Source organism: Aeromonas sp. 600527, from assembly GCF_049175415.1.
In the GTDB taxonomy this organism is placed as follows: Bacteria; Pseudomonadota; Gammaproteobacteria; order Enterobacterales; family Aeromonadaceae; genus Aeromonas; species Aeromonas veronii_A.
This window is the reverse complement of sequence record NZ_JAAKVA010000009.1, coordinates 1-53,412: the sequence shown is the minus strand read 5'-3', so window position 1 is coordinate 53,412 and position 53,412 is coordinate 1. Positions and strand designations below refer to the sequence as shown.

Genomic DNA, 53,412 nt, shown 5'->3' with positions numbered 1-53,412 from the left:
AAATTACTTCTTGGTGGTCATCGCACCGAAACGCTTGTTGAACTTGTCTACGCGGCCGCCGCTAGAAACTTCTTTCTGCTTGCCGGTGTAGAACGGGTGGCACTCGGAGCACACGTCCAGGTTCAGATCTTTACCGATGGTAGAGAAAGTGTTGATGACGTTACCGCAAGAGCACTTGGCGGTGATGGCTACGTAGTCAGGATGGATACCAGCTTTCATGGACAACCTCAATTAATAGGCCGTGTCGCCATCCGATCTCTTGTCGGACACCACACGATTGTTGAACACAGTTTCAAAGGCTGCGAATAATATAGGAAATGCCTGAGATCAGGCAAGTGGCTTCGCAGAAAAAATAGGCAACCCCTGGTGAATTCTTCCCAAACGCTGGATCTGGTTCGTGTCGCTGTCCCGGTACCGTTACGCCGTCACTTCGACTATCTCTCTCCCCTGCCGTTACCTGCCCCCGGTTGTCGGGTCGAGATCCCTTTCGGTCCCCAGACCCTGGTCGGGCTGGTGGTGGATCATCCGGCCGACAGCCAGGTACCCCGCAACAAGCTCAAGTCCATCAAGCGAGTACTCGATGCGACGCCGGTGCTGGGGCCGGATATTCTGGCGCTGATGAACTGGAGCGCCAGCTACTACCAGCATCCGCTGGGTGAGGTGTTGCCCCACGCCCTGCCAGTGCTGGTGCGCAAGGGAGAGCCTGCCGCTTATCGCGAACTGGAGTTCTGGTTCGCCACCGAGGCCGGTATGGCCATCGATCTCAACGAACTCAAGCGGGCGGCCAAGCAGCAGCAGGCGCTCGCCTTGCTGCGCAAGGGGCCGCAGACGCCATCAGCCCTCAAGCAGGAGGAGATCCAGAGCGCAGCTCTCACCGCGCTGGAGAAGAAGGGGCTGCTGGAGAAACGCTCGCTGGAGCCAAGCCATGATGGCGACTGGGCCGCCCGCTTTGAGCCGGGGGAGGGGTTGCGCCTCAACGGCGAACAGGCGCTGGCTGTCTCTGCCGTTACCAGCCAGAGCGACAAGTTCGGTGCCTTCCTGCTGGATGGCATCACAGGCTCCGGCAAGACCGAGGTTTACCTGAGCATCCTCGAGCCCTTGCTCAAGGCGGGCAAGCAGGCGCTGGTGATGGTGCCGGAGATCGGCCTCACCCCGCAGACCATCAACCGCTTCCGCCGCCGCTTCAACGTGCCGGTGGTGGCGATGAACTCCGCCATGAACGACAGGGAGCGGCTCGATGCCTGGCTCGCCTGCCGCGACGGCGGCGCCGCCATCCTGATCGGCACCCGCTCTGCGGTGTTCACCCCGTTTCACAACCTCGGCATCATCATCATCGACGAAGAGCACGACGGCTCCTTCAAGCAGCAGGACGGTTTTCGCTACCATGCGCGGGATCTGGCGGTGATGCGGGCCCATCGTGCCGGTATCCCCATCCTGCTTGGTTCGGCCACCCCATCGCTGGAGACATTGCACAACGCCCGTAGCGGCAAGTATCACTATCTCACCCTGACTCGCCGCGCCGGCAATGCCCAGACCGCCCGTCAGGTGATCCTGGATATCAAGAGCGTGCGGCTGCAGGCCGGGCTCTCTCCCCAGCTGGAGCAGCTGATGGCAGAGCATCTAGCGGCGGGCAATCAGGTGATGCTGTTTCTCAACCGCCGTGGCTATGCCCCGGCTCTGATCTGTCACCAATGTGGCTGGAGCGCCGCTTGTGCGCGTTGTGATGCCTGGTACACCTGGCATCAGGCCGGACGACGGCTGCACTGCCATCATTGCGACAGCGTGCGCCCCTTGCCCCACCACTGCCCCGAGTGTGGCAGCAACGAGCTGATCGGATCGGGAGTGGGCACCGAACAGCTGGAACAGCTGCTCACCACGGTTTTCCCTCAATATCCGGTGGTGCGCATCGATCGGGACAACACCCGCCGCAAGGGGGAGCTGGAGACCCATCTCGGCGACATCAAGGAGGGCAAGTACAAGATCCTGATCGGCACCCAGATGCTGGCCAAGGGCCACCACTTTCCGGACGTGACGCTAGTGGGTCTGCTGGATGTGGATGGTGCCCTGTTCAGCGCCGATTTTCGCGCCGCCGAGAAGCTGGCCCAGCTCTACACCCAGGTGGCGGGCCGTGCCGGTCGTGCCAGCAAGCCCGGGCTGGTGGTGTTGCAGAGCCACCATCCGGAACATGCCCTGCTGCAGGATCTGACCCAGAATGGCTACGGCCACTTCGCCGATACGGCGTTGAAAGAGCGCCGCCTGTTGGGGCTGCCGCCGTTCAGCTATCAGGGGCTGTTCCGCGCCGAGGCCAATGGCCGTGACGAGGTGCAGCTGTTCCTCAGCCGCCTCGCCGATACCCTGCGCAGCGCCCGCTATCCCCATGTTCAGGTGCTCGGGCCCATCAGCGGCTTTATGGAGCGCAAGGCGGGCAAGTTCCGCATGCAGTTGCTGGTGCAGGGGCCCAACCGGGTTCCACTGGCCCAGCTGCTGGATTGGGCGGTGAAGGAGCTGGAGGGGTGGCCCGAGACCAAGCGGGTACGCTGGAGCCTCGACATCGACCCCACCGAGCTGAACTGAGTCAGGTTCTGGTCGCTGACGGGCTTCGTCAGCGACCGGGTTTGCCATGCGGGTGCCGGGTTCAGACCCGCAGATCGATCTGCTGCACCCAGCCGCCCTTGCCCTGTTCGGTCACATAGAGGCCGGACTGGCGCAGCACCCCCTGATTGCCGCTTTCCCCCAGATGGTTGAAGGGGGTGTCGAGGGGATGCAGCAGGATGGCGCCGATCCCCAGCTCCACCAGAGCGATGGGGGAGTGTTCCGGCTGCCAGAACTGCAGCGCCGAGAACTGGCTATCCCGCTCGTCCAGCACCCCGTTGCCATCCTCATCCAGGGTTGCCAGCTCGCCAAAACCGTTGCCGGAGCGGGCCCCGAACAGCTCGCCGCCATCGTCTATGGTGCCGTTGCCGTTGCGATCCAGCGCCACAAAGCCGCTGCCTTCACTCAAGCCCGGCAGGCTATCCTCTTGGCCATCCTGATCAATGTCGAACTTGACCCGGGCGTCGGTCAGGCCGGCGATTTTTCCATCCAGACTGAGCACCAGTGGATCCTTGAGAGCATTGAGGGTAGTGCGCCGCTGGCTCACCTCCAGCTGGCGCCAGTCGAGCACAAAGCCGAGATCGAGCTGAATAGTCTGACCATCCCGAGTCGCTACGCTGGCCGATGCCACCACGTTGAGCTGCTCCTGTTGCAGCAGGGTGTCAGTCACCTCCACCAGTTGATCCGTCTCGGCGGCCTGAGCCGCGGCGTCTCCTTGGGTCACTCCATCGCCTCCCTCTTCGGAGGGTTTGATCGGCTTGGGCAGCTCGATTTCGTGGCCCAGCATCGCCTCAATCATCAGCTTGATCAGCCGCTGGCGGTTATCCAGTCCATCGTCGGGAATACCATCCTGCTCTTTGCCGACGTCCGCTGCGGGCGGGGCGGGAGGTGTTGCTGCTTGCTGACTGGTGGCGGATTGCCTCGCGGTTTGCAGCGTCAGGGTGCTGCTGCGTTCGCCGGCCGCGGCCGTGTTGTTGCCCTCCGGTGGATTGACGGCGGGTGGCACTGGCCCGAGGTTGCGCACCTTGCGGCTCTGGGCCTGCTGTTGCCGGTATTGCACCTCCCCCTGGAGGTCGTAGTGATCGATGCGCATACGTTCGCCCTCGGCGCTATACATCTGGTCAGTTATCGACCAGTCAATGAGCAGGGCTTAACACCAAATCGGACTAATCAGAGAGGTGGTTAGTACTAGGTTGCAAGGTGGTGGCGTGGCAGGATGGCAAGAGACTGGATGGTGGCGCTCTAGTTGAACATTTTCAGGTAGCGCTGCGCACGCTGACTGACAAGCAGCATCGGTAAGGATAGGGAGAATTACATGAGAAATTGTCTGGTGATGGGTGTGGCGGGCTATGGTGGATTCCTGTCTGGCGCCCCTTGCATCAATGATGCTGAGGGCTGCACTCATGCGTAACTGTCTGGTGATGGGGGCGGCAGGATATATCGGTTCCTATCTGGTGCCCCACCTGCAGACCCTCGGCTACAAGGTGATTGCCGGGGCGCGCCGTCCCTGCCGCTTGCCTGAGGGGGTGGAGTTTCGCCTCGCCGACAGCCTCAAACCCATCACTCTGCTGCCTGCGCTGGCGGGCATAGATACCGTCTTCTATCTGGTGCATGCCATGGGGGCGGGAGCCGATTTTCACCGGCTGGAGCAGCAAGGGGTGAAGAACTTCGCCGCCGCTGCCCGCGCAGCCGGGGTGCGCCGCATCATCTATCTCGGGGCAATCCAGCCCGAGCAATGCAACAGCCGCCATCTCAACTCCCGCCGCCACTGTGGCGAGCTGTTTCGCGAATCTGGCGTGCCGACGGTTGAGCTACGCGCCGGCATCATCATCGGGCCCGGTTCGGCGGCGTTCGAGGTGATGCGGGATCTGGTGTTCAACCTGCCGATGATGGTGACGCCCAAATGGGTGCGCTCGCGCACGCCGCCGATTGCGCTGTCAAACCTGTTGCACTATCTGGGCGGGCTGGTAGAGGCCGACGAGGTGGATGGCCGCATCTTCAATGCGGTCGGCCCAGAACTGCTCAGCTATCAGCAGCAGTTGCAGAAGTTCGCCGCCCATATCGGCAAGCGCTGCCCCATCATTCCCATCCCGTTTCTGAGTCCGCGCCTCTCCGCCTGGTGGCTGCAGTTCGTCACTTCTGTGCCGCAGCCGGTGGCCAAGGCGCTGGTGGGCGGTCTCAAGCACGATATTCCGGCGGATGACGGCCCGCTGCGTGCCTTGCTGCCGCAGACCCTGCTCAGCTTCGACGAGGCGCTGGCGGAGAGTCTGGCGCTGGAGCAGAAGCTGGGTGCCGAACAGCAGGGGCAGGAGACGCCGCTTGGCCTGCGCTGGCGCCATCCCGAATATGGTTTCTATGACCGTACCGCCAGCGGCGATGCCATCTGCCTCGCCTCTCCCGAGGTGGTGTGGCAGGTGTTGCAGCAGCTGGGGGGTGAGCAGCGCTACTTCTACATGAACCAGCTGTGGGTGGTGCGCGAATGGATGGATCATCTGATCGGCGGTCCGGCCCGCACCCGTGGCCGCACCAATCCGGATCGTTTCGTGAAGGGGGATATGCTCGACTCCTGGCAGATCCTCGGGGTGGATGAGGGGCGCAGGCTCGATCTCTTGTTCAACATGAAGGCCCCGGGCGTCGGGCGGCTGGAGTTCAACATCCTGCCGGAGGAGTCCGGGTTGACCCGCATCCGGGTCACCGCTCACTGGCACCCGCAGGGCGCTTGGGGGCTGGCCTACTGGCTCGCCATGCTGCCGTTCCACCTCTTTATCTTTCAGGGGATGACCGAGGCCATCGCCCGTCAGGCCGAAGCGAGGGCAGGTATCCCGGTGATGGATTAAACCCTCTTCACACTACCCCCGCTGATAGAGTGCCCCATTCGGGGCATTGTTTATGCGGCGGCCATGCCCGGTTATGGCAGATAGTGGTAGGCGTCTCATGGCAAAGGCTGGCATCATGCCGCAGTCTTGTTTACCGCGGATAGATAATCAGTCAGAAAAAGAAGGGATTATGAAGAAAAAACCGTCAATTTTGGGGGGCGCCTGCATCATTGCCAGCGTCTGCGTGGGGGCCGGCATGCTCGGTCTGCCAAGTTCGGGGGCGGGGGCCTGGACCCTATGGTCGGTGCTGGCACTGACCGTCACTATGGTGATGATGACCCTCTCCGGCTGGATGCTGCTGGAATCCTTCCAGCACCACGACATGCGGGTCTCCTTCAATACCGTGACTCGCGAGCTGCTGGGGGAGAAGCTCAATCTCCTCAACAACCTCTCGGTCTACTTTGTTGGCGGCATTCTGCTCTACGCCTATATCACCTCCTCCGGTGCCATCCTGCAGGGGATTCTGGGGATCGACAGCAAGCTCGCGTCCGTGCTGTTTGTGGCGCTCTTCTCTGCGGTGGTGTGGCACTCGACCCGCGCCGTTGACCGTATTTCGGTGGTGCTGATCGCCTTCATGATCCTCAGCTTCGCCCTCGGTGTGGCCGGTCTGCTCGGCAGTATCAAGCTGCCGACCCTGCTCGATCTGGCGGGCAGCGAGAGCCGCTACGCTCCCTATGCCATGGCGATGCTGCCGGTAGCGCTCACCTCGTTTGGCTATCACCACTCGGTGGCCTCCCTGCGTGCCTATTACCAGAACGAGCAGCAGGCCAGATGGGCCATTCTGGGGGGAACCCTGATCGCGCTGGCGCTCTACGTGCTCTGGCTGCTGGGGATCTTCGGCAACCTGCCCCGTCAGGATTTTGCTCCCGTGATTGCCAGGGGAGGTGACGTGAGTGTGCTGCTCTCCGCGCTTTCAGGGGTGATCGAATCGGAGAAGGTGGCCAGCGCCATCAACGGCTTCTCCATGGCGGCCATCCTCTCCTCCTTTATCGGGGTGGGGCTCGGGGTGTTCGACTATCTGGCTGATCTGTTCAAGTTCGACAACAGCCGCGCCGGTCGCTGCAAGACCTGGGCGGTCACCTTCCTGCCGCCGCTGGTGCTCTCCCTGCTCTTCCCGTTCGGCTTCCTGCTGGCCATCGGCTATGCCGGTGCCGCCGCCACCATCTGGACTTGCATCATCCCGGCACTGTTGGTGCTGCGCACCCGGGCGCGGGCCGAGCGGGGCGAAGTGACCCCCCATTTCGTCACCCCAGGCGGCAAGCTGATGGCCTGGCTGCTGATCCTGTTCGGATTGGCGACCGCGCTGTTCCACTTCCTGTCGATGGCAAATCTGTTGCCGGTCTATCTGGGCAACTGAGTCAGGTCTACAGCACTGACAGAAAGGGCGGCAAGGCCAACTTGCCGCCCTTTTTGCGCCATTTTTACCCCACATGGCAGGATCTATAACTAAAGTGGTAGGTGTGAGCGGGGTAAGGTGCTGAAATAACTGGTCTGATCTGGCTGATGGCAGCATGATCTGCTGGGCATGCCCACCGCTTTCTTTTATGATCCCCGCCCTTCTGTGTGCCCCCTATCGGCACCTCATTTGCACCAACCACATCGGGGTCCCCCATGTCCGATCTGCGTCAAGAAGCACTCGATTACCACGCCCAGCCCGTACCGGGCAAAATTGCCATCGCCCTGACCAAGCCTGCCGAAACCGCCCGCGATCTGGCGCTGGCCTACAGCCCGGGTGTTGCCGAGCCGGTGCGCGAGATCGCCGCCAACCCGGCCGATGCCTACCGCTATACCGGCAAGGGCAATCTGGTGGCCGTCATCTCCAACGGCACTGCCATTCTGGGGCTGGGCAATCTGGGGCCGCTGGCCTCCAAGCCGGTGATGGAGGGCAAGGCCCTGCTGTTCAAGCGCTTCGCCGGCATCGACGCCATCGACATCGAGGTGAAGCACGAGACCAGCCAGCAGTTCATCGACACGGTGGCGGCTATCGCCGATACCTTCGGCGGCATCAATCTGGAAGATATCAAGGCGCCGGAGTGCTTCGAGATCGAGCAGGCGCTGATCGAGCGCTGCGATATTCCGGTGTTCCATGATGACCAGCACGGTACCGCTATCGTCACCGCAGCCGGTCTGCTCAACGCGCTGGAAGTGCAGGGCAAGCAGATCAGTGACAGCCGCATCGTCTGCATGGGGGCGGGGGCTGCCGCCACCGCCTGTATGGATCTGCTGATCAAGTGCGGCGCCAGGGCGCACAACATTTTCATGCTGGATCGTCAGGGGGTGATTCACACCGGCCGCACTGATCTCAACAAGTACAAGCAGCGCTTCGCCAACGAGACCCCGCTGCGCACCCTGATGGATGTCATCGAAGGGGCGGATGTGTTTGTCGGCGTCTCCGGCCCCGATGTGCTGCCCGCCGAAGCGGTCGCCCTGATGGCGCCCAATCCGGTGATCTTTGCCTGCTCCAACCCGGACCCGGAGATCAAGCCGGCGCTGGCCCACGGGGTGCGCAGCGACCTTATCATGGGTACCGGTCGTTCCGACTACCCGAACCAGATCAACAACGTGCTCTGCTTCCCCTTCATCTTCCGCGGTGCCCTCGACGCCCGTGCCAGCCGCATCAACGATGCCATGAAGATTGCTGCGGTCGAGGCAATCCGCGCGCTTGCCAAGGAGCCGGTGCCGGCCGAGGTGCTGACCGCCGCCGGGGTCAACGAGCTCGCCTTCGGCAAGGATTACGTCATTCCCAAGCCGATGGATGCCCGTCTGCAGCCGCGGGTTGCCCGCGCCGTGGCGCTGGCGGCGGTGGCCTCCGGCGTCGCCCGCATCGAGCTGCCTGCGGACTACATGCTGTAATCCGGCGTTGCAAACGGCCCCTTTATCGGGGCCGTTTTTATTTCTGCTTCTGGCGACAGCCAGAGACGCCATCCGGGCGACAGATTGGGGCAGATGGAGGCAAATCGGGTGCAAAGGTGGTCAAACAGCGCTCTCCTCTGACACAATATTGCCACTATGACGCTAACGAGAATCAAGATGCAGCAGCCTGTCAGCGGCCGTTTGGCCCACGCCCTCTCCTTCTTGCGCCATGATGGTCGCCACTTTGCCCAGTTTGTCTGGGGCCGTTTCCAGCAGGACAGATTGACGGTTACCGCCGGTTATCTGGCCTATGTCACCCTGCTTTCGCTGGTGCCGATGATCGCCGTGGTCTTTGGCATGATGTCCGCCTTCCCGGTGTTCCAGAGCCTCAAGCAGGCAATGGAGCAGTTCGTCTACCACAACTTTGTGCCGACCGCGGGCGACATGCTCAAGGAGTACATCGACGGCTTCGTCGCCAATGCCACCAACACCACGGCAGTGGGGATTGGGGCGCTGGTGGTGGTGGCGTTGATGCTGATCTCCGCCATCGACAAGAACCTCAACTACATCTGGCGTTCGACCCAGGGCCGCCCGCTGGCGCAGGCGTTTGCCATGTACTGGATGATCCTCACCCTGGGGCCCGTGCTTATCGGGGCCAGCATCGCCATCTCATCCTACATCTTCTCGCTGCGGCTGTTTGGCGCCGAGAGCCTGTTCGGTATCGGTTATCTGCTGTTGCGGGGTTTGCCGTTCCTCTTCTCGGTGCTCACCTTCCTGCTGGTCTATACCGTGGTGCCCAACTGCAAGGTACGGCTGATCCACGCCTTTATCGGCGCACTGGTAGCGGCGACCCTGTTCGAGCTGGCCAAGCGCGGCTTTGCCATCTACATCACCAACTTCCCCTCCTATCAGGCCATCTATGGCGCGCTGGCCACCATCCCGATCCTGTTTGTCTGGGTCTATTTGAGTTGGCTGGTGGTATTGCTTGGCGCAGAGACCACGGCCTGCCTCGGTGAATATGAAAAACCGGCGAGCGAAGAGCTGGGCTAAGCCATCGCCTTGGCCACCGGTTTATTGGTAGCATCGACGACCGCCCCTGTGAGGGGGCGGTCGTTCTGTTTTGAGAGGAGAGGGATGTGATTGCACTGATTCAGCGGGTCTCCGAGGCCAGCGTGACTGTCGAGGGGGAGGTGACCGGCGCCATCGGTCAGGGATTGCTGGTACTGCTCGGGGTAGAGCAGGGGGATGACGAGGCCAAGGCCGACAAACTGCTGCACAAGGTGAGCGGCTATCGGGTCTTCTCCGACGAGAATGGCAAGATGAACCTCAATGTCAGCCAGATCGGCGGCAGTCTGCTGGTGGTCTCCCAGTTTACCCTGGCGGCCGACACCAAGAGCGGGATGCGCCCGAGCTTCTCCTGCGGCGCTCACCCGAGCGAGGCCGAGCGGCTCTATGACTATTTCGTGGCCAAGGCTGCTGCCAGCGGCATCCCGACCGCAACCGGGCGCTTTGCCGCCGACATGAAGGTGGCGCTTGTCAACGATGGCCCGGTTACCTTCTGGCTACAGGTCTGAGGATGCCTGATCCCGCGGTATGACGTGGACAATCACGTTGATGAGCCCTGCGACCGGATAGGGGGTAGCCGGGCCAATCCACTGCTCAATCAGTGTCAGGGCGTGGGTTAGCTCCAGTTCGGTGCGCGGCAGCAGGTTGATCACCAGGGTGCCGCAGAGGCGGGGAGCCAGCGCCCGGTAGAGCCGCTCCTGAAACAGCAGCAGCGGGTTGCCATCCTGACTGAAGAGATCGAGCAGGATGAGGTCGTACTGCTGCTCACTCTGCTCGAGAAAGGCGAGGGCATCGGCCTGATGGAGTGCCGGAGCGGCGCGTTCATCGCTCTCCTGATGCTGGAAAAACTGCTGATAAACGGTCAGCACCTCTTCGTCGAGGTCAACGCACTCGTGGCGAGCATCGGGCCAGCGCTGACTCAGATGGCGGGTGAGATCGCCGCCACCCAGCCCAAGTTCGAGAATCTGCTCAGCCCGCTCCGGCAGCAGGCAGGCGATGACCCGTTGATGGGGCAGACAGAGGGTCGCGGGGTTGGCGAGCAACATAGCGGATTGCACCACGCCGTCTATCTCCAGCCAGCGGTGCTGGTCATTTTCCTGTACCGTGAGGCGGCGCTGGGGTTTGACGCTGAGGTGCAACAAGTGATCGGCTTGGTACGCTTGCAGATTGAAGTCCATGAATTTGCACGGCAAGATGGTTTCCGACCAGTGTAACTCAAGGATGAAACTATGTACCGGGTAGTCACCCCTCAGACAGTCGCCGAGCTGGGTACTTACTGCAAGCTGCGCTGGAAACGTCTGTGTAAGCCCTTCCATCTGCTAGTCGGCGCAAACTCAAGGATCGCTTTATGTATCGGGTAGTCACTCCTCAAACGGCAGCCGAGCTGGATGCCTACTACCAGTTGCGCTGGGAACTTCTGCGTAAGCCCTTCAATCTGCCGGTCGGTTCCGAGCGGGACGAATACGACACTGTCGCCATTCACCGGTTGATGCTGGCACCCGATGGCACTCCCATCGCGGTAGGCCGCCTCTTTATCGGCGGTGACGAGGCGCAGATCCGCTTTATGGCGCTGCGTCCGGAATATCGCGGTCAGGGGCTGGGTGCCAAAATGGTGGAGGATCTCGAGCAGCTGGCCCGCAGCGAGAAGGTGAAACGGCTGGTGATGAACGCCCGTCAGGAGGCGGTGGAGTTCTATCGCAAGTGCGGCTTTCTCGAAGTGGGGGGCGGCCCCGTCTCCTTTGGTCGGATTCCCCATCGCCAGATGATCAAATCCCTGAGCCCGTTGCAGACTATCCAGTACCGGCCGGAGTGGTGTCAGGATCTCACCACCCGCTGGTCGCGCGGGGTACCCATCAGCGAGAAGATGGGGATGCACATCAGCCACTACGATGGCCAGGCTTTCCACCTCAAGGCCAATCTGGCGGCCAATTTCAACGTGCATGGCAGCATGTTCGCCGGCAGTGTCTACAGCCAGTGCGTGCTGGCAGGCTGGGGGTTGATCTGGTTGCAGCTTAAAGAGGAGGGGCTGGTGGGCGAGCCGGTGCTGGCCGAGAGCTCCATCAAATATCATGGCCCGGTCGATGAGGAGCCCGAGGCGCGAGTAGCCCGCGAGGGGATGCCCGCTGTGCTGCAGCCGCTCAAACGGGGGGAGCCTGCCACCTTCAGCCTCAAGATCCAGCTGTTCAGCGGCAGCAAGCTGGCGGCGGAGTTCTGCGGTCACTATGTGGTGCAGCCGCCCCGCCGTCCGGGCCAGTAACCGCGTCGTTTCCCCATCAAACAACAAGGCCTCATCATGAGGCCTTGTCTGTTTTTACCCTTGTTGGCTGTCGCTTGTCTGCCCGGCTTGGGTCTGCACTTGGGCCTGGTTTTGGGCTTTCGTTGCGGGAGCCGGTCGCCAGAGCGGGGCGCTGTTGCCTTGCGGCGGATAGCGTACTCCCACTTCCCAGCCGCAAGAGTCCTGCTTCTGCGGGAAGCTCCAGGCCAGCGTGGGTTCCGTCAACGGCCCGCGCCACTGGCCGAGCAGCTCGGCGCAGCGGTTGCCGTTGAGGATCCCCAGATCCAGCTGCCACTGCTCGTTGACCAGATCGATCCCACCTTGCAGCGCCAGTAGATGGGTGATGGTGGAGGCGCCAGCCTGCTCGACTTGTAGTTGCCCCTTGTCGATCTTGCCCTGCAGCTTGATGCGGTAGAAGGGGGTGTCACCCTCCTGCATCGCCTGCCACAGCTGTTCCGGCGTCAGGGTGGGCGGGGTCGCTCCCTTGAACCACTCATCCAGCAGCGGATCTATCTTCACCTTGTCCCAGAACGGCTCGTCGGCATCGAGGGCAAAGCTGCCCTGCAGGGTTTGGCGCCACTCGCCTGCCGTTTTGCCATGTTCGGCTTGCAGATCGGCGCTCACGTCCGCCTTGCCAGCGAACGAGACAGGGGAGTGGAATATCTTGCCCCACTGCTGCAGATCCAGCTTGGTTGCCTGCAACTGCAGGCGGCTGCTCTGGCCCGGTTCGCGGCCCCACTGACCACTCAGGCTGAAGGTGCCCTCATCCGGCAGCGAGCTGGTGAGTTTGCCCAACTGCCACGAGCTGGGGGTCAGCTCGCCATCCAGTTCACCGTTGCGGGCGCTGAGGCCATCCCACACCAGCTCGAACCACTTGCTCTCGATACGGGCACGGCCGAGCAGCGGGCCGGGCTGGTTATTGCGCAGGGCGAGATCGCTCAGATAGAGCTGCCAGCCGGTCAGCGACAGAGGGATGGAATCGTCGAAGGAGAGCACCTTGAGCTTGTCGAACGCCAGCTTGCGGATATCCACCTGCTGCGGGCGCCAGCTCTGCCAATCCTGCCACCACCCTTGCGGCAGGCTGATATCCATGCCGCTCAGCGCCACGTCTTTCAGGGTCAGCTTCTGCTGCAGGGTATCGAGGGAGAGCTCGACATTGAACTCCCCTTCATAGGCCTTGCCCTGTAGTTCGCCGTCGATCTGTTGGGGCGAGAAGGCGAGCTTGCCCTTGATCTCCTCCAGCTGGAACAGGCCACGACCCATGTCCCCCAGGGTGCCGCTCAGATAGCCGGTGGGCTGGCTGCCCGCCTGCCAGTTGAAGGCGGTGAGCTGGCCGCTGAAGTTGTTGAAGGAGAGCTCCTGATTGATGTCGTTGAGGCTGACGCCGTCCAACTGACCGCGATCCAGCGACACGCTTTGCAACGGGAAGCGCTGCGGGAAGCCTTGCTGTGCCAGATCACCCAGCTCCACCCGCATGCCGCGCGCCTTGAGATCGTGCAGTTGCAAGGTTCGAGCGGGCCAGTCCAGCACCATGCCGGTCTCCAGCAGACCGTCGAACAGGTTGGTCACCAGCTTGTCGCTGCGCAGCACTTCTCCTTCCAGCCGTCCTTGCAGGTTGAGACGGGCGAAGGTGAACTGCGGGGTCTCCAGCTGGCCGATATTGAGGCTCAGGTTGGCCTGTGGCTGCCGTTTCGGATCGATCAGCTCCCAGTCGCTCAGGGTGGCATTGAGGCCGCGCAGGGTCAGCTCGGGGCTTTCCAGACTGAGCCTGTCTATGGTGCTGTCGCTGATGGTGAGGGAGTGCACCGGCAGGCTAGGCAGTTGGTTGGGCAGCGGCAGCTTGATGGTCGGGCGAATGAGATCGAGATGGGCGATGCGCACGTCGCGGCTCAGCCAGTCGATGCTCTCGATCTCCAGATAGATCTTGTCGAGGGAGACCGCATCGCCGTAACGCACCTGCTCAGCCAGCAGGGTGTAGGGGTGCAGCGGGTTGAACACCAGTCGCCCTATGGTGACCGGCACGCCGGTCTGCTGGCTGATCCAGCTGGCGATGGGGCCTTTGGCGCGCTCGGCGTCGAACAGGCCGAGGGCAACCCAGACAAACAGCAGCAGGAAGGCGAAGGTGTAGAGCAGGCCGCGTAGCCAGGAATTCATGGGTGCTTTCCTCCTGTTTTGGGGTGTGTTGTCAGGCGTTTGAGTAGTGGTCTCGCAGACCGAGCCAACGCCGTATCAAGGGGGCGACATGGCTTGTGTGCCTATCCATAAGGACATGTGCCCATCTTCTTCATCTACCTCGATCAGGCATTGGAATAGTGATCCCGTAAGCCGAGCCAGCGTCGTATCAAGGGTTCGACATGGCTCGGATGCCTATCCATAAGGAAGCGCGCCATTTTTTGCACCTGTGGAATAAGCGGCTGATCCCGCACCAGATCGGCGATCTTGAGGTCGGCCAGACCGGTCTGGCGGGTGCCGAGCAGTTCCCCCGGGCCGCGCAGTTCCAGATCGCGCTGGGCGATCAGGAAGCCGTCGTTGGTCTCCCGCAGCACCCCGAGTCGGCTCTGGGCCGTCTTGGACAAGGGGGCATGATAGAGCAGCACGCAGTGAGAGGCCACCGCACCCCGGCCAACCCGGCCGCGCAGCTGGTGCAACTGCGCCAGCCCGAGCCGTTCCGGGTTCTCGATGATCATCAGGCTGGCGTTGGGCACATCCACCCCCACCTCGATGACGGTGGTGGCGACCAGCAGTTGCAGTATGCCTGCCTTGAACTCCTCCATCACCCGCTGTTTCTCGACCGGGCGCATCCGGCCGTGTACCAGCCCGATATGCAGGCCGGGCAGCAGGTTTTGCAGCTCGGCGGCGGTATCCTCGGCAGCCTGACACTCCAGCACCTCCGACTCCTCGATCAGGGTGCAGACCCAGTAGGCCTGCTTGCCCTCGGTGCAGGCGAGCTTGACCCGCTCGATCACGTCGCCGCGACGGCTGTCGGGCAGCGCCACTGTGGTGATGGGGGTTCGGCCCGGCGGCAGTTCGTCGATGACCGAGGTGTCGAGGTCGGCATAGGCGGTCATCGCCAGGGTGCGGGGGATGGGGGTAGCGGTCATGATGAGCTGATGGGGATGCACCCCTTCCCGCTCCCCTTTCTCGCGCAGGGCGAGGCGCTGATGCACCCCGAATCTGTGCTGTTCATCGATGATGACCAGCGCCAGACGCTGGAACACCACCTGCTCCTGAAAGATGGCGTGGGTGCCCACCACCATCTTGACGCTGCCATCTTTGATCGCGGCCAGCGACTCTTCCCGCGCCTTGCCTTTCTGTTTGCCCGCCAGCCAGCCGACTCCGATGCCGAGCGGCTCCAGCCACTTGGCAAAGTTGATGGCGTGCTGTTCCGCCAGCAGCTCGGTCGGCGCCATCAGCCCCACCTGACAGCCGTTGCCGATTGCCTGCAGGGCGGCCAGCGCCGCGACCAAGGTCTTGCCGGAGCCCACATCCCCCTGTACCAGCCGCATCATGGGGTGGCTCTGTTGCAGATCCTTGCTTATCTCGGCCACCACCCGGCTCTGGGCGCCGGTGGGCTTGAACGGCAGAGCGCCGAGCAGTTGTTCAACCAGCGCGGGCGCCGGTTTGAGGGCGCGGGCCAGCTGGGTTTGTGCCTGAGCACGCACCTTCAAGACCGAGAGGTTGTGCGCCAGTAGCTCCTCCAGTACCAGTCGCTGCTGGGCCGGATGTTGGCCGCTTTCCAGCAGTGGCAGTGCCACTGAGGGGGGCGGGCGGTGCAGCAGCTTCAGGGCGGCGGACAGCTCAATCTGCTGGGGATAGAGGCCGGCGGGCAGCAGCTCCTCCACGCCATAGAGGTCAAGCTGGGCCAGCGCCTGATCGGTGAGGTTGCGCAGGGTGAGCTGGCGCAGCCCTTCGGTAGTCGGGTAGACGGGGGTGAGCGCCTCTTCGGTCTGGCCGGCCTGCTCCTCGCCGAGCAGCTTGTACTCGGGATGGGCCATCTCCAGCCCGTATTTGCCGGGGCGAACCTCGCCAAAGCAGCGGAGCAGACGGCCCGCCGCCAGACTGTTTTTCTGGGCGGCGGTGAAGTTGAAGAAGCGCAGGGTGAGGGTGCCGGTACCATCGCTGATGCGACAGACCATCATGCGGCGGCGCCCCATCACCAGCTGAGTGTCCTGGATTTCGCCCTCGACGGCGCCGTGCAGGCCGGGCGGCAGATCGCCGATGGGCCACACCTGGGTGCGGTCCTCGTAGCGCAGGGGAAGGTGGAACAGCAGATCCTGTACCGTGGCCAGCCCCAGCCGCTCGAGCTTCTCCAGCATCTTGCTGCCGACACCCTTGAGGCTATCGAGAGGAATTTTATCCAATTTCATCAATTAGATGCCCGAAAACACTGTAAATATGTCCAGATGATAGGGGTTGTTGAGGGGCCGATGCAAGCCGAGTTGCTGCTGGCAGGGCCGCCAAGGCGGGGGAAACGGCAGATATAACAAAGGCCTGCCGAAAACGGGAGGCCTTTGTGTGGCTGCCAACAGGCAAGGTGCGGGCGCATGGCGCCCAGGGTCAGATGATGCGCTTGAGCAGCAGGTGGGCCTTAACCCGGTGGATCCGTCCCAGCAGCTTGCGCACCTGTTCCGGGTAGTCCTGGATCTGTTCCACCTGATCGAAGTGGCTGATCCGCTTGGTGTTGGTCAGGATGTTATCCCGCTCCGCGTTGAACTGAGGGCGCAGCAGGTGGCGACGATCGTGTACCAGCAGGCCGTTCTCCAGATCCAGCGCCCAGGCGCGGGGGTTGAGGTTGTTGCCGGTGAGCAGGGCCCACTCGTCATCCACGAAGATCCCCTTGAGATGGTAGGAGTTGCGCTCGCAACACCAGAGCATCAGGTTGAGGCAACCGTCGTCGATGTGGCGCTGGTTGCGCTCGGCAAACTTGCGCAGGTTGGTCTCGTAGAGATAGGGCAGGCCACCGATGGTGGAGAACTTCTCTTCCGGCGGAATGAAGAAGTCGTTGGCGGTCTTGTCGCCCACTACGATGGTCACCTTGCAGCCGCGCTGCAGCAGATCCTCGATATCCTTGCTCAACTCCTTGGGCGGGTTGAAGTAAGGGGTGCAGATGAAGATCTCCCGCTCGGTGGCGCGCACCAGATTGCGGATCATCAGGTTGAGCTGATTGTTGCGCTTGCCCAGACCCACCATGGGGGTGACAGCCACTTCCTGAGTGTTGACCGGCATGGTGCTGAAGCGGTACTGGCTCTGGCGCAGGTTCTGCTTGAAGCGGCGGATCGGCCCCTTCAGCTGTTTGGCGCTGGGGATATCGCTGTGATCCAGTCGCTGCACCGCGTCGCTCTTCACGAACAGGTCATCCACATAGTTGACCATGCTGCGGGCCAGCTCCGGGCTGGTGATCTGGTGATAGCGATCGAAGCGGTAGCGATCCTGCTGGTGCAGGTAGATGTCGTTGAGGCTGGCACCGGAGTAGAGCACCACATCATCAAAGATGAAGCCCTTGAGGTGCAGCACGCCGAGCAGCTCGCGCCCTTTGACCGGCACGCCGTAGATTTCGATCTGGTGCTCGTGTTCGGCAGCCACGGCCTGATACATCAGGTGGTTGCCGCCCTGCTTGCCTTTGCCGATCAGGCCGCGCTGGGCACGGTGGAAGTCGACAAACAGCTTGATGTCGAGGGCCGGATTGCGCTGCTTGGCGGCGTAGAGGGCGGAGAGGATCTCCCGGCCTGCTTCGTCATCCTGCAGATAGAGCGCGACCAGATAGATGCGCCGGGTGGCACTGGCGATAAGCGCAAGAATGCGGCGTTTGAAATCCTGGGCGCTGTAGAGCACTTCAAACTGATCCGCTGCGACGGCGATCTGGGGCAGGCGCGCCAGCAGTTGTCGATAATGGGCCGATGAATGCATAGATAAACCTGAAATCACGGGGTTAAGCGTTCCACTCGGAGCGATGAATAGGCGATTCTAGCAATCTCGCCCTCTCAGCCAAAGAAAGAATCATCAGAAAGATGAAAAAGGCCTCACGAGTGAGGCCTTTTTGTCAGCATTTAGCCCTTGTCAGAGGAAGCTGTAGATGATCATCGCCATCACGCCGCCAGTGGTGCCGATGATGGTTTCCATCACGGTCCAGGTCTGCAGGGTCTGCTTCTCGGTCAGGCCGAGGTAGCGGTTCGCCAGCCAGAAACCGGAGTCGTTGACGTGGGAGAGCACGATGGCACCGCCGCCGATGGCGATGGTGACGGCAGCCAGCTGGGCACCGTTCAGGCCGAGCGGCTCCAGCATCGGCAGCACCAGACCGCAGGCGGTCAGCATGGCGACGGTGGCAGAGCCCTGAATCACCCGCACCGCAGCGGCCAGAATGAAGGCCAGCGCGACTATGGGTAGACCGGAATCGGCCAGCATGTTGCCAAGGGCAGCACCCACACCGGAATCAACCAGTACCTGCTTGAAGACGCCACCGGCACCGGTCACCAGAATGATGACACCGGCAGGCTGGATGGCGCTGTTGCAGACGCTCATCACCTCGTCACGGGACATGCCGCGGCGAATACCCAGCAGATAGAAGGCGGCCAGACAGGCGACCATGATGGCGGTGAAGGGGTGACCGATGAACTCCAGCCAGTTGTGCAGGGTGGAGCCCGCCTCGACGAAGCGACCGACGATGGTCTTGAGGCCGATCAGCAGCAGAGGCAAACCGATGAGGCCCATGGCCAGCCCGAAGGAAGGCAGGGATTTGCTGTCATCGTGGACACTGTTCTGGGCATCGGCAGGCAGCGGCACATCGACGATCTTGCTGATGAAGTCACCGAACAGCGGGCCCGCCAGGATCAGCGCCGGCACGGCGGCGATCAGGCCGAACAGGATCATGTAGCCGAAGTCGGCACCCAGCTGGGAAGCCACCAGAATCGGGCCCGGCGCCGGAATAAGGAAGGCCTGGCAAGTGGCGATACCCGCCAGCAGGGCGATACCAATCTTCACCACGCTGCCGCCACCACGACGGACGATGGCGAAGGCGACGCCGATCAGCAGCACCACGGCCACGTCAAAGAAGAGCGGCAGGGCGCAGACAAAGCCGGTCAGTGCCATGGCCCAGTTGGCGCGCTTTACGCCGAACTTGCCGAGCAGGGTGTGGGCTACCCGGTCGAGGGCACCGGTCACTTCCATCACCTTGCCGAACATGGCGCCCAGCGCCACCACCACGGCGACGAAACCGAGGGTGCCACCCATCCCTTTCTGGATGGTGTTGGCGATATCGGCCGGGTTCATGCCAGCGGCGAGACCCGCCACCATGGAGACCAGGATCAGGGCTACCACGGCGTGGAGCCGGGCCTTCATCACCAGGAAGAGCAGCAGCACAATCGAGCCGGCGGCTGTCATGATCAGGGAGAGGTCAGACATTGTTATGCGTTCCTTTTTCCAAGTTCAGTCGTGACACCTTGCCGATCCGTCGGCAAACCATATCTTTATGATTTATTTAGATTTATGGCAAGGGCTCAACATCATATGCCCAGGTGACTATGGGTTTGCTCAGTCTGTGGCAGACTTCACATTTTCAATCGTTACCGGTAACATGTTACCGGTAACGTGTTAGATTAGAACCCATCAACAGCTGGTTTTTTGAAAAGTGGGACAGAGGTCAAATTATGGCGGGTAAGTGCATTATCGTGATGGGTGTGTGTGGTAGCGGCAAATCCAGCGTGGGTCTGAAAGTGGCCGAAGCGCTGGGCGCCAAGTTTATCGATGGTGATGACCTGCACCCCAAGGCCAACATCCAGAAGATGGCTGGCGGCAACCCCCTCAACGATGAGGATCGTGCCCCCTGGCTGGAGCGGATCCGCGACGCCGCCTACAGTCTCGAGCAGAAGAACGAGACCGGCATCATTGTCTGTTCCGCCCTCAAAAAGAAGTACCGCGACCAGATCCGCGAAGGCAACGAGTCGGTCAGCTTCATTTTCCTCGATGGCAGCCAGCCGCTGATCCTCGAGCGGATGCGTGCCCGCAAGGGCCACTTCATGCGTGAAAGCATGGTACAAAGTCAGTTCGATACTCTGGAGCGCCCGGATGGCGAAGCCGGTGTATTCCACATTGATATAGACGGCACCTTCGAACAGGTGGTTGACCGCGCCGTCACAGCATTGGAGCAAGCCCAATGATTCATAAGGTAATTTCCGACGTCACTGCCCGCATCCGCGAGCGCAGTGCCGCCCGCCGTCAGGCCTTTATGGCCCGCATCCAGCGTCAGGCCGAGCAAGGCAAGACCCGCGCCGCACTGGCCTGCGGCAACCTGGCCCACGCCGTGGCCGCCTGCAGCAGTGACGAGAAGGGTCGCATCCTCGACATGACCCGTGCCAACGTCGGTATCGTCACCGCCTACAACGACATGCTGAGTGCCCATCAGCCCTATCAGGGCTATCCGGATATCATCAAGGGCGCGCTGGCCGAACTGGGCCACAGTGCTCAGGTCGCCGGCGGCGTGCCCGCCATGTGCGATGGCGTAACCCAGGGGCAGCCGGGGATGGACATGTCCCTCTTCTCCCGCGACCTGATCGCCCAGGCGACCGCGCTGTCGCTCTCTCACAACACCTTCGACGCCACCCTGCTGCTCGGCATCTGCGACAAGATCGCTCCGGGCCAGATCATGGGGGCCCTCTCCCACGCTCACCTGCCGACTGCATTTGTGCCTGCCGGCCCGATGGCGAGCGGCATCAGCAACGACGAGAAGGTGAAGGTGCGTCAGAAGTACGCCGCCGGTGAAGTGGGTCGCGATGCCCTGCTGGAGATGGAGTGCGGCGCCTACCATGCGGCGGGCACCTGCACCTTCTACGGCACCGCCAACACCAACCAGCTGGTATTCGAGGCCATGGGCCTGATGCTGCCGGGCTCCGCCTTTGTGCACCCGCATAGCGAGCTGCGCCATGCCCTGACCATTGAGGCGGCCCGCCGTATCAGCGCCATGATCCCGGGTTCCCCGGCCTATCGCCCCCTGAGCGAGGTGCTGGACGAGCGCTCGCTGGTCAACGGACTGGTGGCCCTGCTCGCCTCCGGCGGCAGTACCAACCACAGCATCCACATGGTGGCGCTGGCCCGCGCCGCCGGTCTGGTGCTGACCTGGGATGACATCAGCGATCTCTCCGATGTGGTGCCGCTGCTGGTTCGCATGTATCCGAACGGCCCGGCCGACGTGAACGCCTTCGAACAAGCAGGCGGCGTGCCCGGCCTGATGCGCCGTCTGGCGCAAGAGGGGCTGATCCACATGGACGCCACTCCAGTCTTTGGCGAGATGCAGGATTACCTCAGCCGTCCGGCACTGGTCGATGGCCAGCTGGTATGGCAGCCGGTGGGCGAGAGCGGCGATGCGAGCGTGCTTTCACCTTCCGGCAGCGTGTTCCAGGCCACCGGCGGCACCAAGCTGCTGGCGGGCAATCTGGGCCGCGCCGTGGTCAAGGTCTCCGCCGTGGCTCCCGAGTATCGGGTGATTGAAGCCCCAGCGCGGGTCTTCTCCTCCCAGCATGCGGTGGAAGCGGCCTACAAGGCGGGCGATCTCAATCAGGATGCCGTGATCGTGGTGCGCCACAATGGACCGGCCGCCAACGGTATGCCGGAGCTGCACAAGCTGATGCCGGTGCTCGGCAACCTGCAGAAGGCGGGTTACAAGGTGGCGCTGGTCACCGATGGCCGTCTCTCCGGTGCCTCCGGCAAGATCCCAGCCGCCATCCACGTCACCCCGGAAGCGCTGCACGGCGGGGCCATTGGCCTGCTGGCCGACGGCGATCTGCTGCGGGTTGATGCGGTAAACGGCAGCCTCGACTGCCTGACCGATTTGAGTGGCCGTACCCAGGCCGAGATTGACCTCACTCTGGAACAAGAGGGGTGGGGCCGTGAACTGTTCAGCGTGATGCGTCGCGCGGTATCGAGCGCCGAGTGTGGCGCCACCATCTTTGACTAAGGAAGAGCTATGCAGAACTGGAAAGTGACCCCGGCCGAGGTGTTTGCCGCCTCCCCGCTGGTACCCGTGATGGTTATCAACGAGCTGGATCAAGCCCTGCCGATGGCCAAGGCGCTGCTCGACGGCGGCATCTCTGTCTTCGAAATCACCCTGCGCACCCCGGTGGCGCTCGATGCCATCGCCCTCATTGCCAAGGCGATGCCGGATGCCATGGTCGGTGCTGGTACCGTGCTCAACTGCGAGCAGTTTGACGCAGCCGTTGCCGCCGGTGCCCGCTTCGTCATCTCCCCGGGGATGACGCCGGCCCTGCTGGCTCACGCGGCCAAGAGCACCGCGCCGCTGATCCCGGGTGTGGCAACTCCGTCTGAAGTGATGCAGGCGCTGGAAGCGGGCTATGACCACCTGAAGTTCTTCCCGGCCGAAGCGAACGGCGGCACCAAGGCGCTCTCCGCCATTGCCGCGCCGCTGCCCCAGGTGAAGTTCTGCCCGACCGGCGGTATCGGCCCGAAAAACGTGGCCGACTATCTGGCGCTCAAATGCGTGGCCACTGTCGGCGGCTCCTGGATGCTGCCGGCCGATGCGGTCAAGAGCGGCAACTGGGAAGAGGTGACCCGCCTCTCCCGCGAAGCGGTTGAGCTGGTAAAACGCTAAGCATCAGTTGTGCCGAAAACCAAACAGGCCACCCTCGGGTGGCCTGTTTGCTATCAGCGTGACTTAAGTGGGTGAGGGAAGGGATTACCCCAGACTCTCCCCGACATAGAGGGAGAAGCCGATATCCTTGCGGGTGTCGGGTTGGGATTGGCCGCTGAGACGAGCCAGCAGCATGGTGGCCGCCTCCCGACCGATCGCTTCCCGCGGGGTGGCGATACTGGCCAGTTTGGGGGTCATGGCGTGGCCGATGTCGAGAGCGTTGCAACCGGCGATGGCGATCTGCTGGGGCACCGGGATCCACTTGGCCTGACACTGCAGCAGAGCACCCACCGCCAGGTCATCGTTGGTGCAGAACAGGCCGTCGAGGTCGGGATAGCGTACCAGCGCCTGATCCAGCAGCTCGCCCCCCAGAGTGAAGCTGGAGGATTGTTCGGTCAGCAGATGCTGGCCGGTGAGGCCGAAGTCGGTCATCGCCTGATAGTAACCCTCCATCCGCAGCTGGGTGCGCACGTCGAGCCGCGCCCCCAGATAGACCACCTTGCGTCGGCCCCGGCGCAGCATCTCTGTTACCATGGCCCGGGCCGCGGCTCTATGGTCCATGCCGACCACCATATCGATGGGGGTTTGCGGCAGATCCATGGTCTCCACCACCGGAATGCCGGCGGTGGCGATCATCTTGCGAGTGCGCTCTGTGTGCTGGCTGTCGGAGAGGATGAGGCCATCCACATGGTAGGAGAGTAGGGACGCGACCTGCTCCTCCTCCCGCTCCGGACTGTAGCCGTAGTGGGCCAGCAGGGTCTGGTAGCCGGCCGGTCGGGTCACCGACTCGATGCCGTGGATCACCGCCGAGAATACTTGGTTGGAAAGTGAGGGGATCAGGATGCCGATCGCCTTGCTGGTCGCGTTGGAGAGAATATCCGGCGCCCGATTGGGGATATAACCCAGCTCTTCCACTACAGCTGCGATCCGCTCGCGGGTCCCCTCCGCCACGGTCTGCGGGTCGCGCAGATAGCGGCTGACAGTCATCTTGGTCACGCCGGTCTGGTCGGCGATATCTTGCAGGGTGGGGCGGCGCTTGCGGGTGGGGCTCATAGGGGTGTCCAGCGTGGATGTTACATGTAACATTACCGTTTTTGGCGGATAAAGTCAGCATATGAAGCCGTTTTGGCAGGAGTTTTCCGATGATCAGAGGCAAGCAGTTTGTGGATGTCCGGTTCGAGCAACAGGATGTGGAGGGGGAGCAGTTCTCGGAGTGCCGCTTTATCGGCTGCAACTTCTCCTGGCTGGATCTGAGCGATAGCCGCTTCATCGACTGCAGCTTCTACGATCGGGAGAGCGAACGGGGCTGCCTGTTGCAGGGTTGCGATCTGCGCGAGGCCAGCTTTCTACGCTGCGATCTCACCATGGCCGATTGCAGCCGCAGCCAGTGTCTGGGGTTGGAGATGCGCGACTGTCAGGCGGTCGGTATTAACTTCAGCCATGCCAGCTTCGCCAACCAGATCACCGCCAAAAGCTACTTCTGCGAGGCCCATCTGACCGGCAACAACTTCAGCTATGCCAGCTTCGAGGGCTGCCTGCTGGAGAAGTGCGAGCTGACCGGCAACCGTTGGCAGGGGGCCAACCTGTTTGGTGCCTCGCTGGCGGGTTCCGATCTCAGCGGCTCCGAGTTTGGCCAGATTGACTGGACCAGCTTCAAGCTGCAGGGCTGCGATCTGCGCCAGTGCGATCTGCCAGGGCTGGATCTGCGCCGGGTCGATCTGCAGGGAGTACAGATCAACGAGGATCAGCAGCAGACATTGCTGGAGCAGATAGGTCTGGTTGTCTTCCCCTGAGTCGAGCAAAAAAATAGGTAATTTTTCATCAAATGGGAGTGACAGCGGGTTGCTGTACTCCTGAAACGACAAAAGCCTGCGTGATGCAGGCTTTTGCTAGTGAGCGTGTGATGCGTTTGTCGGCCGGGTTGACTCAACCCTTGGCCAGCCATTTGGTCGGGTTGATGGCCTCGCCCTGATAGCGAATTTCGAAGTAGAGGCCCGGTCTGTCCTGGCCACCACTGTCACCGACCAGTGCCACTGGTTCACCCTGTTCCACATTCTGGCCAACCTGACGCAGCAGCGACTGATTGTGACCGTAGAGGCTCATGTAGCCCTTACCGTGATCGATTACCAGCAGCATACCGAAGCCGTCGAGCCAGTCGGCGTAAACCACTTGTCCCGGTGCGACCGCCTTTACCTGGGTTCCTTCGCTGGCGCCGATCAGGGTTCCTTTCCACTTGAGCTGGGCGGTGCGCGGCGAGCCGTAGGCGATGAGGATCGGCCCCTGTACCGGCCAGCGCAGGCTGCCATTGGTCTTGAGCCCGCTGTAGTAACCTGCGGTCCCAATCCCAGAGCCTCGCTCCGGTTTGGTACTGGACATCTCTTCGACCGGTTCTGCCGGTTTGACGGTTTTGTTCTGCTGGGCGGCAAGTCGTTGTTGCTCGGCGCGGCGCTGCTCGGCCAGCTTGCGCTGACGTTCCTGTTCCGCTTTCAGCTTGGCCAGCCGTTCCCGTTCGGCCCGTTCGCGGCGCTCCTGCTCTTCCCGCTGGCGGCGCAGCTCCTCCAGCCGCGCTTTCAGCGCCTTCTCCGCCTTGACCAGCTTGGAGAGCTTCTGCTCGTCATCCTGTACCGACTGCTGCAACTGGTTGCGCACCTTGGCCCGGCTCTGCTGGCTGGCCAGCAGGGCCTGGTGATGCTCCTGCTGTTCGGCAAGCAGGGTCTGCAGTCTGGTTTCGGTCTCTTTGGTTGCTTGCTGGTTTTTCGCCAGCTTGTCACGGGTGGCGCGCAGGGCGTCGATGGCCTCGATGCGGGCCTTGTTGAGGTAGTCGTAGTAGTCGAGCGAGCGGCTCAGTTTGGCCGGATCTTGCTGATTTAGCAGCAGTTTGAGGTAGTCGTGGTTGCCCGCCTGAAAGGCGCTTTCCGCCTGCTTGGCCAGCAACTGCTTTTGATGTTTGGCTTGAGCTTCCAGCGCCAGCTTGTCTTTTTGCAGGGTCGCCAGCTTCTGCTGGTTCTGCTTCAACTGCTGCTTGGTCTGGTTGAGTTTGGCGGCGGCGGCCGAGATGGCCTGCTCGTCAGCCTTGAGCTGGGTATTGAGCTTGGCAAGCTCCTGCTTGCTGAGCTTGATGGTCTTCTGTTGCTCTTTGATCTGGGACTGCATGGTGCCCAGCTGCTGATTGGCGGCCAAAGCCGATTTGCTGGCGCCAAACAACAGGCAAAAAAACAGCGCGCCGGCCAACAGGCCGACGCGACTGGTTTTCTGTGAAATAACTTCGCATCCCCGCATGGGGAAGGATTATTTCAGAATCATCAGGGGCTTGCCAGTCATTTCCGGCGGCACCGGCAGACCCATCAGGGTCAGCATGGTGGGGGCCAGATCGGACAGTTTGCCACCTTCAACTACCTCGGCTTTGCGACCGAAATAGATGAGAGGAACCGGCAGATTGGTGTGGGCGGTGTGGGCCTGACCAGTCTCTTCGTCCAGCATCTTCTCGGCGTTGCCGTGGTCGGCAGTGATCAGGCACTCGCCACCCACTTCGGCTAGGGCGTCGGTCACACGGCCGATGCAGTGGTCAACGGCTTCACAGGCTTTGACGGCGGCATCGAACACACCGGTGTGGCCAACCATGTCGCCATTCGGGTAGTTACAGATGATGACGTCGTACTTGCCGCTCTTGATGGCAGCAACCAGCTTGTCGGTCAGCTCTTCGGAGCTCATCTCCGGCTGCAGGTCATAGGTAGCCACTTTCGGGCTGGCGACGATTTCGCGATCTTCGCCGGTGAAGCAGGACTCTTCGCCACCGTTGAAGAAGAAGGTGACGTGAGCGTACTTCTCAGTTTCGGAGATGCGCAGCTGGGTCTTGCCCTGCTTGGCCAGCCACTCACCCAGGGTGTTGACCAGAGCGGTCGGCGGGTAGGCACAGGCAGTTTTGATGTCGGCCGCGTATTCGGTCAGCATCACGAAGTTCAGCTTCGGCTCGACTGCACGGGCGAAGCCGGTGAAGTCGGTGTCAACGAAGGCGCGGGTGATTTCACGGGCACGGTCGGCACGGAAGTTCATGAAAATCAGTGCATCACCATCTTCCATCGGTGCAGCTTCGCCGATGCGGGTGGCTTTGACGAACTCGTCGTTCTCGTCGCGGGCATAGGCGGCAGCCAGTGCGTCGGTGGCGCTCTCGGCGGTGAATTCGCCCTTGCCCTGAGTCATCAGGTCATAGGCCTGCTGCACGCGATCCCAGCGGTTGTCACGGTCCATGGCGAAGTAACGACCGATCATGGAGGCGAAACGACCCTTGCCCAGCTTGGCGAAGAGGGCGTCGAACAGCTCGATGGAGGACTGGGCGGAGCGCGGCGGAACGTCACGGCCATCCAGGAAGGCGTGCAGGTAGATCTTCTCGGCGCCACGCTTGGCCGCCATTTCGATCATGCCCATGATGTGCTCTTCGTGGCTGTGTACGCCACCTGGGGACATCAGGCCCATGATGTGAACGGCTTTGCCGTTGGTGACGGCAGCGTCAACTGCCTTGGCCAGCTCGACGTTCTGGAAGAATTCGCCGTCCTGGATGTCTTTGGAGATGCGGGTCAGCTCCTGATAGACGATGCGACCGGCACCGATGTTGACGTGACCCACTTCGGAGTTGCCCATCTGGCCATCCGGCAGACCGACGTCCAGGCCGGAGCCGGAGATCAGGGTGCTGGTGTAGTCACGGGCCAGACGATCGAGGTTGGGAGTCTTGGCGGCAGCGACGGCGTTGTGCTCTTGCTTGGTGCTGTAGCCCCAACCGTCCATGATGACCAGAACCAAAGGTTTCTTAGCTGTTGACATAAGACTATGTCCTCTCGGATTGGAAAAAATGCGGGAAATGAAACTAGCGTAATATTACTACATCTGCCGAAATAGTCACCTGATAGCCAAGGGGCGCTCCCGCGGCCCCGCAAGCCATGCCCTTCCTGCCATGCTCGCTGCCCAAAGATGATGGGAGCCTGCTCGCGCTTTGCCGCCAAGATGGCTGATCTTATCAATACCCCCATGTATACTCGGGCCCTTGTCTTGGTCCCTGGATAGTAGAAGATGCAAGAGTATTTGGATTTTGCGGCCCGTAACCCGCTGCTGACCGCAGCCTGGTTGGGCCTGGCTGGCACCCTGGTTTACACCACTGTGCGTGCCCGTTTTTCTCCGGTAAAAACCGTCAACAATCACACCGCCACCCTGCTGATCAACCGCGAGAATGCCACCGTGGTGGATATTCGCAGTCAGGAAGAGTACGCCAAGGGCCATCTGGCCGGTGCCCAGCACCTGCCGCTGACCCAGATCCAGAGCAATAATCTGGGCCCGGTTGAAAAGCATAAAGATGCCCCCATCATAGTGGTGTGCGAGTCGGGAATGACTGCGGGCGGCGCGGGCCGTCAGCTGAGCAAAGCTGGCTTCAAGCAGGTTTATGTGCTCGGCGGTGGCATGGCCCAATGGCGTGCAGAAAATCTGCCGGTAACCAAGAAACGCTGATTTAAGCAGGGCCTGAGCCCACTTATCCATATAACAAGGAATCAAACGAAATGGCTGACGAGATCAACAACCAGGAAGTACAACCGGAATTCCACATCCAGCGTGTTTACACCAAGGATGTCTCTTTCGAAGCGCCGAACACCCCGCACATCTTCCAGAAAGAGTGGCAGCCGGACGTCAAGCTGGATATGGATACCAAGACCAACATCCTAGCTGAGAGCGTGTACGAGGTTGTCCTGACCCTGACCGTGACTTGCAAACTGGAAACCGAAACTGCCTTCCTGTGCGAAGTACAGCAAGCCGGTATCTTCACCATCGGCAACCTGCCGGAGCCGCAACTGGCTCACTGCCTGGCTGCCTTCTGCCCGAACATCCTGTTCCCGTATGCCCGCGAAGCCGTGGCCAACATGGTGAGCAAGGGGTCCTTCCCGCAGCTGAACCTGGCACCGGTCAACTTCGATGCCCTGTTTGCCCAGCACATGGCGCAAGCACAGGCCCAGCAGGCGACTGCGGAAGCCTGATAATGGCTGACCAGATCGCTATCTCGGTCTTGGGGGCGGGGTCTTATGGCTCCGCCCTTGCCATTTCTCTGGCGCGCAACGGTCATCCGACCCTGCTGTGGGGTCACGACCCCGCCCATGTCGCCGAGCTGGAACAAGACCGCTGCAACAAGGCGTTTTTGCCTGATGTCCCTTTTCCTGCCGATCTGCAGCTGACTGCGGATCTGCAACGTGCGGTACAAGCTGCTCCCGTGCTGCTGCTGGTCGTGCCAAGCCATGTCTTTGGTGATGTGCTGACCCGGATCAAACCCTTCCTGCGCCCCGATACCCGTATCGCCTGGGCCACCAAGGGTCTGGAGCCGGACAGTGGCCGTCTGCTGCAGGACGTGGCCCGTGAAGTGCTGGGTGACGAGATACCGCTGGCGGTGATCTCCGGTCCCACCTTCGCCAAGGAGCTGGCTGCCGGTCTGCCGACCGCCATCTCGGTCGCCTCGACTCACGATGAGTTCGCCGACGATCTCTCCCATCTGCTGCACTGTGGCCGCTCGTTCCGGGTCTATACCAATCCGGACTTCGTCGGTCTGCAGCTGGGCGGGGCGGTGAAGAACGTCATCGCCATCGGTGCCGGTCTTTCCGATGGGCTAGGGTTTGGTGCCAATGCCAGAACCGCGCTCATCACCCGGGGTCTGGTGGAGATGCAGCGTCTGGGCGCGGCGCTGGGTGCCGATGCCAAAACCTTTATGGGGATGGCGGGGCTCGGGGATCTGGTGCTCACCTGTACCGACAACCAGTCGCGCAACCGTCGCTTCGGGCTGGCCCTCGGGGCAGGCAAGGATGTGAACACCGCCATGACCGAGATCGGTCAGGTGGTGGAGGGGTATCGCAACACCAAAGAGGTGCATCTGCTGGCGGCCCGCTGCGGCGTCGAGATGCCCATCTGCGAGCAGATCTTCAAGGTGCTCTACGAGGGTAAGAACCCGAAAGAGGCGGCCATCGCCCTGCTGTCGCGAGACAAGAAGGACGAGTAATCTGCCGATTGTCCATGCAAAAGGCCCCGCCAGATGGCGGGGCCTTTTCTTTGCTGCAAGGGCTGCAAATCAGTAGTAGGAGTGGTCGCCGCGCTGGTGCTCGGTGGCGTCTTTCACACCGTTGAGCTCACCCGGGAACTTCTCTAGCAGCTGCTTCTCGATCCCCTCTTTCAGGGTGTAATCGACCATGGAGCAACCGTTGCAACCACCGCCAAACTGCAGGATGGCCAGTTTGTCTTCAGTCAGCTCGACCAGGGTGACTTTGCCACCGTGACCGGCCAGCATGGGGTTCACTTCGGACATCAACACGTACTCGATGCGCTCGATCAGCGGCGCGTCATCGGCCACTTTACGCATCTTGGCGTTCGGTGCTTTCAGGGTGAGCTGGGAGCCCATCTGATCGGTCACGAAGTCGATGGTGGCATCCACCAGGAAGGGGGCGCTCAGGGGATCGACCATGCAGTCGAAGCCGCTGAAGGGCAGGTGTTGATCTTCCGGGTCCACGGCATCGGGCGGGCAATACGATACGCCACACTCGGCATTCTGGGTTCCCGGATTGACCACAAACACCCGGATATTGGTGCCATCAGGCTGTTTTTCCAGCAGTTTACGGAAATGGGCCTGGGCGGCGTCGGAAATGCTGATCATCACTATCCTCATAAACCTGAGTGTACGACTAGGGTATTCATGATAACGCGGTTATTAATGCTTGGGTAGCATGCCGATGGCTACTTGCTGTGCCGAAGGGTACGACAGATTGCCCACACTTCTACCTTTGTGATGCCGCTCTCATGGAGCAAACGGCTGAGCTGACCGGCGGTGGCGCCTGTGGTCACAACGTCATCGAGCAGGGCAACATGGCGATAGTGGTGGGGGCGGATCCGGAATGCCCCGCGCAGATTGCGCCGTCGCAGCCCGGCGCTGAGAGTTGTTTGCTGTGGGGTTGCCTTGATGCGCTGCAACAGGGTGTTGTCGCAGGGAATGCCGGTGAGCTCGCCAAGGGTGTGCGCGATCTCCTCCGCCTGATTGAAACCGCGCCGCCACTGTCGCCACCAGTGCAGGGGAACAGGAATGATCGCCTCCGGCGGCTCGCGGCCATCCAGATGATCGGCCAAGAGGCGTGCCAGTAGCGGCGCCAGCAGGATCTGGCCGGAATATTTGAGCCGGGGGATCAGCATGGGGTAGGGGGTTTGGTAGTCGCCGATCACCTGCAGCCGCTCCCAGGGGGGAGGTCTGCGCTGGCAGCGGCCGCAGACCGGTATGCTCTCTTTTATATAGTCAGCCAGCGGTGCGGCGCAGAGGCGGCATCTTGGCTCTGATTGGTGCAACGCCTGCCGACACCAGCTGCAGAGCAGGGGCTCGTTGTCACAAGGCTGATGACAGAGCAGGCAGCTCCCTTGCCAGTCGGCGTGGCTGCCGAGCAGTGGGCTTGCTTTAGCGAGCAGTCGCTTTAACATGCTGACCCCAAGAGCATGAACAGGGATCTTTAGTCTAGATGAGCATATCGGTAGAGCAGTTTGGCCAGGGGCCCGATCTGGTGCTGTTGCACGGTTGGGGGATGAATGGTGCGGTCTGGCATGGCATTGCCCAACAGTTGGCGTCCCACTATCGGGTTCATCTGGTGGATTTGCCCGGTTTTGGCAACAGCCCGCTGGCAGACGAGGTGGATTACAGCCTGCCCTGGCTTGCCGAGCAGGTGGCTGCCATCATGCCGCAGAAGTGCCATCTGCTTGGTTGGTCGCTCGGGGGGCTGGTGGCAAGCCAGTTGGCGCTGATGCATCCCGATCGGCTGCACTCCCTGATCACCGTGGCCAGCTCCCCTTGTTTTATGGCCCGCGACGAGTGGCCGGGTATCGCCCCCAAGGTACTGACCGGCTTCAACCAGATGCTGGCGGGGGATTTTCGCCAGACCATAGAGCGCTTTCTGGCGATCCAGGCGATGGGCAGCGAACATGCCCGGGACGATATCCGTCAGTTGCGCCACTGGCTGGCCGAGCGGCCGGCGCCCGAGTTTGCCGCACTCGAGGCTGGACTGACACTGTTGGCCGAGATTGACCTGCGCGAACCGCTGCAGGAGCTCGATCTGCCCTGGTTGCGGATCTATGGGCGACTGGATTCATTGGTACCCAAGGCGGCCATTCCCCTGCTGGATGATCTCTACCCTGCCAGCCGCAGCGTGACCCTCAATAAGGCCTCACACGCACCTTTTATCTCCCACCCTGACGAATTCATTGAAATCGTTCGAGATTTTGTTGGATAAAAAATAGTCAATAAGCTTCATTAATCCTCTGGTCTGGCGGATAATTAAGCTGTGACCAGAGGAGTAACATCATGCGTATTGATTCTGCTTTCAACAGCGGGGTACAGGGATTTCAGCGAGCCGAGCAGATTGCCGACAAGGCATCCAATCAGATCGCCCGTCTCAACACCCCCAGCGGGGATCAGGTGCAAGTGACCGATGAGCTCGTCAATCTCAAGGTGGCCGAGCTGCAGGCTGGCGCTTCCGCCAAGGTAGTGCAGACCGCCAGCGATATGATGGGAACCCTGATCGACATCCGGGTGTGAGATGAACATCAATGTCAGTCTGCCCCCCCTTATTCCGACACAGCTGCAACCTCAGGTGGAAGCAGCGAGGACGGATAATCGCCGGGCAGAACTGATCCCGCAGGCCCGGGCGGGCCAAGCCTCCGTTGCCGAATCTGAAGTCGGCTCCCAGAAAGAGAAATCCAAAGCCGGTCAGGCCTCCAGCAATCAGAGCTCCCAGAACAGCCGTGAAACCGGGCAACCGGCGCCGACGACACTGCCAGACAATCGCTTTGTCGAGGCCACCGGTGAGGATGGGCAGCGCAAGCAGCAAGATCCCAAACAGCAGGAGCAGCAACAGCGGCAAGAGCAGCAGGTTCAGGATCTTGTCGAGCGTGACAAGGAGGTGCGCACTCACGAGCAGGCTCACCAGTCTGCGGGTGGAGAGTACGCCAGCTCGCCCACCTATCAGTTTACGCAAGGGCCGGATGGCAAGCGTTATGCTACGGGTGGCGAAGTCCAGATCGATACCAGTGTCGTACCCGGTGACCCTGCGGCTACCATCGCCAAGATGCAGCAGATCCGCTCTGCAGCGCTGGCGCCTGCCGAGCCTTCCGCGCAGGATTTGGCCGTTGCACGCAGCGCCGCCGCGAGTGAAGCCAAGGCGCGCAAAGAGCTGATGGCCGAGCAGAGCGCGAAATCGGGCGGTGTGCTGAGTGCCTATATGGACAAGCGCAACAGCGTCATCGCGGGCCACTATCAACAGGCTGTCAGCCCGGCCTCGACCCAGTCCCTCAGTCTGCATATCTGAATCCCCCCTCACCAAACTTTCAGCTGCTTTGCCTGTTTTGCAACTAACCTGAAGATCAGGCCCATTCCAATTTCACAGGAGCTGTCATGCATTTCGATGAAGTCAAAGCGGAAGATTTCGCCACCTTCTCCCGTGTACCGCCCCCCCACCTGCAGATGGAGCAGTTTCTGATGCAGCTCGGGGGAGGGGGAACTGAAGGAACCAGTTTCAAGAAGAAAGTGATGCTGGCGGCTGGCTGGAGCCACACCGGTGTCGTCTCTTACGGCAAATATCCGCAAGAGGCCTGCAAGGCATTCAACCGACTGCGGGAGGTGCTGGCCCAGCATGGAGAGCCCGAGAGCATTCTTGCTGCCCTGACGCAGTGATCCTGAGCTTCGCGTGTAAAAAAGCCCCTTGCGGGGCTTTTTGCATTCAGAGGACTTCTGGAAGGCTTCGCTACTTTTTCGCTTTGGAGAGCGCTGCCGCGAAGGCGTTGCCCATGGCACCACCCATAGGGGGGCTTTGGCGCGGCTCATTTCTTGGTTTGGTGTTGCCAGCACTGCTGTTGCGCGCTTCAGCCGGCTTGCGGGCGGGTTGCCCTGCCTTTTCGTCGAGGCGCATGGTCAGACTGATCCGCTTGCGCGGGGCGTCCACTTCCAGCACCTTGACCCGCACAATGTCGCCCGCCTTGACCACCTCACGGGGATCCTTAACGAAACGGTCGGTCAGGGAGGAGATGTGCACCAGACCGTCCTGATGAACACCGATATCGACGAAGGCGCCGAAGTTGGTGACGTTGGTGACTACACCTTCCAGTACCATCTCTGGCACCAGGTCGCTGATCTGCTCCACACCTTCCTTGAAGGTCGCGGTTTTGAACTCGGGGCGCGGGTCGCGGCCCGGCTTGTCCAGCTCGCCGATGATGTCGGTGACGGTAGGTACGCCGAATTGCTCATCGGTGTAATCGGCCGGTTTCAGGCTGCGCAGCAGGCTGCTGTTGCCGAGCAGGCTCTCCACGGTCTGTTCCAGCTTGGCGAGGATCCGCTCCACCACCGGATAGGACTCGGGGTGCACCGCCGAGCTGTCGAGGGGATTGCTGCCGCCGCGAATGCGCAGGAAGCCGGCGCACTGTTCGAAGGCTTTGGGGCCGAGTCGGCTCACTTTCAGCAACTGCTGACGGCTCTTGAAAGCGCCGTGCTCATCCCGGTAGGCGACGATGTTCTGGGCCAACGTCTGGGAGAGACCGGAAACCCGGTTGAGCAGGGCGACCGAGGCGGTATTCACATCCACCCCGACCGCGTTCACGCAATCCTCGACCACCGCATCCAGTCGGCGGGCCAGCTGGCTCTGGCCGACGTCGTGCTGATACTGGCCGACACCTATGCTCTTGGGGTCGATTTTGACCAGTTCGGCCAACGGGTCTTGCAGGCGGCGGGCGATGGAGACGGCGCCACGGATCGAGACGTCGAGATCCGGGAACTCCTGGGAGGCGAGTTCGGAAGCGGAGTAGACAGATGCCCCCGCTTCGCTCACCACTATCTTCTGCGCCTTGGCGGCGGGGTAGCGCTCGAACAGGTCGCTGACCAGCCGGTCGGTCTCCCGCGAAGCGGTGCCATTGCCGATACTGATGAGCTCGACCTTGTGTTTCTGGCACAGCTCGCTCAGGGTCTTGAGGCTCTGATCAATCTGGCGTTTTGGTTCGAACGGATAGATGGTGGTGTGATCGACCAGTTTGCCGGTGGCATCCACCACGGCCACCTTGACCCCGGTGCGGATGCCCGGATCCAGCCCCATGGTGCAGCGCATGCCGGCCGGGGCCGCCATCAGCAGATCCTTGAGGTTCATGGCGAACACCTTGATCGCCTCCTCTTCTGCCGATTCTCGGATACGGCCGATCAGCTCGGTCTCCATCTGAAGCGACAACTTGATCTTCCAGGTCCAGCTCACTACCCCCTGCAGCCATTTGTCGGCCGGGCGGTTCTGCAGATTGAGCTTGAGGTGGTGGGCAATGATCCCTTCGCAGGGGCTGGCAGCCTCATCCTCACCGGTGACCAGTGCCAGATTGAGGATCCCCTCATTGCGACCGCGCAACATGGCCAGTACCCGGTGGGAGGGGGCCTTGTGCAGTGGTTCGTCGTGTTCGAAATAGTCCTTGAACTTGGCCCCTTCCTGCTCCTTGCCTGCCACCACGCGGGCGCGCAGGGTGGCATTTTGCCACAGATAGTCACGCAGCTTCTCCAGCAAGTCGGCCTGCTCGGCGAAGCGCTCCATCAGGATATAGCGGGCGCCGTCGAGGGCAGCCTTGCTGTCGGCAATGCCCTGTTCGGGATTGAGGAAGGTGGCTGCAGCTTGCTCGGGATCCTGCATCGGGTCGCTGAGCAGCAGGTTGGCAAGCTGCTCCAACCCGGCTTCGATCGCCATCTGCCCCTTGGTGCGGCGCTTGGGCTTGTAGGGGAGGTAGAGGTCTTCCAGTCGGGTCTTGCTGTCGGCGCCATTCAATTCGCGCATCAGCTCGGGGGTCAGTTTGCCCTGCTCTTCGATGGAGCGAATGATCACCTGACGGCGATCTTCCAGTTCACGCAGATAGCCGAGGCGGCTCTCCAGAGTACGCAGCTGGCTGTCGTCCAGACCGCCAGTCACCTCTTTACGGTAACGGGCGATAAAGGGCACGGTCGAGCCTTCATCCAGCAGGCGCACAGCGGCCTGCACCTGCTCCGGGCGAGCATTGAGCTCACCGGCAATCTGTCTCTCTATGGTTTGCATCATGATGTTGTTGAGGGCCTCTGTGGTCGAGTCCGCGCCATCAGGCGCCAAGTGTGAGCACTATATGGGGTCGTGTTGCGGGATGCCACCCTGCGCCGGGGTCTGCACCCGTCAGACTGATAAAGTCGCAGGGGAGGGCGTTTATCTTGCCATTGCACCTGTGACTCAGGATGTGCCTGTGGCAAGCAGTCCGGCTATTTGGGGTAGCAGATCTCGTTGATATACCAGCAGACGTCACCAACTGGCGTACGGACGATGGCCTCATCACCGACCTCTTTCTTGAGCAGGGCGCGGGCCATGGGGGAGTCGATGGAGATGTAATCCTTGCGCTCGAAGATCTCGTCATAGCCGACGATGCGAAAGCGCTTGGTCTCGCCCTCATCGTTTTCCACCTCGACCCAGGCGCCGAAGAAGACCTTGCCCTCCTGCGCGGGGGCATAGTCGACGATCCCCAGCTCTTCGAGACATTTGCGCAGGTAACGCACCCGCCGATCGATCTCCCGCAGCCGCTTCTTGTTGTACTGGTAGTCGGCATTTTCGCTGCGATCCCCCAGACTGGCGGCCCATGCCACCTTCCTGGTGACCTCGGGGCGCTCCTGACGCCAGAGGAAATCGAGCTCTTCTTTCAGCTTGTTGTAGCCTTCGCGGGTGATCAGCTTTGTCTTCATGGTGATGCGGACCTGGTCAAAGAGGGGGATTCATCGCTAACTGCTCGGGAATATTAGCTTTTGTCCTCTTGCTGTCGAGGGAAATCGTGATGGCTCGGCTGGCGCCATTCAGGGAGTGGATGACCAGCGCGGTGACTTGATGGCCGTCACGCTCTCGGGACGGGTAATAACCGGTAACATATTTGTGCTTTGCTCCCGCTATATCCCCCCCTAGTATTGGGGGCAGCTAAAGAATGAAGAGGCAAAGCAATGAGTCAGCAGCAATACAAGGTCCTGGTCGTGGACGATGACCTGAAATTACGTTCCCTGTTGGAACGCTATCTCACCGAGCAGGGATTCGTAGTGCGCGGCGTGGCCAATGGCGAGCAGGCCGATCGCTTGCTGACTCGTGAAAATTTCAGCCTGATGGTGCTCGATCTGATGTTGCCGGGGGAGGATGGGCTCTCCATCTGCCGTCGTCTGCGGGAAGCGGGCAACCAGATCCCGGTGCTGATGCTCACCGCCAAGGGGGATGAAGTGGATCGCATCGTCGGGCTCGAGATGGGGGCCGATGACTATCTGCCCAAGCCGTTTAACCCCCGCGAACTGCTGGCGCGGATCCGTGCCGTGCTGCGCCGCCATACCGTCGAGCTGCCGGGGGCTCCCTCGGCTGCAGAGAAGGTGGTCAACTTCGGTGCCTTCCAGCTCAATCTGGCGACCCGCGAGCTGAGCCGGGATGGCGAGCCGATGGCGCTCACCAGCGGTGAATTTGCGGTGCTCAAAGTGCTGGTCAGCCATCCGCGCGAGCCGCTCTCCCGCGACAAGCTGATGAATCTGGCCCGTGGCCGCGAATACACCGCCACCGAGCGCAGCATCGACGTGCAGGTCTCTCGCCTGCGCCGCCTGCTCGAGCAGGATCCGGCCCAGCCCCGCTACCTGCAGACCGTCTGGGGTCTGGGGTATGTGTTCGTGCCAGATGGTGACGGTGCATGAAAAAGGTCGGCAGCATGTTCTCGCGCATGCTCTGGTTTCTGGCCGCCGTTCTGGTGGTCTATCAAGCAGTCTCCTACGTCACCTTCTACAACTATCTGCTGGCTCCAACCGTCAAGCAGATCAGTCACTTGCTGGCCAATCAGGTCAAGCTGATCTTTCCGGTCAACACTGAACAACTGGCGCTGAGCGAAGATGCCGAGGCGCTGGTCTATGTGACGACCGGTACCGACATCTATACCCAGAGCGAGGCGGTGCAGCATGGCTTCAACGATGCCAAGCCGTACCCCTATCTGGAGGAGAACATCAGTCGCGAACTGGGTGGCCCGGCCAAGGTGCGGGTCGAGATCCAGGATCACTACATCATCTGGATCCAGCCGCCGCAGGCCAGCAAAATCTGGGTGCGGATCCCGCTGACCGAGATTGAAGATGACGATATCGAACCGCTCATTATCTATCTGAGCGTGCTGCTGGTGATCACCCTGTTTGCGGCCTGGCGCTTTGCCCGCCAGCTGGTGCGCCCGCTCGAGGATCTCGAGGCTGGCGCGGTTGCCGTGGCCAAGGGACATTTCCCCGAGGCGCTGGGAGAGTTGGGGTCTCGGGAGGTACGGCGGCTGACCCGCACCTTCAACCATATGTCCCACTCCATCAAGAGCCTGATCGAAGAGCGTAACCTGATGATGGCGGGGGTTTCCCATGACCTGCGCACCCCGCTGACCCGTATCCGGCTGGCTACCGAGATGATGTCCTCCGGTGACGAATATCTCAAGGAGAGCATCAACTCAGATATTGATGAGTCCAATGCCATCATCGATCAGTTCATCGACTACATCCGCCCGGATGAGGGGCAGGCTCCGGTACCTGTCGATCTGACCCAGCTGGTGCACGATACCCTGTTGATCTATTCGGAGCAGGGGCTGGACGTCGATCTAGCGCTGCCACAAGAGGCAGTGCGGGTGGCTTGCAATCCGGTCAGCATCCGGCGGGTGCTGAACAACCTCTCAAGCAACTCGCTACGCTATGGGGCGAGCAGGTTGCATGCCGAATTGAAGGACGATGGGCACTGGGTGCGTCTGCGCCTCTCCGATGATGGCCCCGGCATCCCCGAGCAGGACTATTCCCGGGTACTGAAACCATTTACTCAGGGGAATATCGCCCGCACTGTCGGTGGCAGTGGCTTGGGGTTGGCAATTGTGGCCAAAATTGTCGCCCAGCACCACGGTACTATCCGGTTGGGGAGCTCGGAGCTCGGCGGCTTGCTGGTCGAGATGCGGCTGCCGAAACATCAGCCACAGGAGTGGATGGATTGAGAGAAGGGCGTATCCGTGGATACGCCCTTCTGCATGGTCAGCTCTTTGTCTCGGCTGATGCACGATAGCGTTTGCCGTACTTGAGCTGCTGGATCAGCAGGGCGGCAACGATGAGCGCCAACCCGATGGGGGTGGCCGGATGGATGGCTTCGCCGATCAACAGGTTGAGCAGCACCAGTGAGGCAAACGGCGAGATGAAGATGAGGTTGCTGATGGGGGCCGTGTTGGTGGCATGGCGCAGGGCCATCAGCCAGAGCACGAAACCGAAACCCATCTCGAACAGTCCCACATAGATGGCACCAGCCCATCCCTGCCAGGCGGTCATGGCAAAATCGGAGAGCAACCAGGTCGCCACGACGATAAAAGGCAGGCTGATCATAAAGCCGAGCAACAGGCTGACGATGGGATCCCCCTGATTGCGGGTGTTGAGGATCCAGTAGCTGGCCCAGATGAGGGTCGAGACCAGCGCTAACGTTACGCCGAGGGGGCTGTCGAACTGCAGGCCGAATACATCCCCTCTGGTGGCGATCACCAGTGCGCCAAAGTAGCCGAGCACGATGGCGACGCCATCACGCCGACGCAGCTTCTGGCCGAGGAAGGGGACGGCCAGCAGAGTGAGGGTGATGGCCCAGGTGTAGTTGAGGGTCTGTGCCTGCTGGGCAGGCAGCAGGTCATAGGCTTTGAACAGCAACAGGTAATAGAGAAAGGGGTTCAGCACACCCAGAGTCAAGTAGTAGAAAGGACGGGCCTTGATGTAGCTCCCCAGCAGCGGCAGTTTGCCCTGTTTGGCGACGACGGCTGTCAGCGTGAGAGTTGAGGTGAAGGCGGCCACAAGCAACAGTTGCACGGGTTCGAAATAGGCGAGGGAGATCTTGAAGGCTGTGGCGACCGTCGACCAGAGGGCAACGGCGCAAAGGCCATACTGATAGGCTTTCTTTTGATCTTGGAGCATGGGATGTCGTTCCACTGACGGAGGCAAGCGCACAGTCTACCAGTCTGCTTGTAACATTGTCGTTACCTGGGTGTTGGTAGCAGAGTGCGTTGCCGCAGGCGAGATCCATCTGTTACATAAAACTGCGCATAATCTGTTCGCTCTCCCTTGCGCAAATTTGAAAAATCCGTATAATCCCCTCCGCTTACCCATGAGGTAAGCCAGACGATATGTCTGTTGCTGAGTTTACTGCTTGCAGAGACCAGCCATACAGTCCTCCCGATATGGGGGGAAACGTGAAAAATCGCACCTCTGGCGGGAGAAATCTCGGTCGGGCGGTGTTGATTTATGTTCTTTTATCTATTGGAGCTCTGTCAATGCAGAACCAAAGAATCCGTATCCGCCTGAAGGCTTTTGATCATCGCCTGATTGATCAATCCACTGCGGAAATCGTTGAAACTGCAAAGCGCACTGGCGCGCAGGTTCGTGGTCCTATTCCGCTGCCGACTCGCAAAGAGCGCTTCACCGTCCTGATCTCCCCGCACGTCAACAAAGATGCGCGTGATCAGTACGAGATCCGCACTCACAAGCGTCTGGTAGACATCGTTGAGCCGACTGACAAGACCGTAGACGCCCTGATGCGTCTGGATCTGGCAGCTGGTGTAGACGTCCAGATCAGCCTGGGTTAATTACGGAAAGAGGTTGATAACAATGACAATCGGTCTTGTAGGTCGCAAAGTGGGTATGACTCGCATCTTCACTGAAGATGGCGTTTCTATCCCGGTGACTGTTATCGAAGTTGAAGCTAACCGTGTAACTCAGGTCAAATCTGTAGAAACCGACGGCTACAACGCTATTCAGGTTACCACTGGCGCCAAGAAAGCCAGCCGTGTAACCAAGCCGGAAGCTGGCCACTTCGCCAAAGCTGGTGTAGAAGCCGGTCGCGGTCTGTGGGAATTCCGCCTGAACAACGGTGAAACTTTCACTGTTGGTAGCGAGCTGAAAGTAGATCTTCTCGCTGACGTTAAGCTGGTAGACGTTACCGGCACATCCAAAGGTAAGGGCTTTGCTGGTACTGTTAAGCGCCACAACTTCCGCACCCAGGATATGACCCACGGTAACTCCTTGTCTCACCGCGTTCCGGGTTCTATCGGTCAGAACCAGACTCCGGGTCGTGTATTCAAGGGCAAAAAGATGGCTGGTCACATGGGTGCTGAGCGTGTAACGACTCAGAACCTGGAACTGGTTCGTGTTGACGCTGAACGCAACCTGCTGCTCATCAAAGGTGCAGTACCGGGTGCAACCAACGGCAACGTGATCGTTAAACCTGCCGTCAAAGCGTAACGTCTGAGGAGATAGTAATGGAATTGGTAATGAAAGACGCCAAGAGCGCTCTTGAAGTTTCCGAGACTACCTTCGGGCGCGAATTCAACGAAGCTCTGGTTCACCAGGTTGTCGTTGCTTATGCCGCTGGTGCCCGTCAGGGTACTCGTGCGCAGCTGACTCGCTCTGAAGTGTCTGGTGGCGGCAAAAAGCCGTGGCGTCAGAAGGGTACTGGTCGTGCCCGTGCTGGCTCCATCCGTTCGCCCATTTGGCGTTCCGGTGGTGTGACTTTTGCTGCTAAGCCGCAAGATCACAGCCAGAAAGTAAACAAGAAGATGTACCGCGGCGCTATCCGTAGCATTCTGTCCGAGCTGGTACGTCAAGAGCGCCTGATCGTTGTTGAGAAGTTCGGCATCGAAGCTCCGAAGACCAAAGAACTGATCGCCAAGCTGAAAGAAATGGAACTGACTGACGTTCTGATCGTGACTGCTGAAGTCGATGAGAACCTGTTCCTGGCTGCTCGCAACCTGTACAAAGTTGACGTGCGTGACGTTGCCGGTATCGACCCGGTCAGCCTGATCGCTTTCGACAAGGTTCTGATGACTGCTGACGCAGTTAAGCAAATCGAGGAGATGCTGGCATGATCCGTGAAGAGCGTCTGCTGAAAGTTCTGAAGGCTCCGCACATCTCTGAAAAGAGCACCATGGTCGCAGAAAAGCAGAACACTATCGTGTTCAAAGTTGCTGTTGATGCCACCAAGGCGGAAGTCAAAGCTGCAGTTGCGAAACTGTTCGAGGTCGAAGTTGAGACCGTCCGTACCCTGAACATGAAGGGTAAGACCAAGCGCGCAGGTGCACGCGTAGGCCGTCGTTCCGATTGGAAAAAGGCCTATGTGACCCTGAAAGCTGGTCAGGACATCGACTTCATGGGCGCAGCCGAGTAAGAGGAGTTCTCAAAAATGGCAATCGTTAAGTGCAAGCCTACTTCTCCGGGCCGCCGCCACGTCGTCAAGATCGTCAATCAAGAGCTGTACAAGGGCAAGCCCTTCGCCGCTCTGCTGGACAGCAAAAGCAAGTCCGGTGGTCGTAACAACAACGGCCGCATCACTACCCGTCATATCGGTGGTGGTCACAAGCAGCACTACCGTATCGTCGACTTCAAGCGCGACAAAGACGGTATTCCGGCTAAAGTAGAGCGTCTGGAATACGATCCGAACCGTACCGCTAACATCGCTCTGGTGGTGTATGCAGACGGTGAGCGTCGTTACATCCTAGCTCCGAAAGGCCTGAAAGCTGGTGATGCGATCGCTTCTGGTGCTGATGCAGCCATCAAGGTAGGTAACGCCCTGCCGATGCGCAACATCCCGGTTGGTTCTACCGTTCACGCTGTAGAGATGAAGCCTGGTAAAGGTGCCCAGCTGGCTCGTTCCGCTGGTACTTTCATCCAGATCCTGGCTCGTGAAGGTAACTATGTAACTCTGCGTCTGCGTTCCGGCGAAGTACGTAAAGTTCTGGCCGAGTGCCGCGCTACCATCGGTGAAGTCGGTAACTCCGAGCACATGTTGCGTCAACTGGGTAAAGCCGGTGCAAACCGCTGGCGTGGTATTCGTCCGACCGTTCGCGGTATGGCGATGAACCCGGTTGATCACCCGCACGGTGGTGGTGAGGGTCGTAACAAGGGCATGCAGCCTGTGTCCCCATGGGGCCAGAAGGCTAAAGGCTTCAAGACCCGTAAGAACAAGCGTACCGACAAGTACATCGTACGTCGTCGTAACAAGTAATTGTTAACATAGAGGAATCACCATGCCACGTTCTCTCAAGAAGGGTCCATTTATTGACCTGCACTTGCTGAAGAAGGTAGAGAAAGCGGTGGAAAGCGGGGATAAAAAGCCGGTTAAAACCTGGTCCCGTCGTTCAATGATCATCCCGAACATGATCGGTTTGACCATCGCTGTCCATAATGGTCGTCAGCACGTTCCGGTTTTCGTTACCGAAGAAATGATCGGTCACAAACTGGGTGAATTCGCACCGACTCGTACTTATCGCGGCCATGCTGCTGATAAGAAGGCTAAGAAGCGCTAAGGGATAAATGATGGAAGCTATCGCTAAACACCGTTATGCCCGTACTTCTGCCCAGAAAGCTCGTCTGGTAGCCGATCAAGTACGTGGTCTGTCCGTAGACAAGGCTCTGAATATCCTGACCTTCAGCCCGAAAAAGGCTGCAGTGCTGGTTAAGAAAGTGCTGGAATCTGCCATTGCAAACGCTGAGCACAACGAAGGCGCCGATATCGACGCGCTGCGTGTTGCTACTATCATGGTCGACGAAGGTCCCTCCATGAAGCGCATCCGTCCGCGTGCCAAAGGTCGTGCGGATCGTATCCTCAAGCGTACCGCTCACATCACTGTAGTGGTATCCGACGCTAAGGCTGGGAGATAAGCAATGGGTCAGAAAGTACATCCTAATGGCATTCGCCTGGGTATTACCAAGCCTTGGAATTCTACCTGGTTCGCGAACACCAAAGACTTCGCTGACAACCTGTACAGCGATTTTCAAGTACGCCAGTTCCTGACCAAGGAACTGAAAAACGCGTCCTTGTCCAAGATCACCATTGAGCGTCCGGCCAAGAGCATCCGTGTGACCATTCACACCGCTCGTCCGGGTGTTGTAATCGGTAAGAAAGGCGAAGACGTTGAGAAGCTGCGCAAAGCTGTAGCCACTATTGCTGGCGTGCCTGCTCAGATCAACATTTCCGAAGTCCGCAAGCCGGAGCTGGATGGCAAACTCGTTGCCGACAGCATCACTTCCCAGCTGGAGCGTCGTGTAATGTTCCGTCGTGCTATGAAGCGCGCCGTACAGAACGCAATGCGCCTGGGTGCCAAGGGCATCAAAGTGGAAGTTTCCGGTCGTCTGGGCGGCGCTGAAATCGCGCGTACCGAATGGTACCGTGAAGGTCGTGTGCCGTTGCACACCCTGCGTGCCGACATCGACTACGCAACTTCTGAAGCCCACACCACTTACGGTGTGATCGGCGTTAAAGTTTGGATCTTCAAGGGCGAAGTTCTGGGCGGTCTGGCTGCTGTTAACGCTGCCGCTGCTCAAGAGCAAGCTCCTGCAAAGCCCAAGCGTGACAACAAGCGCCGCGCTGCTAAGTAAGGAGATTCGGTAAATGTTGCAACCTAAGCGTACTAAATTCCGCAAGACCCACAAGGGTCGTAACCGCGGTCTGGCCACCTCTGGTAACGAAGTATCCTTCGGTACCTTTGGCCTGAAGGCGACATCCCGTGGTCAACTGACTGCTCGTCAAATCGAAGCAGCCCGTCGTGCCATGACCCGTCACGTTAAGCGTCAAGGTAAGATCTGGATCCGTGTGTTCCCGGACAAGCCCATCACCGAAAAGCCCCTCGAAGTTCGTATGGGTAAAGGTAAGGGTAACGTGGAATACTGGGTTTGCCCGATCCAGCCTGGCAAGGTTCTGTACGAGATGGACGGTGTACCTGAGGCTCTGGCGCGTGAAGCGTTTGCCCTGGCCGCAGCTAAGCTGTCTGTTCAGACCACTTTCGTAATTAAGACGGTGATGTGATGAAAGCCCAAGATCTGCGTCAAAAGAGCGTCGAAGAACTGAACCAGGAGCTGCTGGGCCTGCTGCGTGAGCAATTCAACATGCGCATGCAAGCGTCCACCGGCCAGCTGGCTCAGACTCACACTCTGAAACAAGTGCGTCGTGACGTCGCACGTATCAAGACTGTACTGACTGAGAAGGCAGGTGCGTAATGACTGACAAGATCCGTACTCTGCAAGGTCGTGTAATCAGCGACAAGATGGACAAGTCCATCACTGTTGCTATCGAGCGCAAGGTAAAGCACCCGATCTACGGTAAGATCATCAAGCGCACTACCAAGCTGCACGTGCATGACGAAAACAACGAATGCAAAGCTGGCGACCTCGTGGAAATCCGCGAATGCCGCCCGCTGTCCAAGACCAAGTCCTGGACCCTGGTTGCCGTTGTAGAAAAGGCCTAATCGGTACTTTGTAGTCCAAGCGGCCCCTTTCAGGGGCCGTTTGTTTTTTAGGCTACCTTTTCTGAAAATCCTGTGTTATAGTTTCGCGCCTTTTGAAGGCAGCCAGATCCCATTAGGGATAAGAAGTAAACAAAGCGGAGCACTAAGATGATCCAGATGCAAAGTATGCTGGGTGTTGCCGACAACTCCGGCGCTCGCAGTGTAATGTGTATTAAGGTTCTGGGTGGCTCGCACCGCCGTTACGCCGGCATCGGCGACATCATCAAGGTTTCCATCAAGGAAGCCATTCCTCGCGGTAAAGTGAAGAAAGGTGATGTGTATAACGCGGTGGTCGTACGCACCCGTAAAGGCGTTCGTCGTCCGGACGGCTCTGTCATCCGTTTCGACAACAATGCGGCTGTGTTGCTTAACAACAACCAACAGCCAATCGGTACTCGTATTTTTGGCCCGGTGACCCGTGAACTGCGTAATGAGAAGTTCATGAAGATTGTGTCCCTGGCACCCGAAGTACTGTAAGGAGTCGAACGATGGCAGCTAAAATCCGTCGCGAAGACGAAGTGATTGTTCTTACCGGCAAAGACAAGGGCAAGCGTGGCAAAGTCACTCAGGTTCTGATTGCTAAAGGTAAGGTAATCGTGGAAGGCATCAATCAGGTGAAGAAACACCAGAAGCCGGTACCCGCACTGGGTCAGGCTGGCGGTATCGTCACCAAAGAAGCCCCCATCGATGTATCAAACGTAGCGCTGTTCAACTCTGCCACTGGCAAAGCTGACCGCGTTGGTTTCCGGATTGAAGACGGCAAAAAAGTTCGTTTCTTCAAATCCACCGGCGAACTTGTGAAGTAATTGGAGTTTAACGATGGCGAAACTGCATGATTACTACAAATCCGATGTAGTAAATGAACTGTCAAAGCAGTTCGGTTACAAGACTATCATGCAAGTCCCTCGGATCGAGAAAATCACCCTGAACATGGGTGTTGGTGAAGCGATCTCTGACAAGAAGTTGCTGGAAAATGCTGCTGCCGATATGGCTGCCATTTCCGGTCAGAAGCCGCTGATCACCAAAGCTCGCAAATCTGTTGCGGGCTTCAAGATTCGTGAAGGCTACCCGATAGGTTGTAAAGTAACCCTGCGTGGCGAGCGTATGTGGGAGTTCCTGGAACGGCTGATCTGCATCTCCGTACCGCGTATCCGTGACTTCCGTGGCCTGAACGCTAAAGCGTTCGACGGTCGTGGTAACTACTCCATGGGCGTGCGTGAGCAGATCATCTTCCCGGAAATCGACTATGACAAAGTCGATCGCGTCCGTGGTCTGGATATCACCATCACCACTTCCGCGAATACCGATGAAGAAGGCCGTGCTCTGCTGGCTGCCTTTAACTTCCCATTCCGCAAGTAAGGTTAGGGTTATGGCTAAAACATCCATGAAAGCGCGCGAAGCAAAGCGTGCCAAGCTGGTAGCCAAGTACGCGACCAAGCGTGCCGAGCTGAAAGCTATCATCGTTGACATGAACGCTTCTGAAGAAGCGCGTTGGGATGCTGTACTGCAACTGCAACAGCTGCCCCGTGATTCCAGTCCGTCCCGCCAGCGTAACCGTTGCAATATTACTGGTCGTCCGCACGGTTTCCTGCGCAAGTTTGGCCTGTCTCGCATCAAGGTGCGTGAGCATGCCATGAAGGGCGAAATTCCGGGCCTGAAGAAGGCTTCTTGGTAACGAATCTCGGGAGTTAGACTTATGAGCATGCAAGATCCGATCGCGGACATGCTGACCCGCATCCGTAACGGTCAGGCGGCGAGCAAAGTTGCGGTTTCCATGCCTTCTTCCAAGCTGAAAGTGGCTATCGCCAAAGTGCTGAAAGAAGAAGGTTACATCGCTGGCTACTCCGTAGCTGGTGACGTGAAGCCGGAACTGGAAATTGAACTGAAATATTTCCAGGGCAAGCCAGTTGTAGAACTGATCCAACGCGTGAGCCGTCCCGGCCTGCGTATTTACAAGCGCACTACTGATCTGCCGAAAGTTATGGGCGGTCTCGGTGTTGCTATCGTGTCCACGTCTAAAGGTGTGATGACTGACCGTGCTGCCCGTAAAGCAAGCATGGGCGGTGAGATCATCTGCTACGTCGCTTAATAGGAGGTAGGAAATGTCTCGTGTTGCTAAGGCACCCGTCACTATTCCTGCTGGCGTAGAGGTGACTCTGAACGGCCAGGAACTGTCCATCAAAGGTGGTAAAGGTTCCCTGGTTCGCTCTATTCACGCCGGTGTAGAAGTGACCAAAGAAGACAATGTACTGAAGTTCGCCCCGCGCGACGGCATCGCTGGTGCTGACGCTCAGGCCGGTACTGCCCGTGCATTGGTCAACAACATGGTAATCGGTGTTACCCAAGGCTTCGAGCGCAAGCTGCAGCTGGTTGGTGTAGGTTATAAAGCCTCCATCAAGGGCAATGCTGTTGCGCTGGCTCTGGGCTTCTCTCACCCGGTAGAGCATGCGCTGCCGGCTGGTGTGACCGCTGAGTGCCCGACTGCCACAGAAATCGTTCTGCGTGGTGTCGACAAGCAGCTGGTTGGCCAAGTCGCCGCCGATATCCGTGCTTACCGCGCTCCGGAGCCCTACAAGGGCAAGGGTGTACGCTATGCCAACGAGCAAGTGCGTACTAAAGAAGCTAAGAAGAAGTAAGGTAACACTATGGACAAGAAAGCAGCTCGTCTCCGTCGTGCTACTCGTGCTCGGAAAAAGATGCAGGAACTGGGAGCTACCCGTCTGGTTGTTCACCGTACCCCGCGTCATATCTATGCGCAGGTTATTGCAGCCAACGGTTCCGAAGTTCTGGCCTCTGCTTCCACAGTAGAGAAAGCCATCAGTGAAGCTCTGAAATACACCGGTAACGCAGATGCGGCTACCGCTGTAGGTAAAGCTATCGCTGAGCGTGCTATTGCCAAAGGCGTTCAGAACGTATCTTTCGATCGTTCCGGTTTCAAGTATCACGGTCGCATCGCTGCCCTGGCAGCTGCCGCACGTGACGCTGGTCTTCAGTTCTAAGCTAGGAGTCGAAGATGGCTAAAGTCGAATCTCAAGCCGGCGAACTGCAAGAAAAGCTCATTGCAGTAAACCGTGTTTCGAAAACTGTTAAAGGTGGTCGTATCATGTCCTTCACCGCGTTGACCGTGGTGGGTGATGGTAACGGCCGTGTAGGTTACGGTTACGGTAAAGCCCGTGAAGTTCCGGCTGCTATTCAAAAAGCAATGGAACAGGCCAAGCGTAACCTGAACAAGGTTGAACTGAACAACGGCACCCTGCACCACCCGGTGAAAGGTGTTCACTCCGGTTCCACCGTGTTCATGAAGCCGGCCTCTCAAGGTACTGGTATCATCGCAGGCGGCGCCATGCGTGCCGTTCTGGAAGTTGCTGGTATCCACAACGTGCTGGCTAAGACCTACGGTTCCACCAACCCAATCAACGTTGTTCGCGCAACTGTAGACGCTCTGGTTCACGGTCAGTCACCGGAACAGATCGCTGCCAAGCGTGGTCTGCGCGTTGAAGAAATTCTGGGGTAATGCGACATGGCTAACACTGTAAAAGTAACTCAAACTCGCAGCTCTATCGGCCGTCTGCCAAAGCACAAGGCGACTCTGCGTGGTCTGGGTCTGCGTCGCATTGGTCACACCGTTGAGCTGGAAGATACTCCTTGCGTACGTGGTATGATCAACCAGGTTTATTACATGGTTAAGGTGGAGGGCTAAGCATGCGTCTGAATACTCTGTCTCCGGCCGCTGGTTCCAAGCGCGTTAAGCACCGTCCGGGCCGTGGTATCGGTTCTGGTCTGGGCAAGACCGGTGGTCGTGGTGTTAAAGGTCAAACCTCTCGTTCCGGTGGCGGTAAAGTCCGCAACGGTTTCGAAGGCGGCCAGATGCCTTTGAAAATCCGTCTGCCGAAGTTCGGTTTCTTCTCTCGCAAATCTTTGGTATCTGCCGAAGTGCGCCTGAACGAAATCGCCCTGGTAGAAGGTGATGTAGTCGACGTGAGCACTCTGAAGCAAGCCGGCGTTCTGACCAAGAACATCGTGTTCGCTAAAGTTGTTCTGTCTGGCAACATTGACCGTGCTGTGACCGTTCGTGGTCTGTCCGTCACCAAAGGTGCACGTGCAGCCATCGAGGCCGCTGGCGGTAAAATCGAGGAATAATCAGTACAATGGCTAAGAAACCAGGATTGGATGTTAAAGCACAGGGTGGTCTGAGTGAACTAAAGAGCCGTCTGCTCTTCGTTCTCGGGGCGATTATCGTTTTCCGTGCAGGCTCTTATGTGCCGATTCCTGGTATTGACGCCGCCGTACTGGCCGAGTTGTTCCAGCAACAGAAGGGCACCATCATTGAGATGTTCAACATGTTCAGTGGTGGTGCACTATCGCGTGCTTCTATTCTTGCGTTGGGGATCATGCCGTACATTTCGGCGTCGATCATTATCCAGCTGCTGACAGTGGTTCATCCTGCTCTTGCTGAACTCAAGAAAGAGGGTGAATCCGGCCGTCGCAAGATTAGCCAATATACCCGTTGGGGCACGCTGGTTTTGGGAACTTTCCAGGCCATTGGTATTGCAACCGGTCTGCCGAATATGATGCAAGGACTCGTGACTCATCCGGGTTTGGGCTTCTATTTCACAGCGGTTGTGAGTCTGGTCACCGGTACCATGTTCTTGATGTGGTTGGGTGAGCAGATTACCGAGCGTGGGATTGGTAATGGTATCTCGTTGATTATTTTCACAGGTATCGTTGCTGGTCTGCCGCATGCCATTGGCGCTACGGCCGAACAGGCACGTCAAGGGGAATTGCACATCCTGCTGTTGTTGTTGCTGGGCTTGATTGTTTTCGCAGTGACTTACTTTGTGGTGTTCGTGGAGCGTGGTCAGCGTCGTATCGTCGTTAACTATGCCAAGCGTCAACAAGGCCGCCAGGTATTTGCTGCGCAAAGCACACACCTGCCGTTGAAAGTGAATATGGCTGGTGTGATTCCTGCGATTTTCGCATCCAGTATCATCCTCTTCCCGGGGACCATTACCTCCTGGTTTGGTCAGGGTGAGGGTAAAGTCGCTGATATCCTGCAACAGGTCTCTATGGTCCTGCAGCCGGGTCAGCCGCTTTACGAGATGCTGTATGCAGCAGCCATTATCTTTTTCTGTTTCTTCTATACCGCGCTGGTGTTCAACCCCCGCGAGACAGCAGATAACCTGAAGAAGAGTGGAGCCTTTATCCCGGGGATCCGCCCGGGCGAGCAGACAGCACGTTATATCGATAAGGTTATGACTCGCCTGACATTGGCAGGTGCGCTCTATATAACCTTTATCTGTCTGGTACCCCAGTTCCTGATGACTGCCTGGAACGTACAGTTCTACTTCGGTGGCACTTCGCTGCTGATTATTGTGGTGGTTATCATGGACTTCATGGCTCAGGTACAAACCCATATGATGTCTCATCAATATGGTGACGTCCTGAGGAAGGCCAACCTGAAGGGCTACGGCCGCTAAAGGTCGGCGTAGTTACGGAGTTAAGCAATGAAAGTTCGTGCTTCCGTTAAGGCAATCTGCCGTAACTGCAAAATCATCAAGCGTCACGGTGTGGTGCGTGTGATTTGCAGCGAGCCAAAGCATAAACAGCGCCAAGGCTAATTTTTTACGGTTAGTACTTGCAACAAATAGTTGTGCTGGCTACTATAGCCAGCCAACTTTTGTTGTGTATTGGTTGACCGCCACGTATCCGCTCACGGGCTTTGTGGTGGTCGTAATCTACTATATGTAGGAGTGAATAGTGGCCCGTATCGCTGGCATTAACATTCCTGACCATAAGCATGCAGTCATCGCTTTGACTGCTATTTATGGCGTCGGTCGTACCCGCTCCAAGGCCATCTGTGCCGCAGCCGGTATCGCTGAGAATGTGAAAATTAAAGACCTGGACGAAGCTCAGATCGAGAGTCTGCGTGAACAAGTAGGTAAATTCACCGTTGAAGGTGACCTGCGTCGTCAGATTTCCATGAACATCAAGCGTTTGATGGATCTGGGTTGCTACCGTGGTTTGCGTCACCGTCGTAGCCTGCCTGTTCGTGGTCAACGTACCAAGACCAACGCTCGTACCCGTAAGGGTCCGCGCAAGGCTATCAAGAAGTAACGGGAAGGTAGAAAATGGCTAAAACTCCGACTCGTGCTCGCAAGCGCGTTAAAAAGCAAGTGAGCGACGGTATTGCGCACGTTCATGCATCTTTCAACAACACAATCGTGACCATTACTGACCGTCAGGGCAACGCTCTGTCTTGGGCTACTTCTGGTGGTTCCGGTTTCCGTGGTTCTCGTAAGTCCACCCCGTTCGCTGCTCAGGTAGCTGCTGAACGCGCTGGTGAGATGGCCAAAGAATATGGCGTCAAGAACCTGGAAGTCATGGTCAAAGGTCCGGGTCCCGGTCGTGAGTCTTCCATCCGCGCCCTGAACGCGGCTGGTTTCCGCATCACTAACATTACTGATGTGACTCCGATCCCGCACAACGGTTGTCGTCCTCCCAAGAAGCGCCGCGTGTAACGCTGGTAGCTACTTGGTCTAGGATTGTTGGAGAAAGAAGATGGCAAGATATATCGGTCCTAAGCTTAAGCTTAGCCGTCGTGAGGGCACAGACCTCTTCCTGAAGTCTGGTGTTCGCGCGATTGATTCTAAGTGCAAGATTGACACCGCTCCTGGTCAGCACGGCGCTCGTAAGCCCCGCCTGTCCGACTACGGTGTACAACTGCGCGAGAAACAAAAAGTTCGTCGTATTTACGGCGTATTGGAAAAACAGTTCCGCAACTACTACCGCGACGCTGCCCGTCAAAAGGGTAACACCGGTGAAAACCTGTTGCAGCTGCTGGAAGGTCGTCTGGACAACGTCGTATACCGCATGGGCTTCGGTGCTACCCGCGCTGAATCTCGTCAGCTGGTGAGCCATAAGGCCATCATGGTAAACGGCCGCGTTGTGAACATTCCTTCTTTCCAGGTTTCCCCTGAGGACGTGATCTGCGTTCGTGAGAAGGCTAAGAAGCAAGCGCGTATCAAAGCTGCCCTTGAGGTTGCTGGTCAGCGCGAGAAGCCGACTTGGGTAGAGGTTGATGCCGCTAAAATGGAAGGTGCCTTCAAGCGCCTGCCGGAGCGTTCCGACCTGTCTGCCGACATTAACGAACAGCTGATCGTCGAGCTTTACTCCAAGTAAAGCTAGCTTCTAAAGAGAGGACACAATGCTGGGTTCTGTAACAGATTTTCTTAAACCGCGGCTAGTTGACATCGAGCAAGTTAGCCCGACTCATGCGAAAGTGACTCTTGAGCCACTTGAGCGTGGCTTTGGTCACACGCTGGGTAACGCCCTGCGTCGTATTTTGCTGTCTTCTATGCCCGGTTGTGCAGTTACTGAAGTCGAAATTGACGGTGTACTGCATGAGTACAGCAGCAAAGAAGGTGTACAGGAAGACATTCTTGAAATCCTGCTCAACCTGAAAGGTATCGCTGTGAAGCTGGAAGGCAAGGACGAGGTAACTCTGTCCCTGACCAAGTCTGGAACAGGCCCCGTTACCGCAGGTGATATCACTCACGGTGATGAAGTCGAGATCGTAAACCCGGAGCACGTAATCTGCCACCTGACTGGTGCCAATGCTGAAATCAGCATGCGCCTGAAAGTTCAGCGCGGTCGTGGTTATGTGCCTGCTTCTGCTCGTGTTCACAACGATGATGAAGAGCGTCCTATTGGTCGCCTGCTGCTGGACTCTGCGTTCAGCCCCATCGTTCGTATTGCCTACAATGTTGAGGCAGCACGTGTGGAACAGCGTACCGACTTGGACAAGCTGGTTATCGACATGGAGACCAATGGTACTCTGGATCCTGAAGAAGCCATCCGTCGTTCTGCCACTATCTTGGCTGAGCAACTGGAAGCCTTCGTGGATCTGCGCGATGTCAGCGTGCCCGAGAAGAAAGAAGAGAAACCCGAGTTTGATCCGATTCTGCTGCGTCCTGTCGATGATTTGGAGCTGACAGTTCGTTCTGCGAACTGTCTGAAGGCAGAAGCTATCCACTATATTGGTGATCTGGTACAGCGTACCGAAGTTGAGTTGCTTAAAACTCCTAACCTCGGTAAGAAGTCCCTGACTGAGATCAAGGACGTGTTGGCCTCCCGTGGTCTGTCTCTTGGCATGCGCCTTGAGAACTGGCCGCCCGCCAGCATCGCTGACGAGTAATCCAGATTACGGGTTTCACAGATTTAGTTAGAAGGATAAGGTCATGCGCCATCGTTTGAGTGGTCGTCAACTGAACCGGAACAGCAGCCATCGTCAGGCTATGTTCCGCAACATGGCCAGCTCCCTGGTTCGTCATGAGATCATCAAGACGACTCTGCCTAAGGCAAAAGAGCTGCGTCGTGTAGTTGAACCGCTGATCACCCTTGCCAAGACTGATAGCGTTGCTAATCGTCGTCTGGCATTTGCCCGCACTCGCGATAACGCGATCGTGGCTAAGCTGTTCAATGAACTGGGCCCGCGCTACCTGGAGCGCGCCGGCGGTTATACTCGCATTCTGAAATGCGGTTTCCGTGCTGGCGACAACGCCCCTATGGCTTATATTGAGCTGGTAGACCGCCCGGCCGCTGCTGAAGCAGCTGCTGAGTGATAAAGAAAAAGCCGGGCTTGTCCCGGCTTTTCTTTTAAGAGATTTTGATACTGCCTCAACTGCCTCAACTGCCTCAACTGCCTCAACTGCCTCAACTGCCTCAACTGCCTCAACTGCCTCAACTGCCTCAACTGC

The 53,412-nt window shown here is 59.2% G+C and carries 63 protein-coding genes; 48 read left to right on the top strand and 15 right to left on the bottom strand.

Annotated elements, in window-relative coordinates; translation table 11 throughout:
- Window positions 1-3: 3 nt before the first annotated feature.
- Window positions 4-219, bottom strand: a complete 216-nt coding sequence (gene rpmE / locus G5154_RS12715) for a 50S ribosomal protein L31 (protein ID WP_005340673.1) — start codon at window positions 217-219, stop codon at window positions 4-6.
- Between the two features lie 147 nt (window positions 220-366).
- On the opposite strand from rpmE, the gene priA reads away from it, so the two are divergent.
- Window positions 367-2,574: a primosomal protein N' gene (priA, locus tag G5154_RS12710; protein ID WP_421251040.1), complete on the top strand. Its 2,208-nt coding sequence runs from the start codon at window positions 367-369 to the stop codon at window positions 2,572-2,574.
- A 61-nt stretch (window positions 2,575-2,635) separates the two neighbouring features.
- Here priA and G5154_RS12705 read toward each other — a convergent pair whose 3' ends face one another.
- Complete coding sequence (locus G5154_RS12705; RefSeq protein ID WP_421251041.1) at window positions 2,636-3,709, bottom strand: hypothetical protein; 1,074 nt, start codon at window positions 3,707-3,709, stop codon at window positions 2,636-2,638.
- A gap of 286 nt (window positions 3,710-3,995) precedes the next feature.
- On the opposite strand from G5154_RS12705, the gene G5154_RS12700 reads away from it, so the two are divergent.
- From G5154_RS12700 to dtd, 5 genes are all read left to right on the top strand, one after another.
- Window positions 3,996-5,429, top strand: coding sequence for a DUF2867 domain-containing protein (locus G5154_RS12700; RefSeq protein ID WP_421251042.1), 1,434 nt, complete (start codon window positions 3,996-3,998; stop codon window positions 5,427-5,429).
- A 169-nt stretch (window positions 5,430-5,598) separates the two neighbouring features.
- A complete protein-coding gene (locus G5154_RS12695; protein WP_346215062.1) occupies window positions 5,599-6,825 on the top strand; it encodes an aromatic amino acid transporter in 1,227 nt (408 codons plus the stop codon).
- 254 nt (window positions 6,826-7,079) lie between these two features.
- Window positions 7,080-8,321: a malic enzyme-like NAD(P)-binding protein gene (locus tag G5154_RS12690; protein ID WP_346215061.1), complete on the top strand. Its 1,242-nt coding sequence runs from the start codon at window positions 7,080-7,082 to the stop codon at window positions 8,319-8,321.
- A gap of 177 nt (window positions 8,322-8,498) precedes the next feature.
- On the top strand, window positions 8,499-9,371 hold the full coding sequence (locus tag G5154_RS12685; protein WP_005340664.1) for a virulence factor BrkB family protein: 873 nt from the start codon (window positions 8,499-8,501) through the stop codon (window positions 9,369-9,371).
- An 86-nt stretch (window positions 9,372-9,457) separates the two neighbouring features.
- Entirely contained in the window at window positions 9,458-9,895 is a 438-nt protein-coding gene (gene dtd / locus G5154_RS12680; RefSeq protein ID WP_033138812.1) for a D-aminoacyl-tRNA deacylase, read from the top strand.
- Here dtd and G5154_RS12675 read toward each other — a convergent pair.
- A complete protein-coding gene (locus tag G5154_RS12675) occupies window positions 9,884-10,564 on the bottom strand; it encodes a spermidine synthase (RefSeq protein ID WP_042081703.1) in 681 nt (226 codons plus the stop codon). The two genes, dtd and G5154_RS12675, sit on opposite strands and share 12 nt — an antisense overlap.
- Before the next feature lie 170 nt (window positions 10,565-10,734).
- On the opposite strand from G5154_RS12675, the gene G5154_RS12670 reads away from it, so the two are divergent.
- A complete protein-coding gene (locus G5154_RS12670) occupies window positions 10,735-11,643 on the top strand; it encodes a YiiD C-terminal domain-containing protein (protein WP_421251043.1) in 909 nt (302 codons plus the stop codon).
- 54 nt (window positions 11,644-11,697) lie between these two features.
- Here G5154_RS12670 and G5154_RS12665 read toward each other — a convergent pair whose 3' ends face one another.
- The 4 genes from G5154_RS12665 to gntU form a co-directional block, all read right to left on the bottom strand.
- On the bottom strand, window positions 11,698-13,815 hold the full coding sequence (locus tag G5154_RS12665; RefSeq protein WP_421251044.1) for an AsmA family protein: 2,118 nt from the start codon (window positions 13,813-13,815) through the stop codon (window positions 11,698-11,700).
- A gap of 143 nt (window positions 13,816-13,958) precedes the next feature.
- Entirely contained in the window at window positions 13,959-16,028 is a 2,070-nt protein-coding gene (gene recG, locus G5154_RS12660) for an ATP-dependent DNA helicase RecG (protein ID WP_421251045.1), read from the bottom strand.
- A gap of 190 nt (window positions 16,029-16,218) precedes the next feature.
- On the bottom strand, window positions 16,219-17,568 hold the full coding sequence (pssA, locus tag G5154_RS12655; protein ID WP_421251046.1) for a CDP-diacylglycerol--serine O-phosphatidyltransferase: 1,350 nt from the start codon (window positions 17,566-17,568) through the stop codon (window positions 16,219-16,221).
- A 150-nt stretch (window positions 17,569-17,718) separates the two neighbouring features.
- Window positions 17,719-19,059 carry a gluconate transporter gene (gntU, locus tag G5154_RS12650; RefSeq protein WP_005355418.1) on the bottom strand — a complete coding sequence of 447 codons (1,341 nt, stop codon included), beginning with the start codon at window positions 19,057-19,059 and terminating at the stop codon, window positions 17,719-17,721.
- Between the two features lie 245 nt (window positions 19,060-19,304).
- On the opposite strand from gntU, the gene G5154_RS12645 reads away from it, so the two are divergent.
- The 3 genes from G5154_RS12645 to G5154_RS12635 are packed head-to-tail and all read left to right on the top strand — an operon-like array spanning window position 19,305 to window position 22,258.
- The gene (locus G5154_RS12645) at window positions 19,305-19,814 is read left to right on the top strand and encodes a gluconokinase (protein WP_005340649.1); all 510 of its coding nucleotides are present in this window, start codon (window positions 19,305-19,307) and stop codon (window positions 19,812-19,814) included.
- Window positions 19,811-21,607 carry a phosphogluconate dehydratase gene (gene edd, locus G5154_RS12640; protein WP_421251047.1) on the top strand — a complete coding sequence of 599 codons (1,797 nt, stop codon included), beginning with the start codon at window positions 19,811-19,813 and terminating at the stop codon, window positions 21,605-21,607. Before G5154_RS12645 ends, edd begins: the two co-directional genes overlap by 4 nt.
- A 9-nt stretch (window positions 21,608-21,616) precedes the next feature.
- Window positions 21,617-22,258 carry a bifunctional 4-hydroxy-2-oxoglutarate aldolase/2-dehydro-3-deoxy-phosphogluconate aldolase gene (locus G5154_RS12635; protein WP_005342660.1) on the top strand — a complete coding sequence of 214 codons (642 nt, stop codon included), beginning with the start codon at window positions 21,617-21,619 and terminating at the stop codon, window positions 22,256-22,258.
- A gap of 84 nt (window positions 22,259-22,342) precedes the next feature.
- On the opposite strand, the gene G5154_RS12630 is transcribed toward G5154_RS12635, so the two are convergent.
- Window positions 22,343-23,350 carry a substrate-binding domain-containing protein gene (locus G5154_RS12630; RefSeq protein ID WP_043821541.1) on the bottom strand — a complete coding sequence of 336 codons (1,008 nt, stop codon included), beginning with the start codon at window positions 23,348-23,350 and terminating at the stop codon, window positions 22,343-22,345.
- An 89-nt stretch (window positions 23,351-23,439) separates the two neighbouring features.
- Here G5154_RS12630 and G5154_RS12625 point away from each other — a divergent pair, with 89 nt between their 5' ends.
- On the top strand, window positions 23,440-24,090 hold the full coding sequence (locus G5154_RS12625; protein ID WP_005340643.1) for a Qnr family pentapeptide repeat protein: 651 nt from the start codon (window positions 23,440-23,442) through the stop codon (window positions 24,088-24,090).
- 133 nt (window positions 24,091-24,223) lie between these two features.
- On the opposite strand, the gene envC is transcribed toward G5154_RS12625, so the two are convergent.
- Both envC and gpmM read right to left on the bottom strand, forming a co-directional pair.
- Window positions 24,224-25,576: a murein hydrolase activator EnvC gene (envC, locus tag G5154_RS12620; protein WP_421251048.1), complete on the bottom strand. Its 1,353-nt coding sequence runs from the start codon at window positions 25,574-25,576 to the stop codon at window positions 24,224-24,226.
- A 9-nt stretch (window positions 25,577-25,585) separates the two neighbouring features.
- Window positions 25,586-27,115 (bottom strand): 2,3-bisphosphoglycerate-independent phosphoglycerate mutase, encoded by a 1,530-nt coding sequence (gene gpmM, locus G5154_RS12615; protein ID WP_421251049.1) that lies wholly within the window; start codon window positions 27,113-27,115, stop codon window positions 25,586-25,588.
- A 246-nt stretch (window positions 27,116-27,361) separates the two neighbouring features.
- Between gpmM and G5154_RS12610 the strand changes: the two genes are divergently transcribed.
- From G5154_RS12610 to gpsA, 3 genes are read left to right on the top strand one after another with little or no spacing between them, the layout of a single operon-like run.
- Window positions 27,362-27,793 (top strand): rhodanese-like domain-containing protein, encoded by a 432-nt coding sequence (locus G5154_RS12610; protein WP_139473071.1) that lies wholly within the window; start codon window positions 27,362-27,364, stop codon window positions 27,791-27,793.
- Window positions 27,794-27,843: 50 nt separating this feature from the next.
- Entirely contained in the window at window positions 27,844-28,314 is a 471-nt protein-coding gene (gene secB / locus G5154_RS12605) for a protein-export chaperone SecB (RefSeq protein WP_042054222.1), read from the top strand.
- Window positions 28,315-28,316: 2 nt separating this feature from the next.
- Window positions 28,317-29,321, top strand: coding sequence for an NAD(P)H-dependent glycerol-3-phosphate dehydrogenase (gene gpsA, locus G5154_RS12600; protein ID WP_005356865.1), 1,005 nt, complete (start codon window positions 28,317-28,319; stop codon window positions 29,319-29,321).
- A 69-nt stretch (window positions 29,322-29,390) separates the two neighbouring features.
- Here the strand turns inward: gpsA and nfuA are convergent, their stop codons facing one another.
- Together nfuA and G5154_RS12590 are read right to left on the bottom strand one after the other, a co-directional pair.
- Complete coding sequence (nfuA, locus tag G5154_RS12595; protein ID WP_005340636.1) at window positions 29,391-29,969, bottom strand: Fe-S biogenesis protein NfuA; 579 nt, start codon at window positions 29,967-29,969, stop codon at window positions 29,391-29,393.
- Window positions 29,970-30,049: 80 nt separating this feature from the next.
- A complete protein-coding gene (locus G5154_RS12590) occupies window positions 30,050-30,778 on the bottom strand; it encodes a ComF family protein (RefSeq protein WP_042054221.1) in 729 nt (242 codons plus the stop codon).
- 38 nt (window positions 30,779-30,816) lie between these two features.
- On the opposite strand from G5154_RS12590, the gene bioH reads away from it, so the two are divergent.
- The 4 genes from bioH to G5154_RS12570 all read left to right on the top strand — a co-directional run bounded on the left by bioH (window position 30,817) and on the right by G5154_RS12570 (window position 33,020).
- A complete protein-coding gene (gene bioH, locus G5154_RS12585) occupies window positions 30,817-31,581 on the top strand; it encodes a pimeloyl-ACP methyl ester esterase BioH (RefSeq protein ID WP_042054220.1) in 765 nt (254 codons plus the stop codon).
- A gap of 71 nt (window positions 31,582-31,652) precedes the next feature.
- Window positions 31,653-31,886: a flagellar hook protein FlgE gene (locus G5154_RS12580; RefSeq protein ID WP_042054219.1), complete on the top strand. Its 234-nt coding sequence runs from the start codon at window positions 31,653-31,655 to the stop codon at window positions 31,884-31,886.
- A gap of 1 nt (window position 31,887) precedes the next feature.
- The gene (locus G5154_RS12575; protein WP_204384907.1) at window positions 31,888-32,655 is read left to right on the top strand and encodes a putative metalloprotease CJM1_0395 family protein; all 768 of its coding nucleotides are present in this window, start codon (window positions 31,888-31,890) and stop codon (window positions 32,653-32,655) included.
- An 86-nt stretch (window positions 32,656-32,741) separates the two neighbouring features.
- A complete protein-coding gene (locus tag G5154_RS12570) occupies window positions 32,742-33,020 on the top strand; it encodes a hypothetical protein (RefSeq protein ID WP_204384908.1) in 279 nt (92 codons plus the stop codon).
- A 70-nt stretch (window positions 33,021-33,090) separates the two neighbouring features.
- Here the strand turns inward: G5154_RS12570 and G5154_RS12565 are convergent, their stop codons facing one another.
- Both G5154_RS12565 and greB read right to left on the bottom strand, forming a co-directional pair.
- Entirely contained in the window at window positions 33,091-35,400 is a 2,310-nt protein-coding gene (locus G5154_RS12565; RefSeq protein WP_421251050.1) for a Tex family protein, read from the bottom strand.
- A gap of 191 nt (window positions 35,401-35,591) precedes the next feature.
- The gene (gene greB / locus G5154_RS12560; protein WP_019445040.1) at window positions 35,592-36,065 is read right to left on the bottom strand and encodes a transcription elongation factor GreB; all 474 of its coding nucleotides are present in this window, start codon (window positions 36,063-36,065) and stop codon (window positions 35,592-35,594) included.
- A gap of 249 nt (window positions 36,066-36,314) precedes the next feature.
- Here greB and ompR point away from each other — a divergent pair, with 249 nt between their 5' ends.
- Window positions 36,315-37,037 carry a two-component system response regulator OmpR gene (gene ompR, locus G5154_RS12555; RefSeq protein ID WP_005340625.1) on the top strand — a complete coding sequence of 241 codons (723 nt, stop codon included), beginning with the start codon at window positions 36,315-36,317 and terminating at the stop codon, window positions 37,035-37,037.
- Window positions 37,034-38,344, top strand: a complete 1,311-nt coding sequence (gene envZ, locus G5154_RS12550) for a two-component system sensor histidine kinase EnvZ (protein WP_216979699.1) — start codon at window positions 37,034-37,036, stop codon at window positions 38,342-38,344. The genes ompR and envZ overlap by 4 nt, the downstream gene beginning before the upstream one ends.
- Before the next feature lie 37 nt (window positions 38,345-38,381).
- Here the strand turns inward: envZ and G5154_RS12545 are convergent, their stop codons facing one another.
- Window positions 38,382-39,296, bottom strand: a complete 915-nt coding sequence (locus tag G5154_RS12545; protein ID WP_421251051.1) for a DMT family transporter — start codon at window positions 39,294-39,296, stop codon at window positions 38,382-38,384.
- A gap of 356 nt (window positions 39,297-39,652) precedes the next feature.
- Between G5154_RS12545 and rpsJ the strand changes: the two genes are divergently transcribed.
- The 28 genes from rpsJ to rplQ all read left to right on the top strand — a co-directional run bounded on the left by rpsJ (window position 39,653) and on the right by rplQ (window position 53,277).
- Window positions 39,653-39,964, top strand: coding sequence for a 30S ribosomal protein S10 (gene rpsJ, locus G5154_RS12540; RefSeq protein WP_005307944.1), 312 nt, complete (start codon window positions 39,653-39,655; stop codon window positions 39,962-39,964).
- Between the two features lie 22 nt (window positions 39,965-39,986).
- Window positions 39,987-40,619 (top strand): 50S ribosomal protein L3, encoded by a 633-nt coding sequence (rplC, locus tag G5154_RS12535; RefSeq protein WP_005340620.1) that lies wholly within the window; start codon window positions 39,987-39,989, stop codon window positions 40,617-40,619.
- Window positions 40,620-40,636: 17 nt separating this feature from the next.
- Window positions 40,637-41,242: a 50S ribosomal protein L4 gene (gene rplD, locus G5154_RS12530; RefSeq protein ID WP_005340616.1), complete on the top strand. Its 606-nt coding sequence runs from the start codon at window positions 40,637-40,639 to the stop codon at window positions 41,240-41,242.
- Complete coding sequence (gene rplW / locus G5154_RS12525; protein ID WP_005307955.1) at window positions 41,239-41,541, top strand: 50S ribosomal protein L23; 303 nt, start codon at window positions 41,239-41,241, stop codon at window positions 41,539-41,541. Before rplD ends, rplW begins: the two co-directional genes overlap by 4 nt.
- Window positions 41,542-41,556: 15 nt before the next feature.
- Entirely contained in the window at window positions 41,557-42,378 is an 822-nt protein-coding gene (rplB, locus tag G5154_RS12520; protein WP_005342685.1) for a 50S ribosomal protein L2, read from the top strand.
- Between the two features lie 22 nt (window positions 42,379-42,400).
- Window positions 42,401-42,679 carry a 30S ribosomal protein S19 gene (rpsS, locus tag G5154_RS12515; protein WP_005307960.1) on the top strand — a complete coding sequence of 93 codons (279 nt, stop codon included), beginning with the start codon at window positions 42,401-42,403 and terminating at the stop codon, window positions 42,677-42,679.
- 10 nt (window positions 42,680-42,689) lie between these two features.
- On the top strand, window positions 42,690-43,034 hold the full coding sequence (gene rplV / locus G5154_RS12510; protein ID WP_005319741.1) for a 50S ribosomal protein L22: 345 nt from the start codon (window positions 42,690-42,692) through the stop codon (window positions 43,032-43,034).
- A 3-nt stretch (window positions 43,035-43,037) separates the two neighbouring features.
- A complete protein-coding gene (gene rpsC, locus G5154_RS12505; protein WP_005307962.1) occupies window positions 43,038-43,751 on the top strand; it encodes a 30S ribosomal protein S3 in 714 nt (237 codons plus the stop codon).
- A 13-nt stretch (window positions 43,752-43,764) separates the two neighbouring features.
- Window positions 43,765-44,178 carry a 50S ribosomal protein L16 gene (gene rplP, locus G5154_RS12500; protein ID WP_005340612.1) on the top strand — a complete coding sequence of 138 codons (414 nt, stop codon included), beginning with the start codon at window positions 43,765-43,767 and terminating at the stop codon, window positions 44,176-44,178.
- Window positions 44,178-44,369 carry a 50S ribosomal protein L29 gene (gene rpmC / locus G5154_RS12495; protein WP_005307965.1) on the top strand — a complete coding sequence of 64 codons (192 nt, stop codon included), beginning with the start codon at window positions 44,178-44,180 and terminating at the stop codon, window positions 44,367-44,369. The genes rplP and rpmC overlap by 1 nt, the downstream gene beginning before the upstream one ends.
- A complete protein-coding gene (rpsQ, locus tag G5154_RS12490) occupies window positions 44,369-44,617 on the top strand; it encodes a 30S ribosomal protein S17 (protein WP_005307966.1) in 249 nt (82 codons plus the stop codon). Before rpmC ends, rpsQ begins: the two co-directional genes overlap by 1 nt.
- A gap of 147 nt (window positions 44,618-44,764) precedes the next feature.
- Complete coding sequence (gene rplN / locus G5154_RS12485) at window positions 44,765-45,133, top strand: 50S ribosomal protein L14 (RefSeq protein WP_005307975.1); 369 nt, start codon at window positions 44,765-44,767, stop codon at window positions 45,131-45,133.
- An 11-nt stretch (window positions 45,134-45,144) separates the two neighbouring features.
- On the top strand, window positions 45,145-45,462 hold the full coding sequence (gene rplX, locus G5154_RS12480) for a 50S ribosomal protein L24 (RefSeq protein WP_005307977.1): 318 nt from the start codon (window positions 45,145-45,147) through the stop codon (window positions 45,460-45,462).
- A gap of 13 nt (window positions 45,463-45,475) precedes the next feature.
- Window positions 45,476-46,015 (top strand): 50S ribosomal protein L5, encoded by a 540-nt coding sequence (rplE, locus tag G5154_RS12475; protein WP_005331162.1) that lies wholly within the window; start codon window positions 45,476-45,478, stop codon window positions 46,013-46,015.
- 10 nt (window positions 46,016-46,025) lie between these two features.
- Window positions 46,026-46,331 carry a 30S ribosomal protein S14 gene (rpsN, locus tag G5154_RS12470; RefSeq protein WP_005340609.1) on the top strand — a complete coding sequence of 102 codons (306 nt, stop codon included), beginning with the start codon at window positions 46,026-46,028 and terminating at the stop codon, window positions 46,329-46,331.
- Between the two features lie 21 nt (window positions 46,332-46,352).
- The gene (gene rpsH / locus G5154_RS12465; protein ID WP_005307980.1) at window positions 46,353-46,745 is read left to right on the top strand and encodes a 30S ribosomal protein S8; all 393 of its coding nucleotides are present in this window, start codon (window positions 46,353-46,355) and stop codon (window positions 46,743-46,745) included.
- A 13-nt stretch (window positions 46,746-46,758) separates the two neighbouring features.
- Window positions 46,759-47,292: a 50S ribosomal protein L6 gene (gene rplF / locus G5154_RS12460; protein WP_005307981.1), complete on the top strand. Its 534-nt coding sequence runs from the start codon at window positions 46,759-46,761 to the stop codon at window positions 47,290-47,292.
- A 9-nt stretch (window positions 47,293-47,301) separates the two neighbouring features.
- Window positions 47,302-47,655: a 50S ribosomal protein L18 gene (gene rplR / locus G5154_RS12455; RefSeq protein ID WP_005340606.1), complete on the top strand. Its 354-nt coding sequence runs from the start codon at window positions 47,302-47,304 to the stop codon at window positions 47,653-47,655.
- Between the two features lie 14 nt (window positions 47,656-47,669).
- Window positions 47,670-48,170, top strand: coding sequence for a 30S ribosomal protein S5 (gene rpsE / locus G5154_RS12450; protein WP_005342686.1), 501 nt, complete (start codon window positions 47,670-47,672; stop codon window positions 48,168-48,170).
- Between the two features lie 6 nt (window positions 48,171-48,176).
- A complete protein-coding gene (rpmD, locus tag G5154_RS12445) occupies window positions 48,177-48,356 on the top strand; it encodes a 50S ribosomal protein L30 (RefSeq protein WP_005307985.1) in 180 nt (59 codons plus the stop codon).
- A gap of 2 nt (window positions 48,357-48,358) precedes the next feature.
- Window positions 48,359-48,796: a 50S ribosomal protein L15 gene (gene rplO, locus G5154_RS12440; RefSeq protein WP_005342691.1), complete on the top strand. Its 438-nt coding sequence runs from the start codon at window positions 48,359-48,361 to the stop codon at window positions 48,794-48,796.
- An 8-nt stretch (window positions 48,797-48,804) separates the two neighbouring features.
- Entirely contained in the window at window positions 48,805-50,133 is a 1,329-nt protein-coding gene (gene secY / locus G5154_RS12435) for a preprotein translocase subunit SecY (RefSeq protein WP_005307989.1), read from the top strand.
- Between the two features lie 27 nt (window positions 50,134-50,160).
- Window positions 50,161-50,274, top strand: a complete 114-nt coding sequence (rpmJ, locus tag G5154_RS12430; protein ID WP_005319705.1) for a 50S ribosomal protein L36 — start codon at window positions 50,161-50,163, stop codon at window positions 50,272-50,274.
- A gap of 139 nt (window positions 50,275-50,413) precedes the next feature.
- Window positions 50,414-50,770, top strand: a complete 357-nt coding sequence (gene rpsM, locus G5154_RS12425; RefSeq protein ID WP_005307991.1) for a 30S ribosomal protein S13 — start codon at window positions 50,414-50,416, stop codon at window positions 50,768-50,770.
- Window positions 50,771-50,784: 14 nt separating this feature from the next.
- Window positions 50,785-51,174, top strand: coding sequence for a 30S ribosomal protein S11 (rpsK, locus tag G5154_RS12420; RefSeq protein ID WP_005307993.1), 390 nt, complete (start codon window positions 50,785-50,787; stop codon window positions 51,172-51,174).
- Between the two features lie 40 nt (window positions 51,175-51,214).
- The gene (gene rpsD / locus G5154_RS12415; protein WP_005342696.1) at window positions 51,215-51,835 is read left to right on the top strand and encodes a 30S ribosomal protein S4; all 621 of its coding nucleotides are present in this window, start codon (window positions 51,215-51,217) and stop codon (window positions 51,833-51,835) included.
- Window positions 51,836-51,860: 25 nt separating this feature from the next.
- Window positions 51,861-52,850, top strand: coding sequence for a DNA-directed RNA polymerase subunit alpha (locus G5154_RS12410; RefSeq protein ID WP_005307997.1), 990 nt, complete (start codon window positions 51,861-51,863; stop codon window positions 52,848-52,850).
- Window positions 52,851-52,893: 43 nt separating this feature from the next.
- The gene (gene rplQ / locus G5154_RS12405) at window positions 52,894-53,277 is read left to right on the top strand and encodes a 50S ribosomal protein L17 (RefSeq protein ID WP_005307999.1); all 384 of its coding nucleotides are present in this window, start codon (window positions 52,894-52,896) and stop codon (window positions 53,275-53,277) included.
- Window positions 53,278-53,412: the final 135 nt, after the last annotated feature.

Bases quoted from the DNA above. Each gene is read 5' to 3' on its own strand.
- ompR (WP_005340625.1), top strand. From the start codon at position 36,315: ATGAGTCAGCAGCAATACAAGGTCCTGGTCGTGGACGATGACCTGAAA.
- rpmJ (WP_005319705.1), top strand. From the start codon at position 50,161: ATGAAAGTTCGTGCTTCCGTTAAGGCAATCTGCCGTAACTGCAAAATC.
- rplP (WP_005340612.1), top strand. From the start codon at position 43,765: ATGTTGCAACCTAAGCGTACTAAATTCCGCAAGACCCACAAGGGTCGT.
- G5154_RS12645 (WP_005340649.1), top strand. From the start codon at position 19,305: ATGGCGGGTAAGTGCATTATCGTGATGGGTGTGTGTGGTAGCGGCAAA.
- rplE (WP_005331162.1), top strand. From the start codon at position 45,476: ATGGCGAAACTGCATGATTACTACAAATCCGATGTAGTAAATGAACTG.
- G5154_RS12580 (WP_042054219.1), top strand. From the start codon at position 31,653: ATGCGTATTGATTCTGCTTTCAACAGCGGGGTACAGGGATTTCAGCGA.
- G5154_RS12410 (WP_005307997.1), top strand. From the start codon at position 51,861: ATGCTGGGTTCTGTAACAGATTTTCTTAAACCGCGGCTAGTTGACATC.
- nfuA (WP_005340636.1), bottom strand. From the start codon at position 29,969: ATGATCAGCATTTCCGACGCCGCCCAGGCCCATTTCCGTAAACTGCTG.
- G5154_RS12695 (WP_346215062.1), top strand. From the start codon at position 5,599: ATGAAGAAAAAACCGTCAATTTTGGGGGGCGCCTGCATCATTGCCAGC.
- rpmC (WP_005307965.1), top strand. From the start codon at position 44,178: ATGAAAGCCCAAGATCTGCGTCAAAAGAGCGTCGAAGAACTGAACCAG.
- G5154_RS12635 (WP_005342660.1), top strand. From the start codon at position 21,617: ATGCAGAACTGGAAAGTGACCCCGGCCGAGGTGTTTGCCGCCTCCCCG.
- rpmD (WP_005307985.1), top strand. From the start codon at position 48,177: ATGGCTAACACTGTAAAAGTAACTCAAACTCGCAGCTCTATCGGCCGT.
- G5154_RS12590 (WP_042054221.1), bottom strand. From the start codon at position 30,778: ATGTTAAAGCGACTGCTCGCTAAAGCAAGCCCACTGCTCGGCAGCCAC.
- G5154_RS12685 (WP_005340664.1), top strand. From the start codon at position 8,499: ATGCAGCAGCCTGTCAGCGGCCGTTTGGCCCACGCCCTCTCCTTCTTG.
- rpsC (WP_005307962.1), top strand. From the start codon at position 43,038: ATGGGTCAGAAAGTACATCCTAATGGCATTCGCCTGGGTATTACCAAG.
- envC (WP_421251048.1), bottom strand. From the start codon at position 25,576: ATGCGGGGATGCGAAGTTATTTCACAGAAAACCAGTCGCGTCGGCCTG.
- secB (WP_042054222.1), top strand. From the start codon at position 27,844: ATGGCTGACGAGATCAACAACCAGGAAGTACAACCGGAATTCCACATC.
- rplC (WP_005340620.1), top strand. From the start codon at position 39,987: ATGACAATCGGTCTTGTAGGTCGCAAAGTGGGTATGACTCGCATCTTC.
- rplF (WP_005307981.1), top strand. From the start codon at position 46,759: ATGTCTCGTGTTGCTAAGGCACCCGTCACTATTCCTGCTGGCGTAGAG.
- envZ (WP_216979699.1), top strand. From the start codon at position 37,034: ATGAAAAAGGTCGGCAGCATGTTCTCGCGCATGCTCTGGTTTCTGGCC.
- rpmE (WP_005340673.1), bottom strand. From the start codon at position 219: ATGAAAGCTGGTATCCATCCTGACTACGTAGCCATCACCGCCAAGTGC.
- rpsQ (WP_005307966.1), top strand. From the start codon at position 44,369: ATGACTGACAAGATCCGTACTCTGCAAGGTCGTGTAATCAGCGACAAG.
- rplW (WP_005307955.1), top strand. From the start codon at position 41,239: ATGATCCGTGAAGAGCGTCTGCTGAAAGTTCTGAAGGCTCCGCACATC.
- rpsJ (WP_005307944.1), top strand. From the start codon at position 39,653: ATGCAGAACCAAAGAATCCGTATCCGCCTGAAGGCTTTTGATCATCGC.
- gntU (WP_005355418.1), bottom strand. From the start codon at position 19,059: ATGTCTGACCTCTCCCTGATCATGACAGCCGCCGGCTCGATTGTGCTG.
- secY (WP_005307989.1), top strand. From the start codon at position 48,805: ATGGCTAAGAAACCAGGATTGGATGTTAAAGCACAGGGTGGTCTGAGT.
- edd (WP_421251047.1), top strand. From the start codon at position 19,811: ATGATTCATAAGGTAATTTCCGACGTCACTGCCCGCATCCGCGAGCGC.
- rplR (WP_005340606.1), top strand. From the start codon at position 47,302: ATGGACAAGAAAGCAGCTCGTCTCCGTCGTGCTACTCGTGCTCGGAAA.
- rplB (WP_005342685.1), top strand. From the start codon at position 41,557: ATGGCAATCGTTAAGTGCAAGCCTACTTCTCCGGGCCGCCGCCACGTC.
- gpsA (WP_005356865.1), top strand. From the start codon at position 28,317: ATGGCTGACCAGATCGCTATCTCGGTCTTGGGGGCGGGGTCTTATGGC.
- G5154_RS12625 (WP_005340643.1), top strand. From the start codon at position 23,440: ATGATCAGAGGCAAGCAGTTTGTGGATGTCCGGTTCGAGCAACAGGAT.
- G5154_RS12705 (WP_421251041.1), bottom strand. From the start codon at position 3,709: ATGTATAGCGCCGAGGGCGAACGTATGCGCATCGATCACTACGACCTC.
- rpsS (WP_005307960.1), top strand. From the start codon at position 42,401: ATGCCACGTTCTCTCAAGAAGGGTCCATTTATTGACCTGCACTTGCTG.
- rplO (WP_005342691.1), top strand. From the start codon at position 48,359: ATGCGTCTGAATACTCTGTCTCCGGCCGCTGGTTCCAAGCGCGTTAAG.
- G5154_RS12670 (WP_421251043.1), top strand. From the start codon at position 10,735: ATGTATCGGGTAGTCACTCCTCAAACGGCAGCCGAGCTGGATGCCTAC.
- rplQ (WP_005307999.1), top strand. From the start codon at position 52,894: ATGCGCCATCGTTTGAGTGGTCGTCAACTGAACCGGAACAGCAGCCAT.
- bioH (WP_042054220.1), top strand. From the start codon at position 30,817: ATGAGCATATCGGTAGAGCAGTTTGGCCAGGGGCCCGATCTGGTGCTG.
- greB (WP_019445040.1), bottom strand. From the start codon at position 36,065: ATGAAGACAAAGCTGATCACCCGCGAAGGCTACAACAAGCTGAAAGAA.
- rplN (WP_005307975.1), top strand. From the start codon at position 44,765: ATGATCCAGATGCAAAGTATGCTGGGTGTTGCCGACAACTCCGGCGCT.
- G5154_RS12575 (WP_204384907.1), top strand. From the start codon at position 31,888: ATGAACATCAATGTCAGTCTGCCCCCCCTTATTCCGACACAGCTGCAA.
- rplD (WP_005340616.1), top strand. From the start codon at position 40,637: ATGGAATTGGTAATGAAAGACGCCAAGAGCGCTCTTGAAGTTTCCGAG.
- G5154_RS12630 (WP_043821541.1), bottom strand. From the start codon at position 23,350: ATGAGCCCCACCCGCAAGCGCCGCCCCACCCTGCAAGATATCGCCGAC.
- G5154_RS12570 (WP_204384908.1), top strand. From the start codon at position 32,742: ATGCATTTCGATGAAGTCAAAGCGGAAGATTTCGCCACCTTCTCCCGT.
- rpsD (WP_005342696.1), top strand. From the start codon at position 51,215: ATGGCAAGATATATCGGTCCTAAGCTTAAGCTTAGCCGTCGTGAGGGC.
- G5154_RS12675 (WP_042081703.1), bottom strand. From the start codon at position 10,564: ATGGACTTCAATCTGCAAGCGTACCAAGCCGATCACTTGTTGCACCTC.
- rpsK (WP_005307993.1), top strand. From the start codon at position 50,785: ATGGCTAAAACTCCGACTCGTGCTCGCAAGCGCGTTAAAAAGCAAGTG.
- rpsH (WP_005307980.1), top strand. From the start codon at position 46,353: ATGAGCATGCAAGATCCGATCGCGGACATGCTGACCCGCATCCGTAAC.
- gpmM (WP_421251049.1), bottom strand. From the start codon at position 27,115: ATGTCAACAGCTAAGAAACCTTTGGTTCTGGTCATCATGGACGGTTGG.
- rplV (WP_005319741.1), top strand. From the start codon at position 42,690: ATGGAAGCTATCGCTAAACACCGTTATGCCCGTACTTCTGCCCAGAAA.
- rpsE (WP_005342686.1), top strand. From the start codon at position 47,670: ATGGCTAAAGTCGAATCTCAAGCCGGCGAACTGCAAGAAAAGCTCATT.
- rplX (WP_005307977.1), top strand. From the start codon at position 45,145: ATGGCAGCTAAAATCCGTCGCGAAGACGAAGTGATTGTTCTTACCGGC.
- G5154_RS12690 (WP_346215061.1), top strand. From the start codon at position 7,080: ATGTCCGATCTGCGTCAAGAAGCACTCGATTACCACGCCCAGCCCGTA.
- G5154_RS12665 (WP_421251044.1), bottom strand. From the start codon at position 13,815: ATGAATTCCTGGCTACGCGGCCTGCTCTACACCTTCGCCTTCCTGCTG.
- G5154_RS12565 (WP_421251050.1), bottom strand. From the start codon at position 35,400: ATGATGCAAACCATAGAGAGACAGATTGCCGGTGAGCTCAATGCTCGC.
- G5154_RS12610 (WP_139473071.1), top strand. From the start codon at position 27,362: ATGCAAGAGTATTTGGATTTTGCGGCCCGTAACCCGCTGCTGACCGCA.
- rpsN (WP_005340609.1), top strand. From the start codon at position 46,026: ATGGCTAAAACATCCATGAAAGCGCGCGAAGCAAAGCGTGCCAAGCTG.
- pssA (WP_421251046.1), bottom strand. From the start codon at position 17,568: ATGCATTCATCGGCCCATTATCGACAACTGCTGGCGCGCCTGCCCCAG.
- G5154_RS12545 (WP_421251051.1), bottom strand. From the start codon at position 39,296: ATGCTCCAAGATCAAAAGAAAGCCTATCAGTATGGCCTTTGCGCCGTT.
- G5154_RS12700 (WP_421251042.1), top strand. From the start codon at position 3,996: ATGCGTAACTGTCTGGTGATGGGGGCGGCAGGATATATCGGTTCCTAT.
- recG (WP_421251045.1), bottom strand. From the start codon at position 16,028: ATGAAATTGGATAAAATTCCTCTCGATAGCCTCAAGGGTGTCGGCAGC.